Origin of the sequence: Methyloterricola oryzae, assembly GCF_000934725.1 — a bacterium.
GTDB lineage: Bacteria > Pseudomonadota > Gammaproteobacteria > Methylococcales > Methylococcaceae > Methyloterricola > Methyloterricola oryzae.
The window spans coordinates 55,990-101,642 of sequence record NZ_JYNS01000016.1; the positions used below are offsets into that span (position 1 = coordinate 55,990).

General features: G+C 62.1%; 43 protein-coding genes and 1 riboswitch (1 of these 44 running past the window's edge). Of the genes, 24 read left to right on the top strand and 19 right to left on the bottom strand.

The genetic code is table 11. The features are described from left to right. The 7 genes from rdgB to EK23_RS17405 form a co-directional block, all read left to right on the top strand. Positions 1–478: the 3' portion of an RdgB/HAM1 family non-canonical purine NTP pyrophosphatase gene (rdgB, locus tag EK23_RS17375; RefSeq protein ID WP_045226667.1), read on the top strand. Its footprint begins 134 nt before the window's first position; only the last 478 of its 612 coding nucleotides appear in the window; the start codon falls outside the window, past its left edge; it ends in the stop codon at positions 476–478. Between the two features lie 211 nt (positions 479–689). Beyond that, positions 690–1,403 (top strand): LOG family protein, encoded by a 714-nt coding sequence (locus EK23_RS17380; RefSeq protein ID WP_045226668.1) that lies wholly within the window; start codon positions 690–692, stop codon positions 1,401–1,403. 37 nt (positions 1,404–1,440) lie between these two features. Next, positions 1,441–2,166, top strand: a complete 726-nt coding sequence (locus EK23_RS17385) for a cytidylate kinase-like family protein (RefSeq protein ID WP_045226669.1) — start codon at positions 1,441–1,443, stop codon at positions 2,164–2,166. After that, positions 2,163–2,612 (top strand): ATP synthase F1 subunit epsilon, encoded by a 450-nt coding sequence (atpC, locus tag EK23_RS17390; protein ID WP_045226670.1) that lies wholly within the window; start codon positions 2,163–2,165, stop codon positions 2,610–2,612. The genes EK23_RS17385 and atpC overlap by 4 nt, the downstream gene beginning before the upstream one ends. A gap of 60 nt (positions 2,613–2,672) precedes the next feature. Beyond that, positions 2,673–5,393, top strand: a complete 2,721-nt coding sequence (gene ppdK, locus EK23_RS17395) for a pyruvate, phosphate dikinase (RefSeq protein WP_045226671.1) — start codon at positions 2,673–2,675, stop codon at positions 5,391–5,393. Between the two features lie 160 nt (positions 5,394–5,553). Continuing rightward, entirely contained in the window at positions 5,554–6,471 is a 918-nt protein-coding gene (locus EK23_RS17400; RefSeq protein WP_045226672.1) for an NADP-dependent methylenetetrahydromethanopterin/methylenetetrahydrofolate dehydrogenase, read from the top strand. Positions 6,472–6,570: 99 nt separating this feature from the next. Continuing rightward, positions 6,571–7,476 (top strand): NAD(P)-dependent methylenetetrahydromethanopterin dehydrogenase, encoded by a 906-nt coding sequence (locus EK23_RS17405; RefSeq protein WP_045226673.1) that lies wholly within the window; start codon positions 6,571–6,573, stop codon positions 7,474–7,476. Positions 7,477–7,643: 167 nt separating this feature from the next. Here EK23_RS17405 and EK23_RS17410 read toward each other — a convergent pair whose 3' ends face one another. The 6 genes from EK23_RS17410 to EK23_RS17435 all read right to left on the bottom strand — a co-directional run bounded on the left by EK23_RS17410 (position 7,644) and on the right by EK23_RS17435 (position 13,376). Then, a complete protein-coding gene (locus EK23_RS17410; protein WP_045226674.1) occupies positions 7,644–8,024 on the bottom strand; it encodes a hypothetical protein in 381 nt (126 codons plus the stop codon). Positions 8,025–8,316: 292 nt separating this feature from the next. Then, complete coding sequence (locus tag EK23_RS17415) at positions 8,317–10,422, bottom strand: type IV pilus secretin PilQ (RefSeq protein ID WP_235282178.1); 2,106 nt, start codon at positions 10,420–10,422, stop codon at positions 8,317–8,319. A gap of 101 nt (positions 10,423–10,523) precedes the next feature. After that, a complete protein-coding gene (locus EK23_RS17420; RefSeq protein WP_082054309.1) occupies positions 10,524–11,102 on the bottom strand; it encodes a pilus assembly protein PilP in 579 nt (192 codons plus the stop codon). Between the two features lie 5 nt (positions 11,103–11,107). Beyond that, complete coding sequence (locus EK23_RS17425) at positions 11,108–11,737, bottom strand: type IV pilus inner membrane component PilO (RefSeq protein ID WP_045226676.1); 630 nt, start codon at positions 11,735–11,737, stop codon at positions 11,108–11,110. Further along, positions 11,734–12,315 carry a PilN domain-containing protein gene (locus EK23_RS17430; protein ID WP_045226677.1) on the bottom strand — a complete coding sequence of 194 codons (582 nt, stop codon included), beginning with the start codon at positions 12,313–12,315 and terminating at the stop codon, positions 11,734–11,736. Before EK23_RS17430 ends, EK23_RS17425 begins: the two co-directional genes overlap by 4 nt. Then, the gene (locus tag EK23_RS17435) at positions 12,315–13,376 is read right to left on the bottom strand and encodes a pilus assembly protein PilM (RefSeq protein ID WP_045226678.1); all 1,062 of its coding nucleotides are present in this window, start codon (positions 13,374–13,376) and stop codon (positions 12,315–12,317) included. The genes EK23_RS17430 and EK23_RS17435 overlap by 1 nt, the downstream gene beginning before the upstream one ends. 171 nt (positions 13,377–13,547) lie before the next feature. Here EK23_RS17435 and EK23_RS17440 point away from each other — a divergent pair, with 171 nt between their 5' ends. Beyond that, positions 13,548–16,049, top strand: coding sequence for a penicillin-binding protein 1A (locus EK23_RS17440; protein WP_235282179.1), 2,502 nt, complete (start codon positions 13,548–13,550; stop codon positions 16,047–16,049). An 84-nt stretch (positions 16,050–16,133) separates the two neighbouring features. Continuing rightward, positions 16,134–16,670, top strand: coding sequence for a hypothetical protein (locus EK23_RS17445; protein WP_158002537.1), 537 nt, complete (start codon positions 16,134–16,136; stop codon positions 16,668–16,670). Positions 16,671–16,736: 66 nt separating this feature from the next. Here the strand turns inward: EK23_RS17445 and rpmE are convergent, their stop codons facing one another. Next, positions 16,737–16,940, bottom strand: a complete 204-nt coding sequence (gene rpmE / locus EK23_RS17450; protein WP_045226680.1) for a 50S ribosomal protein L31 — start codon at positions 16,938–16,940, stop codon at positions 16,737–16,739. Positions 16,941–17,077: 137 nt separating this feature from the next. On the opposite strand from rpmE, the gene EK23_RS17455 reads away from it, so the two are divergent. The 4 genes from EK23_RS17455 to EK23_RS17470 all read left to right on the top strand — a co-directional run bounded on the left by EK23_RS17455 (position 17,078) and on the right by EK23_RS17470 (position 20,588). Next, the gene (locus EK23_RS17455) at positions 17,078–17,851 is read left to right on the top strand and encodes an exodeoxyribonuclease III (protein ID WP_045226681.1); all 774 of its coding nucleotides are present in this window, start codon (positions 17,078–17,080) and stop codon (positions 17,849–17,851) included. Then, the gene (locus tag EK23_RS17460) at positions 17,835–19,076 is read left to right on the top strand and encodes an AmpG family muropeptide MFS transporter (protein WP_235282180.1); all 1,242 of its coding nucleotides are present in this window, start codon (positions 17,835–17,837) and stop codon (positions 19,074–19,076) included. Before EK23_RS17455 ends, EK23_RS17460 begins: the two co-directional genes overlap by 17 nt. A gap of 27 nt (positions 19,077–19,103) precedes the next feature. After that, positions 19,104–19,784, top strand: coding sequence for a YceH family protein (locus EK23_RS17465; RefSeq protein WP_045226683.1), 681 nt, complete (start codon positions 19,104–19,106; stop codon positions 19,782–19,784). 123 nt (positions 19,785–19,907) lie between these two features. After that, positions 19,908–20,588 (top strand): hypothetical protein, encoded by a 681-nt coding sequence (locus EK23_RS17470; protein ID WP_045226684.1) that lies wholly within the window; start codon positions 19,908–19,910, stop codon positions 20,586–20,588. A 30-nt stretch (positions 20,589–20,618) separates the two neighbouring features. Here the strand turns inward: EK23_RS17470 and hemG are convergent, their stop codons facing one another. From hemG to EK23_RS24610, 6 genes are all read right to left on the bottom strand, one after another. Beyond that, a complete protein-coding gene (gene hemG, locus EK23_RS17475; RefSeq protein ID WP_045226685.1) occupies positions 20,619–21,146 on the bottom strand; it encodes a menaquinone-dependent protoporphyrinogen IX dehydrogenase in 528 nt (175 codons plus the stop codon). Between the two features lie 149 nt (positions 21,147–21,295). Beyond that, positions 21,296–22,711, bottom strand: a complete 1,416-nt coding sequence (gene ahcY / locus EK23_RS17480; protein ID WP_045226686.1) for an adenosylhomocysteinase — start codon at positions 22,709–22,711, stop codon at positions 21,296–21,298. A gap of 66 nt (positions 22,712–22,777) precedes the next feature. After that, positions 22,778–22,862, bottom strand: a riboswitch (S-adenosyl-L-homocysteine riboswitch). Positions 22,863–22,939: 77 nt separating this feature from the next. Further along, on the bottom strand, positions 22,940–24,100 hold the full coding sequence (metK, locus tag EK23_RS17485; protein ID WP_045226687.1) for a methionine adenosyltransferase: 1,161 nt from the start codon (positions 24,098–24,100) through the stop codon (positions 22,940–22,942). A gap of 164 nt (positions 24,101–24,264) precedes the next feature. Beyond that, entirely contained in the window at positions 24,265–24,468 is a 204-nt protein-coding gene (locus tag EK23_RS23405; RefSeq protein ID WP_145998719.1) for a putative motility protein, read from the bottom strand. Between the two features lie 76 nt (positions 24,469–24,544). Next, positions 24,545–24,952, bottom strand: coding sequence for a bacteriohemerythrin (locus EK23_RS17490; RefSeq protein ID WP_045226688.1), 408 nt, complete (start codon positions 24,950–24,952; stop codon positions 24,545–24,547). 58 nt (positions 24,953–25,010) lie between these two features. Beyond that, positions 25,011–27,521, bottom strand: coding sequence for a methyl-accepting chemotaxis protein (locus tag EK23_RS24610; RefSeq protein ID WP_052808298.1), 2,511 nt, complete (start codon positions 27,519–27,521; stop codon positions 25,011–25,013). A gap of 202 nt (positions 27,522–27,723) precedes the next feature. Here EK23_RS24610 and EK23_RS23995 point away from each other — a divergent pair, with 202 nt between their 5' ends. The 3 genes from EK23_RS23995 to EK23_RS17510 are packed head-to-tail and all read left to right on the top strand — an operon-like array spanning position 27,724 to position 30,224. Then, positions 27,724–29,118, top strand: coding sequence for a hypothetical protein (locus EK23_RS23995; protein WP_045226689.1), 1,395 nt, complete (start codon positions 27,724–27,726; stop codon positions 29,116–29,118). 9 nt (positions 29,119–29,127) lie between these two features. Next, a complete protein-coding gene (locus tag EK23_RS17505; RefSeq protein ID WP_045226690.1) occupies positions 29,128–29,637 on the top strand; it encodes a cytochrome c3 family protein in 510 nt (169 codons plus the stop codon). Then, positions 29,634–30,224 carry a HAMP domain-containing protein gene (locus EK23_RS17510; protein WP_045226691.1) on the top strand — a complete coding sequence of 197 codons (591 nt, stop codon included), beginning with the start codon at positions 29,634–29,636 and terminating at the stop codon, positions 30,222–30,224. The genes EK23_RS17505 and EK23_RS17510 overlap by 4 nt, the downstream gene beginning before the upstream one ends. A 6-nt stretch (positions 30,225–30,230) precedes the next feature. On the opposite strand, the gene EK23_RS17515 is transcribed toward EK23_RS17510, so the two are convergent. The 4 genes from EK23_RS17515 to EK23_RS17530 form a co-directional block, all read right to left on the bottom strand. Beyond that, positions 30,231–30,716, bottom strand: a complete 486-nt coding sequence (locus EK23_RS17515; protein ID WP_045226692.1) for a hypothetical protein — start codon at positions 30,714–30,716, stop codon at positions 30,231–30,233. A gap of 12 nt (positions 30,717–30,728) precedes the next feature. Continuing rightward, the gene (locus tag EK23_RS17520) at positions 30,729–31,346 is read right to left on the bottom strand and encodes an SPOR domain-containing protein (RefSeq protein WP_045226693.1); all 618 of its coding nucleotides are present in this window, start codon (positions 31,344–31,346) and stop codon (positions 30,729–30,731) included. 8 nt (positions 31,347–31,354) lie between these two features. Continuing rightward, complete coding sequence (gene argS / locus EK23_RS17525; RefSeq protein ID WP_045226694.1) at positions 31,355–33,115, bottom strand: arginine--tRNA ligase; 1,761 nt, start codon at positions 33,113–33,115, stop codon at positions 31,355–31,357. Between the two features lie 125 nt (positions 33,116–33,240). Then, positions 33,241–35,433, bottom strand: coding sequence for a primosomal protein N' (locus EK23_RS17530; RefSeq protein ID WP_045226695.1), 2,193 nt, complete (start codon positions 35,431–35,433; stop codon positions 33,241–33,243). 391 nt (positions 35,434–35,824) lie between these two features. On the opposite strand from EK23_RS17530, the gene EK23_RS17535 reads away from it, so the two are divergent. Then, entirely contained in the window at positions 35,825–36,415 is a 591-nt protein-coding gene (locus EK23_RS17535; RefSeq protein ID WP_045226696.1) for an HNH endonuclease, read from the top strand. Here the strand turns inward: EK23_RS17535 and EK23_RS17540 are convergent. Together EK23_RS17540 and EK23_RS17545 are read right to left on the bottom strand one after the other, a co-directional pair. Beyond that, positions 36,412–36,912 carry a disulfide bond formation protein B gene (locus tag EK23_RS17540; protein ID WP_045226697.1) on the bottom strand — a complete coding sequence of 167 codons (501 nt, stop codon included), beginning with the start codon at positions 36,910–36,912 and terminating at the stop codon, positions 36,412–36,414. The genes EK23_RS17535 and EK23_RS17540 overlap by 4 nt on opposite strands. A gap of 39 nt (positions 36,913–36,951) precedes the next feature. Beyond that, the gene (locus tag EK23_RS17545) at positions 36,952–37,161 is read right to left on the bottom strand and encodes a dodecin (protein WP_045226698.1); all 210 of its coding nucleotides are present in this window, start codon (positions 37,159–37,161) and stop codon (positions 36,952–36,954) included. 145 nt (positions 37,162–37,306) lie between these two features. On the opposite strand from EK23_RS17545, the gene EK23_RS23410 reads away from it, so the two are divergent. The 7 genes from EK23_RS23410 to EK23_RS17580 all read left to right on the top strand — a co-directional run. Next, entirely contained in the window at positions 37,307–37,720 is a 414-nt protein-coding gene (locus tag EK23_RS23410) for a hypothetical protein (RefSeq protein ID WP_145998720.1), read from the top strand. A gap of 145 nt (positions 37,721–37,865) precedes the next feature. Beyond that, positions 37,866–39,125 carry a TolC family protein gene (locus tag EK23_RS17555; protein WP_045226700.1) on the top strand — a complete coding sequence of 420 codons (1,260 nt, stop codon included), beginning with the start codon at positions 37,866–37,868 and terminating at the stop codon, positions 39,123–39,125. Further along, the gene (locus tag EK23_RS17560; protein ID WP_045226701.1) at positions 39,122–40,222 is read left to right on the top strand and encodes an efflux RND transporter periplasmic adaptor subunit; all 1,101 of its coding nucleotides are present in this window, start codon (positions 39,122–39,124) and stop codon (positions 40,220–40,222) included. Before EK23_RS17555 ends, EK23_RS17560 begins: the two co-directional genes overlap by 4 nt. A 2-nt stretch (positions 40,223–40,224) precedes the next feature. Next, positions 40,225–43,266, top strand: coding sequence for an efflux RND transporter permease subunit (locus EK23_RS17565; protein WP_045226702.1), 3,042 nt, complete (start codon positions 40,225–40,227; stop codon positions 43,264–43,266). 20 nt (positions 43,267–43,286) lie between these two features. After that, complete coding sequence (locus tag EK23_RS17570; RefSeq protein WP_052808301.1) at positions 43,287–43,589, top strand: DUF3240 family protein; 303 nt, start codon at positions 43,287–43,289, stop codon at positions 43,587–43,589. A gap of 338 nt (positions 43,590–43,927) precedes the next feature. Further along, positions 43,928–44,110, top strand: a complete 183-nt coding sequence (locus tag EK23_RS17575; protein WP_045226704.1) for a YezD family protein — start codon at positions 43,928–43,930, stop codon at positions 44,108–44,110. Positions 44,111–44,268: 158 nt separating this feature from the next. Beyond that, positions 44,269–45,653 (top strand): porin (locus tag EK23_RS17580; protein WP_052808299.1); only part of this gene is annotated, 1,385 nt, incomplete at its 3' end.

Consider the following 45,653-nt stretch of genomic DNA (forward strand, 5'->3'; position numbering starts at 1 on the left):
CACCTTCCTGGAAAATGCTCTGATCAAGGCTCGCCATGCGGCCCTTTGCAGCGGTTTGCCGGCCATCGCCGACGATTCGGGGCTGGAGGTGGACGCCCTGGCCGGCGCTCCCGGAGTGCGTTCGGCTCGGTTCGCAGGTCCCGATGCGGACGATGCGGCCAACAATGCCAAGTTGCTGCAGGCGCTGTCGTGCGTCCCCGAAGCGCAGCGTCTTGCCCGTTTTCGCTGTGTGCTGGTGTTTCTGCGGCACGCGGACGATGCCAGCCCCGTGATCGCTCAAGGCGTTTGGGTGGGTCGGATTGCTTTGTCTCCAGGGGGACGGGGCGGTTTCGGTTACGACCCGCTTTTCTTCTTGCCGGAATTGGGCTGCACGGCTGCGGAGTTGGAATCTGAGATCAAGAACCGGCTCAGTCACCGGGGCCAGGCGGTCAGAGCGCTGCTGGCGCAGTTGCGCGAGGTGCTGGGCATCTTGGAGTGAGCCAAACCCGCGGTTCAGGCGCGCCTTATCGGCATCAAAAGGCCATGCAGTACAAGTTTCGCCCATTACCTGCCATAATTTCCCAGGCATCCTGCGGAACCCGGTTCATGGGGCGGCGGTCGGAATAGCGGGCAGGGCCGCAAATCTGAGATGCCCCCCACAACCGTTGACGACGGTTACTCCTTGCACCACCAAAGCCTGGAAGGCAGTCATGATTGAAGATCTCAAAGGCGACGAATCCTGGCGCATGTTCAGGATCATCAGCGAGTTCACGGAAGGGTTCGAAAAGCTCTCCGACACCACGTTCGCCATCTCAATCTTCGGGTCCGCCCGCATCAAGCCGGAATCGCCTTACTACCAGGTGACACAGACCATTGCGGAATTGCTGGCGAGCCACGGCTTTTCCATCATCAGCGGCGGCGGCCCCGGGATCATGGAGGCCGCCAACAAGGGCGCCTGGATGAAGAATGCCCCGTCCATCGGCCTGAACATCCAACTACCGAGCGAGCAGCGGCCCAACGATTTCCAGAACGTGGCGCTGGAGTTCCGCTATTTCTTCGCGCGCAAGGTGATGTTTGTCAAGTATTCCATCGGCTATGTCTGTCTGCCCGGCGGGTTTGGAACCCTGGACGAGTTTTTCGAAGCGCTCACCCTGATGCAGACCCATAAGATCCATCCCATGCCGCTGGTCCTCTTCGGATCGGAATATTGGGCCGGCCTGTTGGAATGGATACGCAACACCGTGCTGGCGCATGGGTTGATCGAGGAAAGTGAGTTGAATTACATCTCGGTGACGGATGATCCGCTCGAAGTAGTGGACATCATGAACCGGCACCGCGAGTGGAAGCTGAAGAAGATCCTCGAGGCGAGCACGAACAAGGGCAAGAAAAAGAACAAGGTTTCGGCGCCGCGCGACTGTCTCTAGCAGCGGCCAGCTTCCCGCATCCCAGGAGTCCATCTACATGCACAGATCCGACCCGCTGACCTTTCTCCAGACCCTGCTGACCAAGGACTATGAAGTGGAAAAGTACGCCGCCGGGCGGAAAAAGCCACAGGAGCGCGAACCGCTGGTCATCACGCTTTCGCGGGATTATGGAGCCCTCGGTGAGGAAATCGCGAAGCGTCTGGCGGAGTGCCTGGGCATTCCCCTCTACGACCAGGAAATCCTGGATCTGGTGGCCAAGCACGCCAAGACCGACAAGTTTCATTACCAGCGCCACGATGAACAGGTGAACGCCTCGGTTACGACCTTTCTCTACAGTCTGGTAAGCGGCACCACGGCGACCCTGGAGAACTACCGGCGCTACCTTTACGACGTGGTTCTGCAATTGGCGCGCAACGACTGCGTGATTGTGGGTCGCGGCGCCCATTTGATCCTTTCGGAAAAACGCGTCTTCCGGGTGCGCGTGGTCGGCAGCCGGCAGGTGTGCGCCGAACGCATCGCCGCCGAGCAGGGGGTTTCCCTCGCTGAGGCGCAAAACAAGGTGCTTGATATCAACGTCATGCGGCACAAGTCCATCGCCAGCTTGTTTGGCGATCACTTCGAGCATTGTTCCCTGGAACATGCCACCAATTTCGATCTGGTCATCAATACCGACCACATTCCGGCCGAGGGCGCGATGCCGGTCATCCTGCTTGCCCTGCAGCAAGCGGGGTACAACATCCAGTCTCAGGGACAGAAAGCATGAGCAGCGCGTCACCTTTATGGCTGCAGGTCGAGATCGCGGACGTCAGTCAGCAGATCTTCTCGGGCCCCTGTTACTCGGTGGTCGCACCCGCCGCTCTGGGCGAGGTTTGCATCCTGCCCCGCCATGCCCCCTTCCTGACGCGACTGTTGCCCGGGGAAATCCGGCTGCAGACGGACCAGGACGAGACCCTTCGTTTCTATGTGTCCGGAGGCTACATGGAGGCCCAGCGGACTTCAGTGACAGTCCTGGCCGATCAGATGCTGCGTTCCAACGAGATCGATCGCGAGGCCGCCCTGGAAGCCAAGCGCCGCGCGGAAGAAGTGCTGAAGAAGAGTCATCTGTTTACCGATCGTGACCAAGCCAAGATCGAACTGGTCAAGGCCCTGGCGCAACTGCGCGTGCTGGAGCATGTCGATATCAAGAAATTGCAGAAGCGCCACCGCTGAAGTCGGCGCAAGCCAAAAACTTACCGGACTACGAACCGGACAGGCAACAGGAGATACGCCATGAATAAAAAATACGTCTATTCCTTCATGGAAGGCGACGGCAAGAACAAGCACCTTTTGGGCGGCAAGGGCGCCAATCTGTGCGAGATGACGCAGATCGGCCTCAACGTCCCCCCCGGTTTTGTCATCAGCACGGAAGCCTGCCTCGAATATCTGGACCGCAAGGATCTGCCGGGAGGATTGCTGGAGGAAGTCCACCAGCACATCACCCAACTGGAAGCCAGGACCGGCAAGAAATTCGGTGACGAGCGCAATCCGCTGCTGGTGTCCGTGCGCTCCGGTTCCGCCATGTCCATGCCGGGTATGATGGACACCATCCTCAACCTGGGGTTGAACAGCAAGACCCTGCTCGGTCTCATCGAGCAGACCCGGAACGAGCGCTTCGGCTACGACGCCTACCGGCGTTTCATTCAGTTGTTCGGCAAGGTGGCGTTGGGTGTGCCGGACAGCCTGTTCGACGAGCAGTTCGATGAAATCAAGCACCAGGCTGGCGTCAAGGCCGACGTGGGCCTCAGTGCGGCGCACCTGAAGGAAGTCAGCGAGCGATTCCTGAGGGTGGTGCAGACTCATACTGGCAGAGCCTTCCCCGAAGACGTTTACGAGCAGCTCGGCATTGCCATCAAGGCCGTGTTCAATTCCTGGATGGGCAAGCGCGCCATCGATTACCGCCGCGAGTTCAACATCACACCCGCCATGGCTAACGGCACCGCCGTCAACGTGGTCACCATGGTATTCGGCAATATGGGCAATGACTGCGCCACGGGCGTCGGCTTCACCCGCAATCCGGGTACCGGCGAGAACGAAATGTTCGGCGAGTACCTGGTCAATGCCCAGGGTGAGGATGTGGTGGCGGGTATCCGCACACCCAAGCCGGTGCACGAAATGATGGTGGAAATGCCGGACCTCTACCGGCAACTGGTGGATCTGCGCGACAAGCTGGAAGGCCACTATCACGAGGTGCAGGACTACGAGTACACCATCGAGAAGGGCACCCTCTATTGCCTGCAGACCCGCAACGGCAAGATGAATGCCACTGCCATGGTGCGCAGTTCGGTGGAGATGTTCGGCGAAGGTCTCATCAGCAAGGAGCAGGCCCTGTTGCGGGTCAAGCCCGACGACCTTGAGCAGTTGCTGCATCCTTGCCTGGACCCCAGTCATGACCACAAGCCTCTGGCGCAAGGCCTGCCCGCCTCTCCCGGCGCTGCCAGCGGACGCTGTGTGTTCGACGCCGACCAGGCTGAAATCCTGGGCCGGTCCGGGCAGAAGGTGATTCTGGTGCGTGAGGAGACCAAGCCCGAGGATATCCACGGTTTCTTTGCATCCCAGGGCATCCTGACCAGCCGTGGCGGCAAGACCTCCCATGCCGCCGTGGTGGCGCGGGGCATGGGCAAGGCCTGCGTGGCGGGTGCCGAAGGCATCAAGGTGGACAGCCGGGCGCGCCTGGCGACGGTGGGCGACGTGACCCTGAAAGAGGGTGACGTGATAACTATCGATGGCAGTAACGGGAACGTCTACCTGGGCGAGATCCCGACCATCGAGCCGAAGTTTTCCGAAGAGCTTAAAACCCTGCTGTCTTGGGCGGACGAAATGGCCGAGATCAAGGTCATGGCCAACGCCGACACCCCCAGTGCCGCGCAACTGGCGCTGGAATTTGGCGCCATGGGCATTGGCCTGTGCCGCACCGAACGCATGTTCAATGCCACGGACCGCTTGCCCATCGTGGTGGAGATGATTCTGGCTCATTCCCTGGAAGAGCGGCAGGCGGCGCTGGACAAGCTCATGCCCATCCAGCGCGAGGACTTCAAGGAGATCTTTAAGATAATGGCGCCGCGTCCGGTGACGGTGCGGCTGCTGGACCCGCCCATGCACGAGTTCCTGCCAAGCGAACACCAACTGGAAGACGAACTGCGCGCCCTGGACGAGTACCGCATGGTAGTGCGTGGGCGGACCGCCGCCTTGGTCGCGCTGAACATGGGCGCCGATAATGTCACCGAGGACCAGGTGAACGCGGTGATTGCCCGCAAGGAACAGATGCTGCGCAAGGTGCGCGAGCTGTACGAGGTCAATCCCATGCTCGGCCACCGGGGCGTGCGCCTGGGGCTGACCTATCCCGAGATCTACGAGATGCAGATTCGCGCCATCCTGGAAGCGGCAGCCCAGTGCCAGAAGGAAGGTTCGCAGGTCACGCCGGAAATCATGGTGCCGCAGGTCATCACCTCCGAGGAGCTGCGGCGGGTCAAGGCCACCGTGGACCGTGTCCAGCAGGAGATCGAGGGCGCTTATGGCGTCACGCTGCATTTCAAGTTCGGCAGCATGGTCGAGACCGTCCGCGCGTGCACCCGTGCCGCGCAACTGGCGGAGGTGGCCGAGTTCTTCTCATTTGGCACCAACGACCTGACCCAGGCTACGTTCTCGTTTTCGCGCGAGGATGCCGAGAACAAGTTCCTGCCGCTCTATACCGAGCACGGCATTCTGGAGGACAACCCCTTCGAAGTGCTGGATGTCAACGGCGTCGGCACTCTGATGCAGATGACCGTAGAGCGGGGCCGCAAGACCAAGCCCGACCTGAAAGTTGGCATCTGCGGTGAGCAGGGCGGGCATCCGGCCTCCATCCGCTTCTGTCACGGTATCGGGCTGAATTACGTCTCCTGTTCCGCCCCGCGCGTGCCTGTGGCGCGCATGGCCGCCGCGCACGCCCGGCTGGTTCCCGCCACCAGATAAGGCAGATCCCGTCAACGCCCTAGGGCCCCCGTGCCCTGGGGCGCCCTCCGCCCGCCTCCGTAGCCCCACGCTTCCACATCGCGCCGCAATAGCGGAAAATGCGCGGTGCCGGTCGCGCCCGGTCTCCCTTCGCCTAGAGAAAAATAACGAGGATTTACCGATGGAAAAAGTATTCGTCCTGCACATGTTCACGCCTGAAAAGAACCTGAGCCCTTTCGACGTGAACATGGCGCTGGATGCCGGTTGGATTTCGACCGTGCCATATACCCAGCTCGACAGCAATGAAATCCCGGCCCTGGTGCAGGATGTCATCTTTTCCCGCAGCCCCAGCGGCGTGAAGCGCACGGGCATCTTCATCGGCGGACGCGATGTCAAGACGGCGCTGGACATGCTGAATAGCGCCAAGCAGAACATGATTCCGCCGTTCGAGGTGTCGGCTTTCGCCGATCCCAGCGGAGCCTTCACCACCGCCGCGGCCATGGTCGCTATGGTCGAGCGTGAGCTGGAAAAGAATCATGGGGCCGGATTGCAAGGCATGAATGTGCTGGCACTGGGCGGAACCGGGCCGGTGGGTCAGATCGCTGCGGTGCTCTCGGCCCAGGCCGGCGCCAACGTGAAGATCATTGGGCGCCAGTTGGAGAAGGCCCAGAATGTGGCGGCCTTGTGCAATGCCGAATACGGTGGGGGCAAGACCAACATCGCGGGTGATGCGGATGCCAACAAGGCGGAACTGATCCAGACCGCCGACGTGGTGTTCGCTACCGCGGCCGCCGGCATTCAAGTGCTGAGTGCGGAACTAGTGGCGGCGGCTCCACGGCTCAAGGCCGCGGCGGATGTGAATGCAGTGCCGCCGTCGGGAATCGCCGGCCTGGACGCGCACCACAAAGGCACGCCCATCGATGGCAGCCGCAGCGGGGCCGTGGGTATCGGCGCACTGGCCATCGGCAACGTCAAATACCAAACTCAGCACAAGCTGCTCAATATGATGCGCTTCCAGACCCGCAAAGGGGACAAGCCGGTGTTCCTGCACTACGAGCATGCTTTCGAAGTGGCACGCGAGTTTGCCAAGAAGCTGTAATCGGCCGCGGTTTTCAAGCGGGGTCGGCTGGCGGGCGCTTTCGCCGTTCACGCCGGCCCTGGCTTTCGAATAAACCTGATTCCACAGGAGACTGATCCAATGGAAAAACGTTCCATCATCCACATGTTCGATCCCATGCCGCATAACAGCCCGTTCGATTTGAACATGGCGGCCGACGCCGGGTTCGATGTGCTGCTGCCCTATAGCAATGTCAAGCTGGAGGAGGTCAACGGGCTCGTGCAGGACGCCATTTTCTCCCGGGGCCCTGCAGGCGTGAAGCGCACCGGCATCTTTGTTGGGGGGCGCGATATCGGCATGGCCATGGATATGCTGGAGGGAGCCAGAAAGGCGATGGTGCCTCCCTTTGAAGTCTCGGTTTTTGCCGATCCCAGCGGCGCCTTCACTACCGCCGCGGCTTTGGTGGCCTGTGTGGAAAAGCAGTTGAAGGACAAGCATGGCCTGGAGCTGAAGGATCAGCGGGCAGTGGTCTTTGGCGGTACCGGGCCGGTGGGACTGGCCACTGGCGTCATCGCATCGCTCGCGGGCGCCGACACCACTATCGTGGACCATTTGTCCATCGACACGGCTCTGGAAAAGGCCGCGGAATACAATGGCCGCTGCGGGAGCGCACTCAAGGGAACTTATGCGAGTTCCGAGGCGGACAAGGCGCGTCTAATCGCTAATGCCGATATTGTGTTCTGTACCGCCAAGGCTGGAGTGCAGGTGCTCAGCGCTTCCGTACTCGCCGATGCCAAGCAGCTCAAGGTGGCCGGCGACGTCAACGCGGTGCCGCCTTTGGGTGTTGAGGGTGTCAAGCTGAAGGACAATGGCGCCCCGTTACTTTGCGCCACCAACAGCCGCGGCGCTGTGGGCATAGGAGCACTGGCGGTGGGTAATGTGAAGTACCAGCTGCAAAACCGGCTGCTGAGCCTCATGTTGGAAACGGACAAACCAGTCTATCTGGATTTCCGTGATGCCTTTCTGCGTGCCCGCGAGCTGGTCTGATAGGCCCTGCGTGGCGAGCGTCTCGGGATCGCTGGACGGCGGACAACAAAAACGGCAGCGCGATCGGTAGATCAGGCTGCCGCTCCGTTCTGGTCGAAGCCTCGTGCCCGCGCCAGCCGGATCATTAACACCGGAGCGGCACGGGCCTAGGCGCTAGACCGAACGCCTTATTTGATGTTGGCCTGGATCTTTTCCATGGATGCCACAACCTCGGCCAGGATCGCAGCACCGGCAGCGGCACCGCCTTCCTTTTCGCACTCAGCCTGAGCTTCCTTCATACGCTTCATGGCATCCTGCAGGGGCTTGCCAGCCGCGTCGCCGGTGATTTCCTTGTAGTGCTGCTTGGCCTGCTTGATGCTGGCCAGGCAGCCGCTTTCGTTGCCAGCCTTGGCTGCTTCCATCGCTTCCTTGGTGGTCTTGACGGTCATGTCCATGTGCTCTTTGACGCCAGCAGCATTTTCAGCGGCATTGGCGGCAACGCCACCCAGAGCAAAAACGCCGCCGACGATCATGGCGCCCAGGGTTTTTGCAAATTCTGCTTTTTTCATTATTGTGCTCTCCTCGATATTTCACAGTAAGTTCCACAGCATCGTGGCATCGGTCTTGATTGGCTGCAGCACCCCACGGCACGTAATCCGCGCCCGCGCAAATGCGGTCTTTGGAAAAGACCCGTTTCAACCGTCAAGATAACGAGCATACTAATCAAAGTGCCCGTTTTTGTCATGTGTTGCGAAAAAGAACTTTCCCTGACGTGCCAGGGAAAATGGGGATGGGGCGAACAACGGTAGCTGGAAACCGCGGCGCTGGCTCGACCAGAGCCGAGCGCCGCAGTGAACCGAATCAGCGCGAAACCATCTGCTGCTTGAGGATCTTGGGGGTCACGAAGATCAGCAGTTCCTTTTTCTGATCGATTGTTTCATTGCGGCGGAACATGAAGCCTACACCGGGCAGGTCGCCGAGGAAGGGTACCTTGTCGGTGGTCGTCGTCTTGGTTCCCTCGTAGACGCCGCCGAGCACCACGGTCTCGCCATTGCCGACCAAGGCCTGGGTTTCGATCTCGCGCTTGTCGATACCGAAGCCGCCGGGGGTGATTTCACCCTTGGAATCCTTTTTTACCAGCAGGTCCATGAGTATGTTGTCATCGGGCGTGATGTGCGGCGTGACGTTTAGTTCCAGCACGGCCTGCTTGAACTGGATGTTGCTGACCAGCGCGCCGCCGGCCGAGCTTTGAATTTGATACGGGATTTCGACACCCTGCTTGATGACGGCCTTGGTCTGATCCGAGGTGATGAGGCGCGGATTGGACACGATTTCGCCGCGGCCCTCGGTCTGGGCGGCTGTTAATTCGAGGTCCAGCAGGTAATCGCCGGCTTTGAGGACCGTCATGCCCGCAGTACCATAAGGATTTGCGGCAGATAAGGTGCTCAGCAAGTTACCCGCGGTATTGCTGGTCTGACTGACCAGGGTCTCTGCCCGGGTCGGGAGCGTGGACACCGACAGGCGGCTGCCGAGGCGACGGGAAAAGTCATTGTTGGCGATCACCACGCGGGATTCGATCAGCACCTGCCGCACGGGTATGTCCAGCTTGCGGATCAGGTCGCGAATCCTCTCAAGGTTCCTGGCGGTGTCCTTGATGATCAGCTGGTTGGTGCGCTGATCCGTCGTCACGTTGCCGCGACCGGACAGTATGGACTGGCTGACGTCCAGGCTGGTTGACGAGGTGGAGGTCCTGGAGCCGCCTATCCCCGCCTCGCTGGTCGTCTGGCTGGTTTTCTCGGTCGTCCCCATGAGCACGGTCTTGATGTCATCTGCCTTGGTGTAATTGACCTGGATGATCTCGGTCTTGAGAGGTTCCAACTCCTCAACCACCTTGGCCGCTTCGAGTTCGTCCTTTTCCAGGCGGTTGATCTCATCCAGCGGCGCCACGCGGATGATGTTGCCTTCCTGGCGCTTCCCCAGGCCCTTGGACTTGAGCACCAGATCCAGGGCCTGGTCCCAGGGTACGTCATTCAGGCGCAGAGTCACGTTTCCTTGCACCGTGTCGCTGGCGACGATGTTCAGGTTGGTGAAATCCGCCAAGATCTGCAGTACCGAGCGAACCGGGATATCCTGGAAGTTCAGGGTGAGCTTCTCGCCTCCGTAGGCAAAGGACTTCTTCTTGATCTCTTCCTTCTCGGCGCGGGTGAGCGGGCGGAATTCCACGGTCAATACATTGCCGGACTGATAGGAGGAGTAGTCGTAGTCCTGTGACACGGGGGTGACGACCAGACGGGCACGTCCGCCATCCTGTTCGGAATCGATGGTCTGAACGGGGGTGGCGAAATCAAGCACGTCCAGGCGGCGCGCCAGGTTGGCGGGCAGGCTGAGACCCGGAATGTCGATTATGACCTTGCGGCCTTCCTCGCGAATCTGGGCCACGGCGCCGGGGTCGCTCAGGGTGACCAGGAGGCGGCCTTCGCCCTGAGGTCCGCGGCGGAAGTCCACGTTGCGGACCGAGTCCCCGCTCGCTGGATAAGGAGCGTCGTAACCCGCGGCAGCGGGTGCTGGGCGGCTGCGGCGGGGCGTCCGGCTTACCGGTGCTGGCACCGCCTCGGTGTTGGACGCCGCGCCCACGTAGGGCCCGGAAACGCCGCGCTGGAGGGTCAGGAATATCTTGTTGCCTTCGACGCGGCTCTGGTAGGGCATCATCTCGGAGAGGTTGACGATGACGCGGGTGCGGCCGGATGCCTCAATGGCCTGAATGCTTTGGGCGCCCCCGGCATTGATCGATATCGGCTTTTTTTCCAGGCCATTGGAAACACCGGGCATATCCAGGGCGATGCGCGCGGGATTGTCGGTGGAGAACGCCTTGGGTGGCGCAGCGGGACCGCTAAGGCTGAACTGGATCTGAATGTTGTCGCCGGGAAGCGTGGTGAAGTCGACGGACTCCAGTCGCGGGCCGGCCAAGACTGTGGTCGCGGCGCCAAGGGATAGAACCATCACCCAGAGGTGAAGACAAAATCGTAATGCGATTCCCTGGCGGAGGTTATTTTTCAAGCCTTGTTGTTTCATCTTTTCTCACCGCTCGCGTCTGCCAAATCCAGGGCGGCCTTGCGTTCCCGCCAGGTTCCCGGACCGTCTGGTATGATCTCGATTAATTCGATCTGGTCGTCCCGGATACGGATGATCTTGCCGAAGTTGCGACCCATGTAGTTGCCAGCGCGAACCCGGTGGATGGTTCCGTCGTTCGCCCGCACCATGCCCCATAAGGCATTGTTCCAGTCGACAGTGCCCACGAAACGCAGGGAATCGAGATCGTAGGCCTCCAACTCTTCCTTTGGTCTTGCGGTGTCCGGCCTGATGCCGTTATCCGCGACCTTCACCTCTTCCGCCTGAGCATCGGCTTTGTCGTCAGGCACGAAGGGGTTGCGCATGTCTTCCGCCACGAACACGAAAGGCTGGACCGTCTTGATTTCAGGCAGCGGTTCCACGGCGCCTTTCTGCCGCTGTTTCACTTCCGCCACGTAGTCCTTCAGGTCGGCAAAATCGTCCTGGCCGCATGCCGCCAGCCCTGTGCACAAGGCAAGCAGCAGGCCCAGCCTGAGACTGCGCGACACTCCGGAAAAGGCACCGCCGGCGCTGAGCATGGCCTTTATCTCCTCGGTTTCTTGTCCTGATTGGGCTTCGCCGCACCGTCTTCCAGGTAACGGTAGGTCTTTACCAGCGCGTCCATGACCAGGGGTTTGCCCTTGGAGCCTGCCGGTAGGTTACGCGGCGTGATCTTGATATTGTGGATGGTGACGATGCGCGGAAGGGACGCGAGTCCGCTGACGAAGTTGGCGAATTCCATGTAGTCTCCGATGACACGGATGTCGATGGGCAACTCCGCGTAGAACTCCTTGGGCACTTCGGCGCCGGGCCTGAACAGCTCGAATTCCAGGCCGCTGGCGAGCCCAGTCTGCGACACGTCCACCAGCAGGTCAGGGACCTGGGTCTTGTCGGGCAACTGTCTGAGCAGATCGCCAAAGGACTCTTCGATCTGTTGCAGCTGTTGCTTGTATTCCTCCAGGTTGACGGCCTTTTTCTGCTTGGCTTCGAAGGAGCTCTTGAGTTCGCCTTCCTGCGCCTGCAGCCTTTCCAGTTCGGCCAACTGGTCCTGGGTGTCCAGATAATAACCGACGCCTGCCAGGATCAAGCAGAGCAAGAGGATGATCGCAAACTTGATCGGTGCGGGCCAGGCTCCCGCGTTCTCGATGTCCCAATTGATATTCGAAAGATTCATGGCTTACCCTGCCCCTTGTCGGCGAGCTTCTCGTTTCCCTGCTTGACCAGAAGCGTGAAGCGGCTCTTTCCCTTCTTGGAGTCCTTGCCCGGGTCCTTGCTCTCAATGATGGTGAGCACGGGATCCTTGAGCCACGGCGACGCTTCCAGGCTGCGCATGTAGGCGGAAACCCGTGCATTGGACTGGGCGAAGCCATTGATGGTCAGGTTCTTGTCCGACTGGGTGAGATCGTTCAGGAAGACACCCTCCGGCACAGTGCGCGCGATTTCGTCGAACAGGTGCACGATTTCGGGCCTGCTGGACTGGAGTTGCTGGATGATCTCCATCTTGGCCAGCAGCTTCTTCTTCTGAGCTTCCAGGTTTTGAATTTCCTTGATTTTTCCGTCCAGGACGGCGATTTCTGACTGTAGGAACTGGTTGCGCTGCGTCTGGTATTCGATTTGCGAGCCGATGTGCGAGCGCACCAGCAGGAAAATGGCCGCGGTCAGGGCCAGTCCCAGCATGATCGCCGCGGCGAAATCCTTTTGCTGCTGTTTGCGGAGTTCCGCACGCCAGGGGAGGAGGTTGATTCTCGCCATCAGTCGAAGCTCCTCAAGGCCAGTCCGCAGGCCGTCATCATGGCCGGGGCGTCGTTACTCAGGCTCTGGGGCTTGATCCGGCTAGCCAGGGACATATGTATGAAGGGGTTGGCGACGACGGTGGGTATGCCGAGGCTTTGTTCGACGAAACGGTCGATGCCGTTGATCGAGGCGCAGCCCCCGGCCAGGACCAGGTGTTCGACGCCACGGTGGGAACTGGAGGAAAGGAAGAACTGCAGCGAACGCCCGATCTGCTGCGCCATGGCTTGCTTGAACGGTTCCAGCACTTCCGGCGTGTAGTTGTCGGGGAGGCCGCCGTGCTTCTTGGCGAGCCCTGCTTCCTCGTAGGAAAGGCCGTAGCGGCGCTGGATTTCCTCGGTCAACTGCTTGCCGCCGAAACCCTGTTCCCGGGTGTAGATGATGCGATTGCGGTGCAGGACGTTCAGGGTGGTCATGGTCGCGCCGATGTCGGCGATCGCCACGGTGCTGTCGGGCCCGGCCTTGGGCATCTGCTCCAGCACCAGCCGGAAGGCGTTTTCCAGGGCGTAGGACTCAACGTCCACGATTTCCGGCTTCAGGCCCGCCAGTTCCAGCGCGGCTACCCGGTCCTCGACGTTTTCCTTTCGCGATGCCACCAGCAGGACGTCAACCATTTCCGGGTTGCTCTCGCTTTGGCCCTGCACTTCAAAGTCCAGGCTCACCTCATCCAAAGCGTAGGGAATGTACTGGTCCGCCTCCATCTCGATCTGCGCCTCGAGCTCATCGGGACCGAGGGACGCCGGCATGGCGATGACTTTGGTGATGACGGAGGAGCCGGCCACTGCGACCGCGACATGCCTGAGCTTGGTGCCGGACTGGGCGACGACCGTCTTGATGGTGTTGCCGATGGCTTCCACCTTGGCGATGGTCTTATCCACCACCGCATCCTGCGGGAGCGGCGCTACGGCATAGCTTTCAACGCGAAAGCGTGGACCCGTTCTGCTCAGTTCCAGCAGCTTCACCGCAGCCGTACTGACGTCGATTCCCAATAACTGCGGTTTTTTTCGCTTCAAGAAAAACATGACCGAGTTCCTGTGCCCTTGATCCGAATTTTTAGGCGGGTCTCCCTTAAATCATGAAACCGGCTGCCGCTGCGCCGACGCTAGACAGGGGGATTTAAGCTCCGTGGTGTAGTATAGTAGCAGTTCACATTTTGCCTAAACATGAAATTGGGTATCGGGCAGGACTCCCACGTGCCCAGATACCAGGCGATACGCAATTTGCCTAAGACTTCGAAAAAAGCGCCCGTACCGCGGCGCACTGGCTTTCTCACCCGATTCTTCCAGTTCACCCTCGTGCTGCTTCTGGTTGCGGCTGCGGCCGGTGCGTTGGGCGCCTACGCGTTATACAGCTATCTGGAACCGCAGTTGCCCGACATCGAGGTATTGCGCGACGTACGTTACCAGATGCCCATGAGCATCTATACCAAGAGCGGAAAGTTGATCGCGCAATTCGGCGAGAAGAAGCGCGAGCCGCTGAATTTCGAGCAGATTCCGCAGACCGTGGTAGATGCCTTCCTTGCGGCGGAGGACGATCGCTTCTTCGACCATCCGGGCGTCGACTACCAAGGTCTTGCGCGGGCGGCGGTGCTGTTCGCCCGAACCGGAGAAAAGCGGCAGGGTGGCAGTACCATCACCATGCAGGTGGCGCGCAACTTCTTCCTGAGCAGCGAGAAGACCTTTTTCCGCAAGCTTAAGGAGATCATGCTGGCGATGAAGATCGAGTCCAAGCTGCCCAAGCGCCAGATTCTGGAACTCTATCTCAACAAGATCTACTTCGGGCACCATGCCTACGGCGTGGAGGCGGCCGCCCAGGTCTACTACGGCAAGCACGTCAGCGAACTGAGTCTGGCCGAGGTGGCCATGATTGCTGGTCTCCCCAAGGCGCCTTCTGCTTTCAATCCTCTGGCCAACCCGGAAAGGGCCTTGATTCGCCGTGACTACGTGCTGAAGCGCATGCAGACGCTGGGGCGCATCACCGACGCCCAGTACCGAGAGGCCATTGCCGAACCGGTCAACGCGAGCCTGCATACCGTCACCGTTGAATTCTACGCGCCGTACGTGGCGGAGATGGTGCGCGGCGAGATGTATGCGCAGTATGGCGAAGACGCCTACGTCAACGGTTACAAGGTCTATACCACCGTGGACGAGCGCCTGCAGAATGAAGCCAAGAAAGCGGTACGCGACGCCCTACATGATTACGACGAGCGTCATGGCTACCGGGGCGCAAAAAAGCAGTTGGATTTGCGCAAGATCCGCAGCGAGGCAGAGTGGGATGAACAGCTCGCCGGTGCGGAGAGGCTGGGTGACACCATCGCCGGTCTGGTAACTGCCGTCAGCGATACCGCCGCCGAGGTCTACCTGGGTCAGTCGCAGCGCACCACCCTGGCTTGGGACGGGGTGCGCTGGGCGCGCAAGTACATCAATGCGGATGCCACCGGTGCTTACCCCCGCAGTGTCAAGGAGGTGCTGAAGCCAGGCGACATCGTGCGCTTACGCAGCAATCAGGACGGCGCCATGGTGCTGGCACAGGTGCCGGCGGTGGAAGGCTCACTGGTCTCGCTGGACCCAAGCAGCGGCGCCATTCTAGCCATCGTCGGGGGGTACGACTGGAACCACAGCAAGTTCAACCGGGCAACCCAGTCCCGCCGTCAGCCGGGTTCCGGCTTTAAGCCCATCCTGTACACGGCGGCGCTGGAAAAGGGTTTCACCCCCGCCAGCGTGGTCAATGACGCACCGTTTGTCTTTTACGACCCGGCCGTGGAGGGTGGGGTTTGGAAGCCGCAGAATTTTGGCGGCAAGTTTTACGGTCCTACCAGGCTGCGCGTGGCCTTGGCCAAGTCGCGCAACCTGGTGTCCATCCGCTTGCTGCGCGAGGTCGGGCTGAAACGCACCATCGAAACCGCCAAGAAGTTCGGCTTCACCCAGGACGAGTTGCCGCGGTCACTGTCTCTGGCCTTGGGTAGCGGCACGGCGACTCCCCTGCGCATGGCCCAGGCCTATTCGGCCTTTGCCAACGGCGGGTTCCGGGTTGAGCCTTATATCATCGAGAAAATCCTCCGCCAGAACGGCGAGACCCTATATGAAGCCACGCCCAGCGTGGCCTGCGCCGACTGCACGGGGGATTCAATTGTGCGTGGCAACCTGGCGCCCCGCGTGATGAGCCCCCAGGTCCATTACATGATGCATTCTATGTTGCAGGACGTCGTCCGCATTGGCACGGCGACCCGGGCCATGAGCCTGGGGCGGGCCGACCTGGCTGGCAAGACGGGCACCACCAACGATCAGCGCGACACCTGGTTCAATGGCTACACGCCGTCGCTGGTGACGATTTGCTGGATGGGCTTCGATTCCTATCAACCGCTGGGCGAGGGAGAAACCGGCGGGCACTCCGCCTTGCCCATGTGGATCGCATACATGCGCGAGGCCTTGCGGGATGTTCCAGAGAAGAGCTTCGATGTGCCGGAGGGGCTGACCACGGTCCGAATCGACCCGGGCAGCGGGCTGCTCGCGCCGGCCGGCAGCTCGCGCGGGGTGTTTGAGATTTTTCCGAGCGAACGGGTGCCCAAGTATTATGCGGCGCCTGCGGTGTCAGAGCGCCACAGCGAGGGTGAAGCCGGGGCTGCCAGCGCCGGCGGCGAGCCTGCGCCCCCGCGCCAGGAGCGCGCCGCTAAGTCGCTGGAATCCCTGTTCTGATTTCGACGTCCTTATCTGGCTTTTCGTCCCATGCCGCAGCGCAACAGGATTCGCCTTCGGGTTGCCCAAGAGGCAGCCCGCATCATGCACGAACAGGGTGTGCGCGAATACGATTTAGCCCGGCGCAAGGCGGCCCGCCGGCTGGGTGTGGCGGCGAGCCGTTCGGCGCCGCGGGACGAGGAAATAGACGCCGCGTTGCTGGAATATCAGAGGATTTACAATCCGGAGAGTCAGGCTGACACTTTGCTGCGGCTTCGGCTGCTGGCCGCGGAAGCCATGAAATTCCTCGCGCCGTTCGCGCCGCTCTTGTGCGGGAGCGTCTGGGACGGCACGGCGGGTCGCCACAGCGCAATTACCCTGCATCTCTTTGCCGATGAATCGGAGGCGGTGCAGTTCAGGCTGGCGGACGCGGGCATTCCATTTGAGGAAAGCGAGCACGTTCTGTTTGACGAGGGTAGACCGCAACGCCTGCCCGCCTTCGCGTTTTATGCGGATGGCGTGCGGATCGAACTGCTGCTGTTCGATGAGCGCAGGAAGAGCCGGGGCTTGCGCCGCAAGGGAGGGCAGAAGGCCGGGGGAAATCTGGAGCAGTTGGACGAACTGATACAGAACGCGGTGTAAGCGACTCCCCGTGCATTGCAGTGCGCTGCCGCAGGTCGATGCCAGCGGCGCGCAATGGTGCGAGGCTTAGCCGCGGCTGTACTTGCGGCGGAACTTGTCCACCCGGCCGGCGGTGTCGACGAGTCTTTGCTTGCCCGTATAGAATGGATGGCACGCGGCGCAGACTTCGACGTGCAGGTCCTTGCAGATGGTGGACTTAGTCTCGAATGAGTTACCGCAACTGCAGTTGACGGTGATGGTCTTGTACTCGGGGTGGATTTCCGGCTTCATGATGAACCTGCGCGTGGATAGTTCAGATAAAAATAAATTCGCCATATTACGCAAGTCCTCAACTGATATCAAGCTGACACATCCACCGGCACCCCGGCCTGAACACTGAGCCGCGCGCCGACCCTTCACGAGCCCTTATGCGCATCATTACCGCCAACGTCAACGGCGTACGTTCCGCCGCCCGCAAGGGTTTTTTTCAGTGGCTTGCCGCCCAGGATGCCGACGTGGCCTGTCTGCAGGAAACCAAGGTGCAGGCCGAGCAGCTCAATGACCCGGTTTTTTGGCCCGAGGGCTATTCCATTTACTATCTCGATGCGGAAAAGCGGGGCTACAGCGGAGTTGCCGTGTACTGCCGTAGGGAGCCGGACGAGGTGATACAGGGTCTGGGCTGGCCTGACATGGACGCGGAAGGGCGTTATTTGGAGGTCCGGTTCGGCAACCTCAGTGTTGTTTCCCTGTACCTTCCCTCCGGGTCTTCCAGCGAGGAGCGGCAGGCGGTGAAGTTCAGCTTCATGGAGCGCTTCCTGCCGTACCTGCAAGAATGCTCCGGGTCGGGCCGCGACTACGTGTTTTGCGGCGACTGGAACATCGCACACAGGAACATCGACCTCAAGAACTGGCGGTCCAATCAGAAGAACTCCGGATTTCTGCCCGAGGAGCGGGCCTGGATGGACCGGTTGTTCGGAGAGGAGGGTTGGGTTGATGCATTCCGGACCCTCAACCAGGAGCCGGAACAATACACCTGGTGGTCCAACCGCGGACAGGCATGGGCGAAGAACGTGGGCTGGCGCATCGACTATCAGGTGATCAGTCCAAGCCTCAGGCCCGCATTGCGTGCGACTGCGATCTACAAGGACGAGCGCTTTTCCGATCACGCGCCGTTGACCGTCGATTATGGCTACCCGATCTGAGCGGACTTCGATCTTTCGCGTATTCTTCAGCGGGCGCATGCTCGTCGCATTCTTCATGGGCTTTTATGGAGGAATGCCGCTGCTGTTGACGGGCTCAGTGCTGCAGGCGTGGATGAAAGAATCCGGGGTGGATCTCACCACCATCGGTTTGTTCGCGCTGGTCGGTTTGCCGTATACCTTCAAGTTTCTCTGGGCCCCGATCTTTGACCGTTACCGCCTGCCTTGGGCGGGGCGCCGCCGGGGGTGGCTGATTCTGGCGCAGGCGCTGTTGGGAGCCGCCATTGCAGGCCTCGCTTTCTCAAGGCCGGCGGAAAGCCCCTGGCTTCTGGCTGGACTGGCGCTGCTCGTGACGTTCTTCTCGGCCACCCAGGACACGCTCATCGACGCCTACCGCCGCGAGAGCCTGGGTGAGCGCGAGCAGGGCCTGGGGGCATCGCTGTACGTGAATGGCTATCGTCTCGGCATGCTGTTGGCGTCGGGCGGTGGACTGATCCTTGCGGACTGGATCGGATTCCGAGCCGTCTACCTGCTGATGGGCGGCATCCTGCTCAGCGGCATTCTGGTCAGTTGGCTGTCACCGGAACCCGATGCGGCGCCCCATATCCCCCGCACCCTGCGCGACGCCGTGATACAGCCCTTCCTGGAGTTCTTCCGGCGCGCGGATGCCTGGTGGATCCTGCTGTTCATCCTGCTCTACAAGATGGGTGACACGGTTGCCAGTCAAATGACCACGCCGTTTTATCTGGAAATCGGCTTCAGCAAAACCGAGATCGGCGCGGTGGTCAAGCTCTTCGGCTTCTGGGCCACCGTGTTGGGCGGGCTGATCGGCGGGTCCCTGATTCTGCGCTTTGGCATCTACGCCACGCTGTGGCAGTTTGGCGTGCTGCAGGCCTTGTCCACCGCGGCGTTTGCGGTGCTGACCCAAACCGGGGCGAATCTCGTTGCGCTGACGGCCGTGATCAGTTTCGAAAATCTTTCCGGTGGCATGGGTACGGCGTCCTTCATCGCCTTCATGGCCAACCAGACCGACAAGCGCTTCACCGCTACCCAGTATGCCCTGCTGTCCAGCCTGATGGGCGTACCCAGGGTGTTGGTGGCTGCGCCCAGCGGCTGGATGGCGACCTGGATGGGCTGGGACGTGTTTTTCATCGCCTGTGCCCTTCTGGCGCTGCCGGGCTTGCTGTTGCTGCTACGCTTCAGAGGGTGGCTCCGGCACAGTGCCTGAAGGCTGAAACGACTTGAGGAAACAGCTATGAAAATTCTCCTGACGCCACACGAGGCCAGGGTCATCGGTGTACTGATGGAAAAGGAAATCACCACGCCCGACCAGTACCCTCTTTCACTGAATGCGCTGACCAATGCCTGCAATCAGAAAAGCAACCGCGATCCAGTGATGGATCTGTCAGAGGCCGTCGTGCAGGAGACGGTGGACGGCCTGGTCAAGCGCTATCTGGTGAGCCGGGCCAGCGGGTTTGGCAACCGGGTGACCAAATTTCAGCACCGCTTCTGCAACACCGAATTCGGAGAGCTCAAGTTGTCCAAGCAGGAGGTCGGGATCGTCTGCGAGCTCTTGCTCAGGGGGCCGCAGACGCCTGGGGAGCTGCGTACCCATGCGGAGAGGTTATGCGGCTTTGGGGATGTTTCCGAGGTGGAGGACGCGCTGGCCAAACTCATGGCGCGGGAGGAACCTTTCATCGTCAAGCTGGCGCGGGAGCCGGGCCGGCGCGAATCGCGCTACGCCCATTTGTTTTTCGGCGAGATTCCCCTTGCTGATCTGGCGCCGGCAACGGAGCCGCCCGTGCGCTCGGCGGTCACGAGTGGCGACCGAATCGCGCACCTGGAACAGGCTGTCGCGGATCTGACAGAAGAAGTGCAGCGCCTCCGAGAACGGCTGACCGCTATCGAAACCGGTTTGGGCATCAACGAACCCTGAGGGGTGTTTCTCGGCTCCCTTGACGACCGGCGACGCATTCAGCCTGGGTTCAGCCGATCGGTGAGATAGTTTGCGCGTGGCCCGTCGTGGCGCGGGTGGCAGTCTGGCAGCAGCGGTGAGGTCATGGCAACCGTAAAGTTCGTGCGAAATCTGGTTCTTGCGGCGTCTGCCGGCTGGTTGCTAACGGCCTGTAGCAGTTACGACTATGGCGGCTATTCGCGGGGCAGCAACGATTCCTACTACAACGACCCGTACTACTATGGGTCGCCTGGCTACCCTTACGGCACGTACCCAACGTATAACCGTTATCCCTACTACGGCCGCAATCCCCATTACTACGACCCTCGCTACGGGCAGTGGCATCGCGATTCGGATCACCGTGATTACGACCATCGTCCCAATCCGCCGCCGCCTCCCCCTCCCCCCGATCCCCGGCAGCAGATGAAGCGGCTGGAGCGTGAAATTCAGCGCGATGAGCGCCAGTACCAGCAACAACTGAACCGCATCGATAAGAATCAGGCCCGCGAGCAGAAGCAACTGGACCGCCGTTTCGACCGCATGGAGCAGAACCGGCTCGAGCGGTTCGAACGGCGCAATGCCAGTGAGGACGAAGTGCGAGCCATGCAGGAACGTTTGCAACGGCGCGAGGAGCGACAGGAGCAGCGCCTGCGCGAAGATTTCCAGGCGCGGCAGATGCGGGCGGAGCAGAGGCAGACTCAGGACCGGGCGCGCTTCGAGCGGCAGCAGGAACGCTTGCAGGATCGCATCGAGGCGGGTCACGGCAAGCGTCGGAAGGACCGCTGAACCGCGTCGGCCCTGATCGGCGCAGCGCGCCTACATGCTGGCGATCAACCGTCCGAGATCCTCGACTTTTTTCCAGTCGGTGAACTCGACCACGGCCTTGGGGTCGGTGGGCCCGCCCGTGACGAACATGATCATGCGGATCAGCCAGCGATCCAGGGAACTGTAGGACGGATAATCCAAGCGTCCCGCGAACACCGCCAGATGTTGCGGTTTCCACGGTAGCCGTCTGAGATACCGCCTGAAATACGGGTTGCCTTCGGGCGTGTCCTTCCCGGGTTTGCGTGCCACGAGGTTCACCGAGAACAATGCGCTGGGCCTTTGCTCCAGGGTGGCCCGATGCCGCTTGATGTACGCCGTGACCTTGGGATTGTGTTTGCCGTAACGGATGCTGGCGCCGATGACGACCTTGTCGTAGGGCGCAGGGTCTATGGTTTCGTTTTCGGTGATATCCGCCAGCGTAACCTTATGGCCGGCTGCTTCGGCAATGGATCGGAGCCGCTCGCAGATGCTGCGCGTGTGGCCGTCGGTAGTGGAGTACAGGATCAGGATCTGGCTCATGGGGTTCCGTCTCGCTGGGATGCCGGACCAGAGCCTTGGGCTGACACCGCACGGCGCTGGACCTATTGCGCCGATTATACAAACGATTGGGGGCGCCTGTAGCGCCCCCGTTCGGTCCTTAGGATAACGCGGAATGAATCCGCGGTTCCTTAGTAGCGGTAGTGTTCCGCCTTGTACGGGCCTTCCTTCGGCACACCGATGTAGGCGGCCTGCTGATCCGTCAACTCGGTGAGCTGCGCGTTGAGCTTCTTCAACTGCAGGCGCGCCACCTTCTCGTCCAGGTGCTTGGGCAGGGTGTAGACGCCCACCGGATAGTCCGCCGTCCGGGTGTACAGCTCGATCTGGGCGATGGTCTGGTTGGCGAAGGAGGAACTCATCACGTAGGACGGGTGCCCGGTCGCACAGCCCAGGTTCACCAGGCGGCCCTTGGCCAGCAGGATGATGCGCTTGCCGTCGGGAAAGATCACGTGATCCACCTGGGGCTTGATCTCTTCCCACTCATAACCCTCGATGCCGGCCACGTCGATTTCATTGTCGAAGTGGCCGATGTTGCAGACGATCGCCTGATCCTTCATGGCCTTCATGTGATCGTGGGTGATCACGTGGAAGTTGCCGGTGCAGGTGACGAAGATGTCGGCCTTGTCGGCGGCGTATTCCATGGTCACCACGCGATAGCCTTCCATGGCGGCCTGCAGGGCGCAGATGGGGTCGATCTCGGTGACCCACACCTGGGCCGACAGGGCCCGCAGGGCCTGGGCCGAACCCTTGCCCACGTCGCCGTAACCGGCCACCAGGGCAACCTTGCCCGCCACCATCACGTCGGTGGCGCGCTTGATGCCGTCCACCAGGGACTCGCGGCAGCCGTAGAGGTTGTCGAACTTGGACTTGGTGACCGAGTCGTTGACATTGATGGCCGGGAATTTCAGTTCGCCACGCTCGTGCATCTGGTAGAGGCGGTGCACGCCGGTGGTGGTTTCCTCGGTGACGCCCTTGATCTGCGCCAGGCGGGTGGAGTACCAGGTGGCATCCTTGGCCAGCTTGGCCTTGATGGCGGCGAACAGGATGGTTTCTTCTTCGCTGCCCGGCTTGGCCAGCACGGATTGATCCTTCTCGGCGCGCGCACCCAGGTGCAGCAGCAGGGTGGCGTCGCCGCCGTCATCCAGGATCATGTTGGAGTAGCCGCCGTCGGCCCACTCGAAGATGCGGTGGGTGTAGTCCCAGTACTCCTCCAGCGACTCGCCCTTCACCGCGAACACCGGGATGCCTTCCGCGGCGATGGCCGCAGCGGCGTGGTCCTGGGTGGAGAAGATGTTGCAGGAAGCCCAGCGCACCTCGGCGCCCAGAGCGGTCAGGGTTTCTATAAGCACTGCCGTCTGGATGGTCATGTGCAGTGAGCCGGTGATGCGGGCGCCCTTCAGGGGTTGGCTGGCGGCGTATTCCTCGCGGATGGCCATCAGACCCGGCATTTCCGTCTCGGCGATGCGGATCTCCTTGCGGCCCCAGTCGGCCAGGCCGATATCGGCGATCTTGCAATCGGTAAAGTTGGATTTGAGCACAGCGTTCATTTCATACTCCTCTCGTTGAAACTCCCTGTCGGTCATGGCGCCGGTTGGCTAAATCAACCGACAGAGGTGAGCCGAGCGCCGTTTGAAAAACCAGCCGCCACAGCTGAGCCTGGCGACCCTCGAAGGGTTCGTCGCAGCGCTCCTCAGCCGGCTCGGCTCCGCCAAAGCCCTGGCGGTGGGGAAAAAGCGAAGGGGCGACCTGGCGGCCGCCCCTGGAGGTCGGGTGGATTAAAGGCCCGCCGCGTCGCGCAGCAGTTCCGCCTTGTCGGTCTTTTCCCAGCTGAAGCTGGCCTCGGTGCGGCCGAAGTGGCCGTAGGCGGCGCTGGGGCGATAGATCGGCTTGAGCAGATCGAGCATGGTGATCAGGCCCTTGGGGCGCATGTCAAAGTGCTCGCGCACCAGCGCACTCAGGCGGTCCTCGTCGATCTTGGCGGTGCCGAAGGTCTCGATGGCCACCGAGGTCGGCTCGGCCACGCCGATGGCGTAGGACACCTGGACTTCGCAGCGGTCGGCCAGGCCCGCAGCCACCACGTTCTTGGCCACATAGCGGCACATGTAGGCCGCGGAGCGGTCCACCTTGGACGGATCCTTGCCGGAGAAGGCGCCGCCGCCGTGACGCGCCATGCCGCCGTAGGTGTCGACGATGATCTTGCGCCCGGTGAGGCCGCAGTCGCCCACGGGGCCGCCGATGATGAACTGGCCGGTGGGGTTGATGAAGTACTTGGTGTCCTTGTGCAGCCATTCCTTGGGCAGGACATGCAGGATGATTTCCTCCATGACCGCCTCGCGGATGTCCTTCTGGCTGATCTCCGGGGAGTGCTGGGTGGAGAGCACCACCGCATCCACGGCCACCGGCTTGTAGTCTTCGTAACGGAAGGTTACCTGGCTCTTGGCGTCCGGGCGCAGCCAGGGCAGAACCTTGTGCTTGCGCACCTCGGCCTGGCGCTGCACCAGGCGGTGAGCGTAGGTGATGGGTGCGGGCATCAACACATCCGTCTCGTTGCTTGCGTAGCCGAACATCAGTCCTTGGTCGCCGGCGCCCTGTTCGTGATCGGAACTCTCGTCCACGCCCATGGCGATATCCGCCGACTGCTTGCCGATGGCGGTGAGCACTGCGCAGCTCTGCCAGTCGAAGCCGATATCCGGGTTGTCGTAGCCGATGTCATGGACCACCTTGCGCACCAGTTCTTCGGTGTCCACCCAGGCGTTGGTGGTTACCTCGCCCGCCAGCACGACCATGCCGGTTTTCACCAGCGTTTCAACGGCGACGCGCGACCGGGGATCCTGCCGGAGCAGTTCGTCCAGAACGGCATCGGATACCTGATCGGCCACCTTGTCGGGATGGCCTTCGGAGACGGATTCTGAGGTAAAAATGAAATTCTTGCTCACTGAGTATTCTTCCTGCGGGGCTGCCGGCCAAAAATAAAGCTTGCATTATAGGGCAGAACTACGGCACTACCAAACCACGCAGGGTCTCGGGGTCAATGCAAGGGAATTGCGGGAGGTCGGTGGGAAAACATGCCGCCCGGCGTAGGCCGGGCGGAAGTGGGCTTTCAAGCCATCACATCGAGGTGATGACCGAGATTTCCATTGGGTCCTGGTTTGGGTACCGCTTGGACCAGCTGCAGGGCATTTTCCCCGTTTTGCTTGATCTGGTCGTTAGCCATTTTCAGCACCGCGGCCTCGTGGGCCTGGCTGGTCTGGCCGGCACCCAACATTTGCGACAGGACCGTAGACGCAGTTCCTTGGATTTCCATTGTTGTGACTCCTCTAGTTTAGCCGGAGGCAATTCTGTATCGGCCGGCTTGCGTCATCCATGAGCCCGTTGCCGTATCACGCGACGCCCTTGGACTTGAGGAAGGTGCCGAACGCCTTGTCGGACTGCATGATGTGGTGTTGCAGCCAGTCACGCAGGAATTTCATGGTCTCCATGGTGATGTGAGCTTGACCCGTGCGCAGCTTGGTCTGCAGGTCCACCGCCGTGGCCACCAGTTTCTGATGTTCGCTTTTGTGGGCGGGCGATTCCGGATAGCCGTGCTCGGCCATCAAGCGTTCTTCCGTTCCGAAGTGAAAGCCGGTGTAGTCGATGACCCGGTCCAGCACCTTGCCCATGATGTCGTTGGCGTCCCCGGCCAGCATGTGGTCATGCAGGCCGTTGATCAGTTGCACGAGTTTCTGGTGTTGGGTGTCGATTTCCTGGACTCCGACCGACAATTGATTGCTCCAAGTAATCAGTGACATGTTCCTCTCCTCTTCTATTAGCAATGCCCCCGCGGCGCAGGTCGCCGCCGGGGCTCTCTTAAAATTCGGCCCAGTCGTCGGCTTCCGCGGCATGTGGAGGCGCGGCTTTGGCGGCCGACTTGGCCGGACGCTTGGTCTTGGACGACATTGCCGGTCGGCTGGCCACAGGTTCCCGTCTGGGGCGGGCGAGGGCCGGGGTAAGGCCCGCGAGGCGGAAGCGCGCCACCGCCACGGCCAGGTTGCCGGCCTGTTCTTCCAGGGACTCCGCGGCGGCGGCCGCCTCTTCCACCAGCGCAGCGTTTTGCTGGGTGGCTTCGTCCATCTGGGTGACGGCCTGATTGACCTGCTCGATGCCGCTGCTCTGCTCAATGGATGCGGCCGAAATCTCCGACATGATGTCGGTAACGCGCTTCACCGCCGAAACGATCTCGTCCATGGTGCGGCCGGCTTCCGAGACCAGCTTCGCGCCGTCCTCGACCTTTTCCACCGAGTCGCCGATCAACATCTTGATCTCCTTGGCCGCCGCCGCCGAGCGTTGCGCCAAGTTGCGCACCTCACCCGCCACCACGGCAAAGCCGCGGCCCTGCTCGCCGGCCCGGGCCGCTTCCACCGCGGCGTTGAGCGCCAGGATATTGGTCTGGAAGGCGATGCCGTCGATGACGCTGATGATGTCCACGATCTTGCGCGAGCTTTCGTTGATGGCGCTCATGGTTCCCACCACCTGCTGCACCACGTCGCCACCGCGCACCGCCACGTCGGAGGCCGCCACCGCCATCTGGTTGGCCTGGCGTGCGTTGTCGGCGTTCTGCTTCACTGTGGAAGACAACTCCTCCATGCTGGAAGCGGTCTCTTCCAGGCTCGAAGCCTGCTGCTCGGTGCGCTGGGAGAGATCCGTATTGCCCATGGCTATTTCCTGGGACGCCGTGTTGATCGCGTCCGTAGCCTCCTTGATGGCGAACACGCTGTCCGCCAGCTTGTCGATGGTGGCGTTGGTGTCGTCCTTGAGCTTGGCGAAGGTGCCGCGATAATCGCCGGTCATCTTCTCCGTCAGATTGCCGTCGGCCAGGGCTGATTGCACCCGGGCCAGGTCTTCCAGAGGGCCGACGATGGCGTCCAGGGTCTGATTGACGCCTTGCACCATGTCACGGAAGCTATGCTGGAACTGCCCGGCATTGGCGCGGGTGGACAGATTGCCCTGCACCGCCGCCTGCACCAGGCGCATGATCTCTGCCTGCATGGCTTGCAGGCTGTCCCTGACCTGGTCGATGGCCGCCGTGACCTCGCCTTTTTTCCCGGGCAGACGGTCCATGGAGACGGAGAAGTCGCCGACCGAATAGCGCTTCACAATCTCCACCGCGCGCATTTTCACGGCGATGTGCGAAGCGACCAGTTCGTTGATGTTCTTCATCATCTGGGCGTAGACGCCGACGAACTGATCTTCCGGGATGCGGTAGTCGATCATGCCGGCCTCATGTTCCTTGGATATCTTCATCTGCGCCGCGATGAAGCGGTCAAAGGTGTCGATCAGGCCATTCAGGCTATTGGCCAGGGCGTTGAAATCACCCTGATAGGTGTCGGTGATGCGCGGTGGGATATCGCCCCGGCTGATGCGGTCCACGTAGCCGGAGGCCATCTGCATGGGCGTTACCACCGCATCCAGGGTGTCGTTGATGCCTTTGACGATGTCGCGGTAGTCGCCGCGGTGCTTGCTGAGGTCCGCTCGGGTCGACAGCTTGCCGGCCAGGGCCGCGTTCACCAGTCGCTGGGTGTCGCCCACCAGTTCCCGCAGCACTCTCTGGATAGCGGCCATGGAATGCACGATGCTGTGCGTGTCACCCGCTTGCACCGGTATGGCCATGGAAAGGTCGCCTTCCGCCATGCGCGTCGCCATGTCGACCACGCTTTGAGGCTCGCCGCCCAGCTGGCTCAAGAGCTGGCGCACCATGAACCAGGGCAGCATGATGCCAATGACCAGAGCCGCCAGGCTGATGCCGATGATGCTGAACTTGGCGGTGGCATAGGCCGCCTTGGCGTCCTCCTCGGCGACTTCGGACAGCCCGATTTGTTGCTTCAGGAAGCGCTCGATGGCTTCCTTGGCTTTCTTCGCCTGCGGTTCCGCGGTGTTCTCCAGGGTGGACTCGGCCTCCTGCCGCTTGCCCGCAAGGGCTGCGTCTATCATGCGGGTGTTCACGGCGCGGGTGACCTCCATTTCCTGCCTTACATCCGCCAGAAGTTTCTTGCCTTCCGGCGTGGAAACCGTCGCTTGCAGCTTCTCCAGCGCGTCGCCGTAGAGCTTGCGCGCGTCGTTCAAACGTCCCTCTTCCCGGCGCACGCCCTCGGCATCGGGCGCGTCGATCAGGTCGCGGATATAGATTTCCGATTGCTGCAGCCCGATCAGCAGGTCATGAGCCTGATCCAGCTTGACGTTCTTGTCGTTGACAATGTCATTGACACGGTCATTGATGCGTCCAGTGCTGATGAGTCCGGTGGCGGCGACGACCACCAGCAGCAACAAGACGGTACCGAAACCGAGGGTCAGCTTGGTGCCGACTTTCATTTCTTCCGACATGACCAGACTCCTGTTCCTTTTCATGCTCAGATCCTTAAGGCCGCGCCATTAGGGGGTGTCGCGCAGTCGGCCCTGCGTGTAGGGATTTGAGCTAGGGTAAATTCCCGAATTACGTTCGCAGGCTGCCCCTAGTATAGATGGCAATTTTTTCTATTCTTGGAGCGTGACTGAATGCATCTACAGGTTCCGGGGGAGTACCCGCATGAACATCAAATGTCCGATTCGGGGCGTCGCTCTGCTGGCCCCCCTGGCGCTGCTACCCGGCGCGGTGGCGGCGACGCAGGCAACCCCCGATGAAGACCGCATCCGCAATATCGTGGAACAGATGCTGAAACAGAAAGACAAGCAGATGAACCAGTTGGAACAGCGGGTGCGCGAACTGGAACAGCTCACAAAGGATCAGAAGTCCGAGATCGATCAGCTGCGGGCGGCAAAACCCGCCCCCGCGCAAGCGGCGGCTCCCGCCGCGCCATCGAAACCGGCCACCCAGGCGGCGGCGAAACCAGCGACTTCGCCGTTGTCAAAGCTGATTCTGCCCGCCAAGAAGGTGGAGGCGGAGGAGGATGAATCAGGGCCCAAGGTGGGCGGATTCTTCGATGTCACGGCGCAGACCAAAACGGGGAATCAGCAAACCTTCAACCTGGGCGTGGTCGAGCTGGATCTGGACCGCATTGTCGAAAGCGAACACTTTGCCGCCAGCGCGGCGCTGGATTGGTTTCCCTACGGCACGGATCCCCAGGTCCAGATCGGTGTCGCCTTTGTCGACTTCCATATGTATGACGATGCCGTGCCGGTTCGCGGCCGCATTTTTCAGGAGCCCGGCTTTCACTTGCAGGCTGGCACCTTCGATCTGCCGTTCTCGTCCGACTATCAGTTCTTCGCCAGCAAGGACCGCCTGACCATCACGCCGCCGGTGACGACCCAGCGCATCCAGGGTTCCGGCATCAACCCATCCAACGGCGGCTTCAACTCCACCGGGGTACGTACCTACGGCAACTGGAACAACATCAGTTACGCCCTCTACTGGACCGACTCGGTTTACGACGATGGGACCTCCATCGGTGGTCGCATCGGCGGTTTCATGAACAACCCGTACCGGGTACATCGCCGCTCCGATCTGCCCATTGTGGACGGCGGCGTGTCGGTGCTGTTTGATCTGGACACCCATGAGCAGACCCGCAACCAGGTTTATTCCGCGGATCTGTCATTCAATTACGGGCCTTTCCGCCTGTTGAACGAGGTGCTGTGGCGCAACAGCCTGCAGCCCCAGGTCGCCTCCAATGGCGCTGACTACGGCAAACCCAGTGAGGTCGGCTATCACGTCACGCTGATCGCCAACCTGCAGAAATGGCTGGAGCATGATCTGTACGCCTATACCCGCTTCCAGCAGTGGTTTCCCCATTACGATTACGTGGTGGACGGCGATGGCAATGCCTACAAGGTACGTCCCATCCCACAACTCTCCGTGGGTTTTGGCTATCGCCTGAACACCTACCTGACGATGAAGTTCGAGTACACGGACAGCTTCGACCAGAAGACCGCCGAGCCCGATTTCCAGACACGGCTGGGCATGGCTCAGCTGGTTGCCACCTTCTGAGGAAGCCCCATGCGATCGGCCCTGCTTACCCTGGTTTTGGCCCTCACCGCGCTGATCTTGGTGGAGGACCCGCCGCGCGCCGACGTGCGGCAGAATCCCCACGAGATTTTCGACGAGCCGCCGAGCGACGCCTGCCAAGCCTGCCACAAGGACATGCCCAAGGCCTATGCCAGCGGCACCCGGCATGCCTTGGTGCTGGGCGAGGATGAGTTGCTGGTGGACGGCACCGGCATGTGCGACGTCTGTCACACCGAGGAGCATATGCACATGGTGGGGGTGGAAATCGATTTTCCGGTGCCCAAGGACTTGCCCCTGGATGGAGATAAGAAGATCACCTGCCTGACCTGTCACACCGCCCATGGAAAGCTGAGCAGCGACCGGCCCTGGGCCGCGGTCAGTTTCATGGACAAGCTGATGAACGACGATGACCTGCACAAGAGCTATCTGCTGCGCCGCAACAACAGCAATGGCGATCTGTGCCTGGTTTGCCACGATACGAAAGGAGAACCCAAGCAATGAACCAACCGGTGGTCAACAAACGCCGCACCGTCTTCATCCAGCGCGCTTTCCAGGGACGATTCATCGCCTGGATGCTGGTCATGATCCTGTTGTTCGCGGTCTGCTCCGCGTTCATCCTCTATCTGCTACTAGCCAGCGACCTGCAAAGCGAAGCTCGCTCCGCGCATCTGCGCATTGCCGACACTTGGCAGAAGCTGGGTACCTCCATCGTCATCGGCAACCTGGTATCGGCCGTGTTTGCCGGTATCTGCGTGGCCGTGGTGGTGCTCTACATCTCCCACAAGATCGCCGGCCCCATGTACCGGTTCCAGAAGTTGTTCGGCGAAGTCGGGCGAGGCAATCTGGATCTGCGCGCCAGCCTGCGCGAGCATGATCAGATGAAGGAACTGGCAGCGGCCTTCGATGACATGCTGGAGGCTTTGCGCCGACAGCGGGAGGAGCGAGCCGCCGCGGTGCGCGATGCGGCGGCGGCGGTGCAGCAGTTGCAAGCGCTTTATCCCGGCGAGAGCTCTGCGGCCCTGGCACGGATACAGGCGCGCCTTGAGGAACTGCAGGAGAAGGACACCAACGCGGGGCCTTCGGTCTAAATCAAATCAAAGCACGGCGCTCAGCAGATCGCTTTTCAGGAGGGCGAAACCCAGGGGCAGGGTCGCCAGCAGCATGGCGAGGGACACGGTGAAGCCGGCGTTCAGGCCGATGGGGCGGCCGCTGCGGGGATAGCGGAACATGAGGCCATACAGCGCGCCGAGCATCGAGCAGGCGATGGCCAGGGCGAACACCGGGATGAAGCGTTCCGCCAAGCTGAACGTATGGGAGAGCACATCCTGCAGGACGGTGAGGGTTATCGGCAGGTAGGCAATCAAGGCCGGCAACGCCATGCCATACAAGACCAGCGGCCGGGGCTGCAACTGGGCCGCTTCGCGCAGGATCAGCGCCAGGGCGATGGCCCACACCAGATTGGCCCCGAGGTAGAACAGAAGCAGCAAAGCCGCCTCGCTCAGCTTTTGCCCGGCCGGGTCGGCGAACAGGCCGATGGTCGCGGAAAGCAAAGGGTGGGCCTTGAACAGGAAGGGATTCACGCCCGCTGACCCTTATTTCTGAGTCGATTTCTGCACCACGCTGTCGATCTGCCGCGAGCGCAGGTAGACCCGCACCCGGTCCGCACTCACCAGGCTGTCGAACGGACCGAGTTTCACCCGATGCCAGTCGGCATTCTCTATGCGCACGCTCTCTATCTTGGCTTTCACCTGCAACTGGGAGAGTCGGGCCCTTAGTTTCTCCGCGTCCTCAAGGCGCGTGAACGAGCCGGCCTGCAGCAGGTATTGCCCGCCGGTCGGCGGTTTCTTGCCCAGGCTTTCTTCCCGCTTCAGGGTCTTGATCTCATGCTCGGCAATGATGACCTCCTTCTCCGGCAAGATCTTGTAGAAGGAGAAGCGCGGTTCCTGGGGCTTGGGCGTGGGAACGGGGTGGGGCTGCGGGGCGGCTGCGCCAGAAGCGGTCTTGGCGGCGCCTGATTGCGGTGTCGCTGTTGCGGCGGGCGCTTGCGCCGTGTCTTCCCCTGGCGGATTGGCGGCATTGTGGCCACTGAACAGCCAGATGGCGACCGCGGCCGTGGTGACGGCGACCATGACGCCGGCCACCAGTCCGGTGCGGTCGCGCCTTCGCGGTTTGCGGCTGCGGTTACCGGGAACCCGGTGCTTGTAGTCCATGGCTTTCCTTACATTGCCTCGGGGGCGCTGACGTCGAGCAGGCGCAAGCCATTCACCAGCACTTGGCGCACGGCGGCGATGAGGTTCAGGCGCGCGTCGCGCAGGGCGGCGTCGGAAACCAGGAACTGGTGGGCGTTGTAGTACGTGTGCAACTCCGCCGCCAGGTCTCGCAGGTAATTCACCAGATGGTGCGGCGCATGCTGCAGGGCGGCGCTTTCCACCACCTCCGGGTAACGGCCCAGAGTGTTCACCAGGGCCAGTTCATGGGGCTCGGTCAGCCGGCAGAGATTGGCCATGCCGGAAACGAGATCCCGCGCCAGCCCCTTCTCGTCCAGTTGCCGGAAAACGCTGCAGATGCGGGCATGGGCATACTGCACATAATAGACCGGGTTGTCGTTGGTGCGCGAGGTAGCCAGCTTGAGGTCGAAGTCCATGTGCTGGTCGGATTTGCGCATCACGTAGAAGAAGCGCGCGGCGTCCTTGCCCACTTCGTTGCGCAGCTGCCTGAGGGTGACGAACTCGCCGGAGCGGGTGGACATCTGGACCTTCTCTTCACCCCGGTAAAGGACGGCGAACTGCACCAGCAGCACATCCAGCTTGTCCGGGTCGGAACCCAGGGCCTGCAGGGCGGCCTTCACCCGAGGAATATAGCCGTGGTGATCGGCGCCCCAGATGTCGATGACGCGGTCGAAGCCCCGTTCCAGCTTGTCCAGATGGTAGGCGATGTCCGAAGCGAAATAGGTGGTCTGACCGTTCTCGCGCACCACCACCCGGTCCTTCTCGTCCCCCAGCTTGCCGGAGGCGAACCAGATGGCGCCGTCCTTCTCGTAGAGGTGGCCGCCTTCGCGCAGTCTTTCCAGGGCACGCTCGACGGCTCCCGATTCGGTGAGGCTGCGCTCGGAATACCACTCGTCGTATTCCACCCCGAACTCGCCCAAGTCCTGCTGGATGTCGTCCAGGATATTATTGAGGCCGGCGTCGAACACGTGCCGGTAGCTCTCCTCGCCGAGCAGGGACTTGGCCCGGTCGACCACGGCGTCGATGTAGATTTCCTTGTCGCCGCCCTCGTGCTCGTCAGCGGGCAGTCCTTCCAGCACCGTGGCGGCCGGGTGGCGGAAGCGTTCGCCCACCTGATTGAGCAGGTTGCCCGCGATTTCGCGCACATATTCGCCGCGATAGCCGTTGCAGGGAAAGGCCAGCACTTCGCCGCATTCTTCCAGGTAGCGCAGCCACACGCTGGCGGCGAGGATGTCCATTTGCCGGCCGGCATCGTTGACGTAGTACTCGCGGTGTACCTTGAAACCCACCGCCTTGAGCAGGTTGGCCACCACCGAGCCGTAGGCGGCGCCACGGCCGTGCCCCACGTGCAAGGGCCCGGTGGGATTGGCCGATACGAACTCCACCTGCACCTTGCGGCCTTCCCCGCTGACACTGCGGCCAAACTGCGCGCCTTCGCGGTGGATGCGTTCCACCACCTGGTACTGGGCATTGGGGTCGAGAAAGAAATTGATGAAACCGGGGCCGGCCACTTCCGTTTTGGTCAGAATCGAATCCTGCGGCAGGGCCGCGATGATCTTCTCCGCCAGTTGGCGTGGATTGCAGCGTGCGGCCTTGGCAGCCACCATCGCCACGTTGCTGGCGAAGTCGCCGTGCTGGGCGTCGCGGGCGCGTTCCACCATGATGGTGGGAAAGATTTCGTTTGGAAATTCGCCTTGGTTCCTAAGCGCGTCGATGGCTGCTTGGAGCAGCGATTCCAGGCGTTTTTTCATGAGGTCCTGTATGTCGGGAGGGGGGATTGACAGCGTCAATATTATCCTAAATTGCGAAGCCCGCTGGCAATTGCGCCACCGTCGCGGGCTGCGGGTTCCTTGGAGCGGGGACCCCGGGGCGGCAGTCAGTATAGATCAAGCGGGTCTACATCCAGGGACCAGCGCGCCTGTTTCGTTTCCGGCAGGGTGTCGATGCGGTCCAGCAGGTGCCCGAGCAGTCGATGCAGCGGCGCGCGCGCGTCGTGCTGGAGCAGCAGTTGGCAGCGGTGTCGCCCGGCCTTGCGCGGCAGGGGCGCGGGCGCTGGCCCCAACAGCGTCACATCGGAGCCGGTTTCGGCGGCGATGGCGCGAAGTCGCTCCAGGAGCGACCGCGCGGCCGGCTCCCCCGTGGCTTCCGCCCGAAACAAGGCCTGGTGGCTGAAGGGCGGAAGAGCCGCCGCCTGCCGCTCGGACAGGGCGGCTTCGGCGAAGCCCGGATAGCCCTGCCGGATCAGGCGGAGCAGCAACGGGTGCTGCGGGTGCCGCGTCTGCAGGATCACGCTGCCTGGTCTTTCCGCACGTCCCGCGCGTCCCGCCACCTGCAGGATCATCTGCGCGGTGCGCTCGCCGGCGCGAAAATCGCTGCTGTAAAGGCCTGCATCCACGTCGAGGATGGCCACCAGGGTCACGTGGGGAAAATGATGGCCCTTGGCCAGCATCTGGGTGCCGATGAGGATGTTCGCGCGGCGCTGGTGGATATCTTCCAGCATGTCTTCCAGGCTGCCTTTACGCCGGGTGCTGTCTCGGTCGATGCGAAGCGCCGGTACGCCGGGAAACTGCTGCGCCAGCGCGCGTTCCAGTCTCTCCGTACCCAGGCCCAGGGGACGCAGGTCGCTCGCGCCGCAGGCCGGGCAGGCGCGCGGACGCGGCTGCTCGTGCCCGCAGTGATGGCAGCATAGCTTCTCGTCGCCGGCGTGGAGGACCAGGCGGGCGTCGCAGCGCCGACAGCCGGCCACCCAGCCACAGGCGTGGCAAATCACCGTGGGCGCGAAGCCGCGGCGGTTGATGAACAGCAGGACTTGCTCATCCCGGGCCAGGGTGTCCTCGATGGCGTCGATCAAGGGGCGGGAAAGCCCCTCCTTGAGTTTTTGCGCCCGGATGTCCACCAGCCGGAAGACCGGCGGCTGCGCCTCGCCTGCCCGGCGGAGCAGGCGCAGGTGCCGATAGCGCCCGGCGTGCGCATTGTTCAGGCTTTCCAGGGACGGTGTGGCGGAACCGAGCAGGATGGGAATGCCGAGCCGCCTGGCGCGCATCACGGCCACGTCGCGGGCGGAGAAGCGAAAGCCTTCCTGTTGCTTGAAGGACGTATCGTGCTCCTCGTCCAGAATGATCAGGCCGGGGCGGGCCATGGGCGTGAACACGGCGGAACGTGCTCCAATCAAAATGGGCGACTCGCCGCTCTGCACGGACAGCCAGGCTCTAAGCCGCTCGGGCTCGTTCAGTCCGGAATGGAACACGGCGATGGGCACGGCAAAGCGTCGGCGGAATCGCTCCAGCAACTGGGGCGTCAGCCCGATCTCCGGCAGCAGCAACATCGCCTGGCCGCCGCGCTCCAGCACGGCGCTCACCAGTTGCAGGTAGACCTCGGTCTTGCCGCTGCCGGTCACGCCTTCCAGCAGAAAGGCGGCGTAGCTGCCGAGGGCCGCCGCGACAGCGTCGAACGCGGAGGCCTGCTCCGCATTCAGATGCAGCGCCGGCTCGGAAGTCCGCTCGGGGCTTTCGCCGGTTGGCGCGACCTCCACGATGCTGGCCCAGCCGCGCTGGATCAGCGCGCGCGCCGGGGCGCGCCAGTCCCAGTCCAGGGCGTTCAACTCCGCCAGTGGGATTCCCGATTCCTGCTGGCGCATCCAATCAAGGAGTAGCGTCTGCCGCGCTGCCCGTTTGCCCGCTTCCGCCCTCCGGCCTTCCTCGGTCAGGCACAGGTGCTGGGGCAGATCGCGCGAAGCGGGACGGCCCTGCCGCAGCAGTACCGGAAAAGCGCTGGCGACGGTCTCGCCCAAGGGATGGTGATAGTAGCGGCTGGCCCACAGCAGCACCTCCCAATCATCCGGCGAGAGCAGGGCCGGCCGGTCGAGCACGGCCAGGGCCGTCTTAAGCCGCGCGCGGGGGATGTCCGAGCCGTCTTCATCCCAGCCCACCAGGAAGCCCACGACCTGGCGCCGCCCGAAGGGTACCAGTACCCGTGCTCCCACCTGCAGGTCCTCAGGTGAAGTATTTTCAGGCGGGAGGTAGTCGAAGCTGTGACGCAGCGGAACCGGCACCGCCACCTTCAGGATCATGCCGTCGTCTCTTGCTTGCGCCCGGCGTGACCTGGGCGACCAGAAAATCTGCGTGGCGGTCGGTAAACCGTCATCTGCGTGCGGGAAAATTGGCTGGATCGGCCGCTTCCCGCTTATCCACGCATACTGTGGACAGAGGTGTGGGAACCGCGTTGGTCATGGGCTGGAGGCTTTGTTTGGCGCGGGCTAGGGACAATTGGCCAGGGATTGATCAAGCGCTCGCTCGTAGTGAATTTCAGGCCTTGAGGCATGTTATGCCGGGTAAACAGGCTTTTGTCGTGGCGAAAGTTTTTACTTGACAATCAAATTCTATACACTACGCGCAGTTTGCCCATTCATTTTATGTGTTGATTAGTGCGAAAGATGACTTGAACCTGACTGGGGAGGACCTATGGAACTCGATCGATTACAGGTACTGCGTACCGATGCGTCCGGCATGCCGCTGGAATGGATCGGCTACCAGGAGGCCGCCAAGCTCTATCATCTGGGCATGGTGGCCTATACCTGCGGCACGACGCTTTATACGCTGAGGGGCGGTATCAATTCCGTTACCGGGCGCCAGAGCATCATCGAGGTCAACTCGATCCTGGCCACCTACAGCCATCATGGCGGTGGGTACAGTGCCGACCACAATTACGTTCCTCCCCTGAACAATCCCGCTCTTTTCCGCCGCGACAATCATCATTGCCTGTATTGTGGTCAACGCTTCTATCACCGGGACCTCTCGCGGGACCATATCACGCCCATCAGCCAAGGGGGCGCCGACGCTTGGACCAACGTGGTGACCGCTTGCAAGCGCTGCAACAACCACAAGGCGGGGCGGACGCCGGAGCAGGCTTCCATGCAACTCTTGGCCATCCCCTTCACGCCGACCCACGCTGAGTATGTCTATTTGCAGGGGCGTCGGGTGCTGACGGACCAGATGGAATTCCTACGCGCGCACTTCCCGCGCAAGAGCCCCCTGCATCAGCGTCTGAGCTAATCGCGGGCGGGCCGGTTCCAGAACTGCGCTAGGCTGAAGGCGGCAAGGCCGAGGAAGCAGAGCAGCACCCACGCGGGCATGCTCAGCCCCAGCAGGGTCCAGTCCACCACGGCGCAGTCGCCGGTGCCGGTAAGCATGGCGTGCAAGGTGTCGCCCAGGGGGAAGTTCTTGAACATGTACTCAAGTCCTGGCCCGCAAGCCGGAACTTCCTCTTTGGGTAGGTGCTGCAGCCAGACATGGCGACCCGAGATGGATGCGCCCGCCAGCGAAGTCAGGGCGCCGGCGATGGCATAGACCTTGGTGCCCACTCTGCCCGGGTTGTGCAGGACCGCGGCGAGCAGTACCAGGGCCACGAACAGCACCATGATGCGCTGGGAGATGCACAAGGGGCAGGGCTCCAGTCCGCCGACGAACTGGAAGTAGATGGCGCTGAGGAGCAGGGCGCCGCAGAACAGGAAAGCCAGCAGAAAGCAGATTCGTGCGTTGGGGATCTTCATGATTTATAGCGGGATTGCGGAGACGTGCCAGCTTTCGCTTCAGTCTTCGAGGCGGAAGCCGATCTTGAGCACCACCTGAAAGTGGGCCACCGTGCCGTCGGCGATATGCCCGCGCTGCTCCACGACCTGGAACCAGTTCATGTGCCGAATCGTCTTGCTGGCTTTCTCGATGGCGTTGCGGATGGCGTCGTCGCTGCTGACGGTCGATGAGCCAACGATTTCCAAGACCTTGTAGATGTGATCGGGCATGACGGCGGCTCCCTTGCTTTGGTTGTGGGTTTGACGTGAGTTTTACCACAAACAGGTTGGCGCTCGCTATGGCGCCGCATGCGCGGCCTGCGTTTTTACAGGCCCCCGCCGTTTGCCCTATACTGGCCGGGCAGTCTGGCAACGATTGCGCTCATTCATCCGCATGATTCGTGCTTCCCGTATCCTGATCATTGCCTTTTTGAGTCTCACCCAGTTGGTGGGGCCTCTGGTGCATGCCCATAGCGGCGATAGCCGCTCACCCGGGCTCGTGCACCTGCCGGGTCTGGAAGGCTTGGCGCGTCAGGACGTCACACAGATGCAACTGCCCGCGCTTGATCCCGGCGGTCAGGACGTGGTCGTGGCCCTGGGGCCTGCGCTGCCGCTCGATCAGGACGCTACGCGCACACCAAACTCCCCGGAGCCTGCTGTCTTGGTTCCGGTGTTGATATGGCTTTACGCCCATGGTGGGCCTTCGGACACCGGACCGCCACCGACTGGCCTTGTGCGGCCGCCGGATCGTGCGTATCCGGCCGCTTCCCCTCGTGCCCCACCCGCCTGACCGGTCCCATCCTCCGGTCCAAGCCGCCATGATGGACGCGACCCGACCGAATCGGGCTTCTGCGCTATTGTGGGGGCCAGTGTTAGCACCCAGGGCCTAGGTTTCCGCATTCCGTGCAGGAAGCAAGGCTCTTCAGGAATTAAGAATGAATGGTATCCGCCGCGGGGCTTTGGCCCTGCTCTTCGCGATGTATGGCTGCCTGGCCGGCGCGTCCGAGGGTGGCACCCTTGTCGGCCACTTCGATCCCCTCGTGCTCGACGATCACCTCAGCTTGCACCAGGTGATCGACGAAACCTTCGCGCAATACCCCCAGGGCGCCGTCATCACCTCTCTCCAGGACGAGGCCAAGGCCCTGCATCAGCGCAGCGACAGCCTGGTCGCTGGCTACCCGATGATCTACCTGCAATGGATCGACGATCATGTGTTCAATGGCCGTGGATTCATGGAAATCCAGACCGGCTATCAGATCCCGATCTGGATGTGGGGACAGCGCAGCGCCAGCCGCCAGGTGGCGCAGGATGCGGAGAACAGCGCGGCTTTGTTCTCCAGCGCATTGAAGCACGAAGTGGCGGGCCTGGTGCGTGATGCGCTATGGAACCTGGAACTGGTGCAGAACCGCCACGAACTGGCGCAGAAGGTCTACGAAGTATCACGGCAACTGGTTGCGGCGGTGAGCCGCCGCGTGGATCTGGGCGACCTGGCCCGCGCGGATCTGCTGCTGGCGCAGAGTGATCTCCTAGAGAAGAAGTCCTTGCTCACTCTGGCCGAGGCCGAGGTGATGCATGCGCGCAAGGCTTATACCAATCTGACGCGCATGACCCGGGCACCCAAATCCTTTACCGAGAAACTCAGCGGCACGACCGAAATCCACGAACAGCACCCGGCGGTGGCGGCGGCCAACGCGATGATCGAAAGAGCGCAGGCCGAAGTGGAGTACACCCGCCTTTCCAAGCAGGGGAATCAGCCGTCCATCCTCATCGGTACTCAGCATGACCGCGGCAGCCGGCAGGAATCCTTCAACAACGGCACCAATCTGGTGCTGCAGGTGCCCATCGGCGGCGATGCCTATAACGCGCCCTTCGTGGCCCAGGCCAATGTGGCCCTGACCCAGAAGATCGCGGACCGCGGCGCCTTGCTGCGCCAGTTGGAGAAAGCCCTGCACGAGGCCGAGCATAACCTGGAGGTGGACCGCGCGACCCTGGTGATTGCCGACGAGCGCAAAACCATCGCCGAGACCCAGCTCAAGATGAGCCGCTTGGCCTTTGAGGCCGGAGAGATACCGTTGATCGATTACCTCAAGATCCAGGCGACAGCCCAGGCCGCCATCCGCGATGCGGCGGAACGGGCGATCCTGCTGCAGCGGGATACCGCATTTTATAACCAGGTGGTGGGGGTGGTGCCATGAAGCGGATTCCGCTGCTCATCGGGCTGATCGCCAGCTTCTATTCCCTCCCAGTGTGGTCCCTGGAAACCGGAGTCCATCTGACGCCGGAGCAGGCGCAACACATCGGGGTGCGCAGCCTGAAGCCGGAGATGACCCGGCGGGAGCCCCTGATGCGGGCGCCGGCGCGGGTGCAATTGCCGCCCTATGACGAATTCCTGGTCAGCGCTCCGCAGCCGGGGTTTGTCGGCAAGGTCGAAGTGGCGTTGGGCGTCAATCTGAAGCGTGGCCAGGTGCTGGCCCAGATCCGCAGTCCCGAGCTGGTCGCCTTGCAGCGGAACGTGCTGGACGCCGCCAATGCGGCGCACCTCGCGGAGGCCAAGCTCCAGCGCGACCGGACTTTGCTGGCGGAGGGCATCATCGCCAGCATCCGCTATCAGGAAACCAAGAGCGATTATGACCGGCTGGCCATGGGCCTGCGAGAGGCCGAGCAGATGCTGGTTACGGCGGGCTTTAGCGAGGCGGATATCCGCGAGTTGAAGAAGGCACGGCGCTTGAGCAACGAAATCGCGGTACGTTCGCCCATCGACGGGGTGCTGCTGGAGCGCTTCGTGGTGACCGGCCAGCGCGTGGATCTGCTGGCGCCGCTGTTCCGCGTGGGCAAGCTGGAGCAATTGTGGCTCGAAGTGGACGTGCCCACGGAGCGTCTGGGCGAGGTGCAACTGGGCGACAGCGTGGAGATCATCGGGACAGGTTTGAGCGCCCGCATCACCCACGTCGGCCAGAGCGTCAATCCCGGTACGCAGAGCGCCATGGTGCGGGCGGTTATCGAAGGCCACACGGAGGCCTTGAAGCCCGGTCAGCATGTCAATGTGCAGTTGATGCACGCGAGTTCCGACCAGCTCTTCCGGCTGCCCGCCGCGGCGATCTTTGCCCACGAGGGCAAGGACTACGTCTTCGTGCGCACGCCGCAGGGCTTCGACGTGCGCCCGGTGGCTGTCGCCAGCCGCGATGATCGCTACGTTCTTATCCACGACGGCCTGAACGCCGGCGACGAAGTCGCGGTTCAAGGCGTGGCCGCACTCAAGGCCAGTTGGGTGGGCTTGGGGTCGGAGGAGTGATCATGGTGCGCCTGATCCAGTTCGCCCTGACCCAGCGCTTGCTGGTCATGCTCGGGGTGGCGCTGCTAGCCGGGGGCGGCTATTACGCCGCCATCAATCTGCCCATCGACGCCTTTCCCGATGTGTCGCCGACCCAGGTGAAGATCATCGTCAAGGCGCCGGGGATGACACCGGAGGAGGTGGAAGCCCGCATCACCGCGCCCATCGAGGTGGAACTGCTGGGCATACCGCGACAGGTCATGCTGCGTTCCATCGCCAAATACGCCCTGACCGACATCACCATCGATTTCGAGGAGGGCACCGACATCTACTGGGCACGGCAGCAGATCGCCGAGCGCCTCAACGGCGTCTGGGGCAACCTGCCGCAAGGGGTGGAAGGCGGGATCGCGCCCATGACCACCCCCCTTGGGGAGATGTTCATGTTCACCGTGGAGGGCGGCGACCTGGACCTGATGGAGAGGCGCAACCTGCTGGATTGGGTCATCCGCCCGGCCCTGCGCACCGTGCCCGGCGTCGCCGACGTGAATACCCTGGGCGGACTGGCGCGTAGCTTCGAAGTGGTGCCGGACAATGGCCGCATGTCCGCCCGCGGCGTCACCATGGACCGCCTCATCCAGGCATTGCAGTTGAACAACCGCAACGACGGCGCCGGCAGGCTGGCCGAAGGCGAGGAAGCCTTGTTGGTGCGGGCCGAGGGCCGGATTCGCAATCTCGATGACCTGCGCTCGACGGTGGTGGATACCCGCGACGGGGTGGCCATCACCGTGGGCGATGTCGCCGAGGCTAAGATTGGCGCCCTGACCCGCTACGGCGCCGTCAGCCAGAACGGACGCGGAGAAGTGACCGAGGGCCTGGTGCTCAGCCTGCGCGGGGCCAACGCGCGGCAGGTGGTGGCAGGCGTGGAGCAGAAGCTCAAGGAGATTGCTCCGGCTTTGCCCCAGGGCGTCACTGCCCATGTGTTCTACAACCGCAGCGGGCTGGTGGAGCGCGCCGTCCACACGGTGGTCAAGGCGCTCACCGAAGCGGTGGTGCTGGTGCTGGTGCTCTTGATGCTGTTCCTGGGCGAGTTGCGCGCCGCGTTCACCGTGGCCTGCATCCTGCCTCTAGCCGCCCTGATCACCTTCATCATGATGCGCCAGTTCGGTCTCTCGGCCAATCTCATGAGCCTGGGCGGCCTGGCCATCGCCATCGGCATGCTGGTGGATGCCGCCGTGGTGGTGGTGGAAAACATCGCCACGGCGCTCGGCAAGGAGCGCGAAAACAGTGGCCTGCCGCGGCTGCACGTGATCTACCGGGCTACCCGCGAGGTGGCGGCGCCGGTGACCTCGGGCATCCTCATCATCATCATCGTGTTCCTGCCCTTGATGACTCTGCAGGGGCTGGAGGGAAAGCTGTTCACGCCGGTGGCGCTGACCATCGTTTTCGCCCTGGGCGGATCGCTTTTGCTGGCGCTGACCGTGGTGCCGGTGATGGCCTCCTTCCTGCTGAAACGGGCGGATCATGGCGAGCCCTGGCTGCCGCGCACCTTGCATCGCCTGTACGAGCCCGCGCTGAGCTGGTCCCTGGAAAACAGCAGGATCATCCTGGGCGTGGCCGGTGTTCTGCTGTTGCTGACCGCCGCGGTCTATACGCAGATCGGCAAGACCTTCATGCCCACCCTGGACGAGGGCGACATCATCGTGCAGGTGGAGAAACTGCCCTCCATCAATCTGGACGAGTCGGTGCGCCTGGATATGCGCATCCAGAAGGCCGTACTGGAACATGTTCCGGAAGTAACGCGCATGGTGTCGCGGGTTGGCGCCGACGAAATCGGCCTGGACCCCATGGGGCTCAACGAGACTGACAACTTCCTGATCCTCAAGCCGCAGGAGGAATGGCGGATGGACAGCAAGGAGGGGCTGATCGATGACATCCGGCGGGTGATCGAGACGATCCCCGGCATCGCCTTCGGTTTTACCCAGCCCATCCAGATGCGGGTGACCGAAATGCTGACGGGCGTGCGCGGCGATGTGGCGGTGAAGCTTTACGGGCCCGAGCTGGCCGTGCTCAATGCCAAGGCGGAGTCAATCGCCGAGGCGATGCGCAAGGTGCCGGGGGCCTCCGACGTGTTCACCGCGCGCAACGAGGGCATGCAGTATCTGCGGGTCGAAATCGACCGCCTGGCGGCGGGACGTCTCGGACTGCAGGGCGACCATCTCGAGGAGATGCTGCGCTCGCAGATCGAGGGTCTCAAGCTGGGCATCGTCCAGGAAGGAATCCGGCGGACGCCTTTATTGCTCCGCGGTGGCGAAGGGGCTGCCGACTTTTCGGCGTTGCAGGTGACGCTGCCCGACGGCCAGCGCGTGCCGCTTTCCGCCGTTGCCCGGATCGAGAGGGTGGAAGGCGTGGTGGCGGTGTCCCGGGAGCGCGGCCAGCGTTTTTCGGTGGTGCGTTCCAATGTGGTGGGGCGTGATCTGGTGGGGTTCGTGGCCGACGCGCGGAAGGCGGTGGAGAGCCAGGTACAGTTGCCGCAAGGCTACTACATCCAGTGGGGTGGCCAGTTCGAGAACCAGCAAAGGGCCGCTGCCCGTCTGAGCCTGGTGATCCCGGTGGCCATCGGCCTGATCTTCCTGTTGCTGTTCTCGACCTTCCGCTCGGTCAAGCAGGCGGTGCTGGTGTTGTCCAATATCCCTCTGGCCATGATCGGCGGGGTGTTCGCCCTGTGGTTGTCGGGCGAATACCTTTCGGTTCCCGCCTCCGTGGGCTTCATCGCTCTGCTGGGGATCGCGGTGCTTAATGGCGTGGTGATGATGAGCTACTTCAACCAGTTGCGGGCCTTTGGCATGGACAAGGCGCGGGTGGTGATCGTCGGCTCCCTGAGGCGACTGCGCCCGGTCATGATGACTGCGAGTATCGCGGCCTTTGGCCTCATTCCGCTGTTGTTCGCCACAGGCCCTGGCTCCGAGATCCAGCGTCCTCTGGCGGTGGTGGTGATCGGCGGGCTGGTCACTTCCACCCTGCTCACCCTCATCCTGCTGCCCATCCTTTACCGCCGCTTCGGTTGAGCGGCCCGCGAGCCATGAACATGCATCAGCACTATCAGCTCAACTTTACCGTTGCTCCCGCCATCGAAGGCAGTGTGGTGGATTGGCTGCTGCAATTCGCAGGGCCCGATGGGTTCACCAGTTTCCCGGTTTATGGCCACTCCAGTGTGCACGAAGGCATGAGCCTGTTCGAGGAGGTGGTGGGTCGCAAGAAGCAGATCCGTTTCCAGGTTCAGGTTACGGCCACGCAGCTGCCCCAGTTGCTCGAGCGATTGCGGAGTGAATTCGCAGGTGCAGGCCTCCACTATTGGGTCGTTCCGGTCATCGAAACAGGCTATATCTGAGGGCTTGTGAAAAGATCCACTGCGCGGCCCGATGGCTGCGTCGCGCGGTGCTCGGACAAATCGGCCGGGAGACGATTTGGGCGCGGAGCACATCGAAGATGCAAAGCACAGGATGTGTTTTGTCAATCCTCATGTAGCCGACGTACCCTGCGTTTTCTCTGCTCCGGGCTACCCGCACTTGGGCCGCTCGCTGCGATTTTTCACAAGCTCTGAGCGAGCCCACTCTCTTTTTTATTCCATTCTGCGCATAAGCTTCTTCTTTTTTATTCTTTTTTATTTTTCATCGTCACCGCTATAGTGCTTTCCCAAGACAGTTGGGAATTTGGACAGACGAGGCGATGACTCAGCAATCAGCTTATTCCGGTAAGGCAAAGGCGAATTCCGAGGCCGTCCAGAGCATTCTGGAATCCTTGCATGGTTTGCGTTACGGCTCGGTGGAAATCATCGTGCACGACGGTCGCGTGGTGCAAATCGAGCGCCGGGAGAAAGTACGCCTCGAGCTGTCCTCGCCTTCCCGTTAAACCAATCCGCTCTCCTCTTGCAGGCCCTTGATGGCGGGCGATGCCCGCCTCTTTTTGCGGATTGCGAACACCCACCTACCAGACCTCTGGCGGTACAAGACCCATTGCGGCTCGTTGACCGGTTCCCCGGAAACGCCCCGGATTGCTCAGGAAATGCAATGAACACGATCAAAACGATAGCGGTCGCCACCGCCTTCCACGGGGTTCTGGCGGGCGGCGTGGCCGAGGCCAAGAGCCACCCATCTTCTGGCGACAAAGACGCCCAGATCGAGCTGCTGACCCGGCGCCTGGAACAGCTGGAAAAGCGCCTGGAGCAGAGCGAGGCGCGTGCGGCGGCTGCTCCCGCGCCGAAGGCCCCGGCGGTGGCCGAGGCGGACAAGCAGACCCTCAAGCAGGTGGACCAGAAGGTCAAGCTGCTGGAGCGCAAGCTCGAGGTGGACAAGGAAGAGAGCAAGGCCAAATGGGCCAGCTTTCCTAAGAACGTCGAGTTGGGCACCCAGGGGCTGAAGGTGGTGTCCCAGGACGAGAACTTCATCATGTACATGCGGGCGCTGATCCAGGCGGATGGGCGCTTCTTCGTGGATGACAGCAAGGGCGGCGATGCCGGCAATACCAATGGCGACTCCCTGCCCGATCAGTTCACCCTGCGCCGCGTGCGTCCGATCTTGGAAGGCACGGTGTGGAAGTGGTTCGACTACCGCATCATGCCGGATTTCGCCGGCGGCACCACGCGGCTGTTCGACGCCTATGCGGACTTGCGCTACTTCCGCGAAGCCAGCTTGACCGCGGGCAAGTTCAAGGCGCCGGTGAGTCTGGAGCGGCTGCAGAGCGCCTCGGCCCTGACCTTCGTCGAGCGCGCTTTCCCCACCCAGTTGGCCCCCAACCGCGACGTGGGCTTCATGCTGCACGGGGAGTTCGACAAGCCGGGCTACGCCACCGATTTCAGCAAGCTGGAGCGCAACCAGACCCCTGCCGGCAGCTTCCCGCTGTACATGTATCCGGAGTTCTTCAGCTACCAGGTGGGTGTGTTCAACGGCTCGCGCAACAACGGCAACATCGACAGCGACACCAACGACTCCAAGGAATTCCAGGGCCGTATCTTCGCCCATCCCTTTCTGCACAGCGGCATCGAGCCCCTGGAAGGCTTAGGGCTCGGCGTGGCCGGCACCTGGGGCGAGCCCAATGACGACAAGCTCTCCAATTACCAGAGTCCGGGCCTGAACGGCATCTTCAGCTACGCCAACGCCGCGCGGGCGGACGGGGTGCACTACCGGGTCTATCCCCAGGGCTACTGGATCTGGGGGCCGTTCCAGCTGTTGGGCGAATATGCCCTGTCCAGCCAGGACCTGGCCAGCCAGAGCACGGTCAACGGCCGCAGCGTGAACGTCGCCGAGACCAACACCACCGACCAGGCCTGGAATGTGACTGTGTCCTATATGCTCACCGGGGAGGAGAACGTGTTCCTGCGCCAGGGCATCAAGCCGCGCCATCCCTTCGACCCCATGTACGGCATTCGACCCAACCAGCCGTTCAACCCGGCGGA

Coding starts and splice junctions, on each gene's coding strand:
- EK23_RS17380 (WP_045226668.1), top strand. CDS start 690: ATGATTGAAGATCTCAAAGGCGACGAATCCTGGCGCATGTTCAGGATC.
- EK23_RS17385 (WP_045226669.1), top strand. CDS start 1,441: ATGCACAGATCCGACCCGCTGACCTTTCTCCAGACCCTGCTGACCAAG.
- atpC (WP_045226670.1), top strand. CDS start 2,163: ATGAGCAGCGCGTCACCTTTATGGCTGCAGGTCGAGATCGCGGACGTC.
- ppdK (WP_045226671.1), top strand. CDS start 2,673: ATGAATAAAAAATACGTCTATTCCTTCATGGAAGGCGACGGCAAGAAC.
- EK23_RS17400 (WP_045226672.1), top strand. CDS start 5,554: ATGGAAAAAGTATTCGTCCTGCACATGTTCACGCCTGAAAAGAACCTG.
- EK23_RS17405 (WP_045226673.1), top strand. CDS start 6,571: ATGGAAAAACGTTCCATCATCCACATGTTCGATCCCATGCCGCATAAC.
- EK23_RS17410 (WP_045226674.1), bottom strand. CDS start 8,024: ATGAAAAAAGCAGAATTTGCAAAAACCCTGGGCGCCATGATCGTCGGC.
- EK23_RS17420 (WP_082054309.1), bottom strand. CDS start 11,102: ATGCTCAGCGCCGGCGGTGCCTTTTCCGGAGTGTCGCGCAGTCTCAGG.
- EK23_RS17425 (WP_045226676.1), bottom strand. CDS start 11,737: ATGAATCTTTCGAATATCAATTGGGACATCGAGAACGCGGGAGCCTGG.
- EK23_RS17430 (WP_045226677.1), bottom strand. CDS start 12,315: ATGGCGAGAATCAACCTCCTCCCCTGGCGTGCGGAACTCCGCAAACAG.
- EK23_RS17435 (WP_045226678.1), bottom strand. CDS start 13,376: ATGTTTTTCTTGAAGCGAAAAAAACCGCAGTTATTGGGAATCGACGTC.
- EK23_RS17445 (WP_158002537.1), top strand. CDS start 16,134: ATGCACGAACAGGGTGTGCGCGAATACGATTTAGCCCGGCGCAAGGCG.
- rpmE (WP_045226680.1), bottom strand. CDS start 16,940: ATGAAGCCGGAAATCCACCCCGAGTACAAGACCATCACCGTCAACTGC.
- EK23_RS17455 (WP_045226681.1), top strand. CDS start 17,078: ATGCGCATCATTACCGCCAACGTCAACGGCGTACGTTCCGCCGCCCGC.
- EK23_RS17460 (WP_235282180.1), top strand. CDS start 17,835: ATGGCTACCCGATCTGAGCGGACTTCGATCTTTCGCGTATTCTTCAGC.
- EK23_RS17465 (WP_045226683.1), top strand. CDS start 19,104: ATGAAAATTCTCCTGACGCCACACGAGGCCAGGGTCATCGGTGTACTG.
- EK23_RS17470 (WP_045226684.1), top strand. CDS start 19,908: ATGGCAACCGTAAAGTTCGTGCGAAATCTGGTTCTTGCGGCGTCTGCC.
- hemG (WP_045226685.1), bottom strand. CDS start 21,146: ATGAGCCAGATCCTGATCCTGTACTCCACTACCGACGGCCACACGCGC.
- ahcY (WP_045226686.1), bottom strand. CDS start 22,711: ATGAACGCTGTGCTCAAATCCAACTTTACCGATTGCAAGATCGCCGAT.
- EK23_RS23405 (WP_145998719.1), bottom strand. CDS start 24,468: ATGGAAATCCAAGGAACTGCGTCTACGGTCCTGTCGCAAATGTTGGGT.
- EK23_RS17490 (WP_045226688.1), bottom strand. CDS start 24,952: ATGTCACTGATTACTTGGAGCAATCAATTGTCGGTCGGAGTCCAGGAA.
- EK23_RS24610 (WP_052808298.1), bottom strand. CDS start 27,521: ATGTCGGAAGAAATGAAAGTCGGCACCAAGCTGACCCTCGGTTTCGGT.
- EK23_RS23995 (WP_045226689.1), top strand. CDS start 27,724: ATGAACATCAAATGTCCGATTCGGGGCGTCGCTCTGCTGGCCCCCCTG.
- EK23_RS17505 (WP_045226690.1), top strand. CDS start 29,128: ATGCGATCGGCCCTGCTTACCCTGGTTTTGGCCCTCACCGCGCTGATC.
- EK23_RS17510 (WP_045226691.1), top strand. CDS start 29,634: ATGAACCAACCGGTGGTCAACAAACGCCGCACCGTCTTCATCCAGCGC.
- EK23_RS17520 (WP_045226693.1), bottom strand. CDS start 31,346: ATGGACTACAAGCACCGGGTTCCCGGTAACCGCAGCCGCAAACCGCGA.
- argS (WP_045226694.1), bottom strand. CDS start 33,115: ATGAAAAAACGCCTGGAATCGCTGCTCCAAGCAGCCATCGACGCGCTT.
- EK23_RS17530 (WP_045226695.1), bottom strand. CDS start 35,433: ATGATCCTGAAGGTGGCGGTGCCGGTTCCGCTGCGTCACAGCTTCGAC.
- EK23_RS17535 (WP_045226696.1), top strand. CDS start 35,825: ATGGAACTCGATCGATTACAGGTACTGCGTACCGATGCGTCCGGCATG.
- EK23_RS17540 (WP_045226697.1), bottom strand. CDS start 36,912: ATGAAGATCCCCAACGCACGAATCTGCTTTCTGCTGGCTTTCCTGTTC.
- EK23_RS17545 (WP_045226698.1), bottom strand. CDS start 37,161: ATGCCCGATCACATCTACAAGGTCTTGGAAATCGTTGGCTCATCGACC.
- EK23_RS17555 (WP_045226700.1), top strand. CDS start 37,866: ATGAATGGTATCCGCCGCGGGGCTTTGGCCCTGCTCTTCGCGATGTAT.
- EK23_RS17560 (WP_045226701.1), top strand. CDS start 39,122: ATGAAGCGGATTCCGCTGCTCATCGGGCTGATCGCCAGCTTCTATTCC.
- EK23_RS17565 (WP_045226702.1), top strand. CDS start 40,225: ATGGTGCGCCTGATCCAGTTCGCCCTGACCCAGCGCTTGCTGGTCATG.
- EK23_RS17570 (WP_052808301.1), top strand. CDS start 43,287: ATGCATCAGCACTATCAGCTCAACTTTACCGTTGCTCCCGCCATCGAA.
- EK23_RS17575 (WP_045226704.1), top strand. CDS start 43,928: ATGACTCAGCAATCAGCTTATTCCGGTAAGGCAAAGGCGAATTCCGAG.